At 42.1% G+C, this 57671-nt stretch carries 20 protein-coding genes and 1 pseudogene (1 of these 21 running past the window's edge); 7 read left to right on the top strand and 14 right to left on the bottom strand.

The window, feature by feature from the left end; translation table 11 throughout:
- The 9 genes from ACEYW6_RS20045 to ACEYW6_RS20005 form a co-directional block, all read right to left on the bottom strand.
- A protein-coding gene (locus tag ACEYW6_RS20045; protein ID WP_412981124.1) for a zinc-binding dehydrogenase crosses the window boundary here: on the bottom strand, positions 1 to 829 show its 5' portion. Its footprint begins 278 nt before the window's first position; the window shows 829 of its 1107 coding nt (coding positions 1–829); the start codon lies at positions 827 to 829; the stop codon falls past the left edge of the window.
- Positions 830 to 884: 55 nt separating this feature from the next.
- Positions 885 to 1682 (bottom strand): hypothetical protein, encoded by a 798-nt coding sequence (locus ACEYW6_RS20040; protein ID WP_412981123.1) that lies wholly within the window; start codon positions 1680 to 1682, stop codon positions 885 to 887.
- A gap of 39 nt (positions 1683 to 1721) precedes the next feature.
- Positions 1722 to 9077 (bottom strand): amino acid adenylation domain-containing protein, encoded by a 7356-nt coding sequence (locus tag ACEYW6_RS20035; protein WP_412981122.1) that lies wholly within the window; start codon positions 9075 to 9077, stop codon positions 1722 to 1724.
- Entirely contained in the window at positions 9074 to 20344 is an 11271-nt protein-coding gene (locus ACEYW6_RS20030; RefSeq protein WP_412981121.1) for an amino acid adenylation domain-containing protein, read from the bottom strand. The genes ACEYW6_RS20035 and ACEYW6_RS20030 overlap by 4 nt, the downstream gene beginning before the upstream one ends.
- A 51-nt stretch (positions 20345 to 20395) precedes the next feature.
- Positions 20396 to 24130, bottom strand: a complete 3735-nt coding sequence (locus tag ACEYW6_RS20025) for a beta-ketoacyl synthase N-terminal-like domain-containing protein (RefSeq protein ID WP_412981120.1) — start codon at positions 24128 to 24130, stop codon at positions 20396 to 20398.
- A complete protein-coding gene (locus tag ACEYW6_RS20020; RefSeq protein WP_412981119.1) occupies positions 24127 to 37071 on the bottom strand; it encodes an amino acid adenylation domain-containing protein in 12945 nt (4314 codons plus the stop codon). Before ACEYW6_RS20020 ends, ACEYW6_RS20025 begins: the two co-directional genes overlap by 4 nt.
- A 298-nt stretch (positions 37072 to 37369) precedes the next feature.
- Complete coding sequence (locus tag ACEYW6_RS20015; protein WP_412981118.1) at positions 37370 to 37729, bottom strand: hypothetical protein; 360 nt, start codon at positions 37727 to 37729, stop codon at positions 37370 to 37372.
- A gap of 585 nt (positions 37730 to 38314) precedes the next feature.
- Positions 38315 to 38494 (bottom strand): hypothetical protein, encoded by a 180-nt coding sequence (locus ACEYW6_RS20010; RefSeq protein ID WP_412981117.1) that lies wholly within the window; start codon positions 38492 to 38494, stop codon positions 38315 to 38317.
- A 507-nt stretch (positions 38495 to 39001) separates the two neighbouring features.
- Positions 39002 to 39391, bottom strand: a complete 390-nt coding sequence (locus ACEYW6_RS20005; RefSeq protein ID WP_412981116.1) for a hypothetical protein — start codon at positions 39389 to 39391, stop codon at positions 39002 to 39004.
- 300 nt (positions 39392 to 39691) lie between these two features.
- Between ACEYW6_RS20005 and ACEYW6_RS20000 the strand changes: the two genes are divergently transcribed.
- Positions 39692 to 41674 carry an amylo-alpha-1,6-glucosidase gene (locus ACEYW6_RS20000; protein WP_412981115.1) on the top strand — a complete coding sequence of 661 codons (1983 nt, stop codon included), beginning with the start codon at positions 39692 to 39694 and terminating at the stop codon, positions 41672 to 41674.
- A 30-nt stretch (positions 41675 to 41704) separates the two neighbouring features.
- On the opposite strand, the gene ACEYW6_RS19995 is transcribed toward ACEYW6_RS20000, so the two are convergent.
- Positions 41705 to 41851, bottom strand: a complete 147-nt coding sequence (locus tag ACEYW6_RS19995) for a hypothetical protein (protein WP_412981114.1) — start codon at positions 41849 to 41851, stop codon at positions 41705 to 41707.
- 439 nt (positions 41852 to 42290) lie between these two features.
- Here ACEYW6_RS19995 and ACEYW6_RS19990 point away from each other — a divergent pair, with 439 nt between their 5' ends.
- The 5 genes from ACEYW6_RS19990 (at position 42291) to ACEYW6_RS19970 (ending at position 51599) form a co-directional block, all read left to right on the top strand.
- The gene (locus tag ACEYW6_RS19990) at positions 42291 to 43724 is read left to right on the top strand and encodes a sensor histidine kinase (RefSeq protein ID WP_412981113.1); all 1434 of its coding nucleotides are present in this window, start codon (positions 42291 to 42293) and stop codon (positions 43722 to 43724) included.
- Between the two features lie 207 nt (positions 43725 to 43931).
- On the top strand, positions 43932 to 44612 hold the full coding sequence (locus ACEYW6_RS19985; RefSeq protein ID WP_412981112.1) for a response regulator transcription factor: 681 nt from the start codon (positions 43932 to 43934) through the stop codon (positions 44610 to 44612).
- Between the two features lie 51 nt (positions 44613 to 44663).
- Complete coding sequence (locus tag ACEYW6_RS19980) at positions 44664 to 44876, top strand: CopG family transcriptional regulator (RefSeq protein WP_190895471.1); 213 nt, start codon at positions 44664 to 44666, stop codon at positions 44874 to 44876.
- A gap of 561 nt (positions 44877 to 45437) precedes the next feature.
- A complete protein-coding gene (locus ACEYW6_RS19975) occupies positions 45438 to 46805 on the top strand; it encodes a hypothetical protein (protein ID WP_412981111.1) in 1368 nt (455 codons plus the stop codon).
- 72 nt (positions 46806 to 46877) lie between these two features.
- On the top strand, positions 46878 to 51599 hold the full coding sequence (locus ACEYW6_RS19970) for a response regulator (protein ID WP_412981110.1): 4722 nt from the start codon (positions 46878 to 46880) through the stop codon (positions 51597 to 51599).
- Here the strand turns inward: ACEYW6_RS19970 and ACEYW6_RS19965 are convergent.
- Positions 51583 to 51999, bottom strand: a complete 417-nt coding sequence (locus ACEYW6_RS19965; protein WP_412981109.1) for an ATP-binding protein — start codon at positions 51997 to 51999, stop codon at positions 51583 to 51585. The genes ACEYW6_RS19970 and ACEYW6_RS19965 overlap by 17 nt on opposite strands.
- 150 nt (positions 52000 to 52149) lie before the next feature.
- Here ACEYW6_RS19965 and ACEYW6_RS19960 point away from each other — a divergent pair, with 150 nt between their 5' ends.
- Positions 52150 to 53340 (top strand): SpoIIE family protein phosphatase, encoded by a 1191-nt coding sequence (locus ACEYW6_RS19960; RefSeq protein ID WP_412981108.1) that lies wholly within the window; start codon positions 52150 to 52152, stop codon positions 53338 to 53340.
- A gap of 35 nt (positions 53341 to 53375) precedes the next feature.
- Here the strand turns inward: ACEYW6_RS19960 and ACEYW6_RS19955 are convergent, their stop codons facing one another.
- From ACEYW6_RS19955 to ACEYW6_RS19945, 3 genes and pseudogenes are all read right to left on the bottom strand, one after another.
- On the bottom strand, positions 53376 to 53702 hold the full coding sequence (locus tag ACEYW6_RS19955) for an STAS domain-containing protein (protein WP_412981107.1): 327 nt from the start codon (positions 53700 to 53702) through the stop codon (positions 53376 to 53378).
- A gap of 165 nt (positions 53703 to 53867) precedes the next feature.
- A pseudogene (locus tag ACEYW6_RS19950) lies at positions 53868 to 54303 on the bottom strand (transposase); the annotation flags it as partial.
- 114 nt (positions 54304 to 54417) lie between these two features.
- Positions 54418 to 57186, bottom strand: a complete 2769-nt coding sequence (locus ACEYW6_RS19945; protein ID WP_412981106.1) for a TIGR02921 family PEP-CTERM protein — start codon at positions 57184 to 57186, stop codon at positions 54418 to 54420.
- Positions 57187 to 57671 lie beyond the last annotated feature (485 nt).

The following is a 57671-nucleotide window of genomic DNA, read 5'->3' as shown; positions in this document are numbered from 1 at the left end:
CATAGCGACCTCCATTTCTGGTCATATTCAAGCCCTCTTTGACAGCAATGGGAATGCCTGTAGCTTCAATAGTGACATCAGCACCGTGTCCGTTTGTCAATTCCAAAACCCGCTCAATATGTTGTCGTGGATTATCAGCCTTAATTGCAAGGGTTTCATCTACACCGAAGGATTTTGCAACTACTAATCGACTCTCAAATTTATCAATTACAATCACTTTGCCTGCACCTGAGAGCAAAGCTAGAATTGCCACACTCAAACCCACAGGCCCGCAACCCTGAACCACGACAACATCACCAATTTGAATCTGCGCTCGATCAATAGCGTGTAGTGCAGTTGGTAAGGCACACCCTCCAGCAATGAATTGCTTTGGTGAGACTTCTTCGGGTAAAGTTAGAACTTTAACCCCTGGTTTGAGGTAAATTAATTCAGACCAACCACCCAGCAACCCATCTTTGGCTGAGTAGGTGACACCATAAACTTTGCGTTTTGGACAGCGAGTGGATGCTTTGGCTACTAGACAATACCAGCAGTTATAACAGGTTTCGTGGACATCTAAAAAAGTAGCGATCGCTCCAGGCTGAATTAATTTACCATTGACATCATTAACCTGTCCATCTGTTTCCACCACACGACCAACTGAGAAGTGTCCAGGGATGATGGGATACGGTACTCCCTCTAAACGCCCATGTAGTAAATGTACGTCAGTTCCACAAACCTCAGAATATAAGGTTTCAAGAATGATTCCACCCTTTTCCAGAACCGGGTCTGGTAATTGTTGGATTTCAACTGGTTGATTGGGTGCAGTCATCACAGCTGCTAAGGGCATGAATCACTTCCTCACTATGTTTACCAAATTGCTTCCTACTTCCTACTTATCAGCTTCAAGACCACAAAATAATTTCACCGTTAGGAAGTAATCCGATCGCAGAAGTGAAAGTCACACGTTGTCCATCCATCGGCTCAACAGTGTGATAGTTGCGTGTATTGAAAATGAATACATCTCCTACATAAGGTTGGAAGCTGATCATGTCTGCATCTGCAATTACTGTATCACTATAGCCGTAGGAATCGAGTTTATATTGGTCATCTCCTGGTTGCCACTGGCGATCGTAAATGCGTGTTTTGCCATGATTGTTGGGAGAAAATTTCAAGTACAAATTCCAGGAAAGTTGATAAATAACTGTACCAATTTCCCATTCCGATTGTTCTAGAGGAGCATAATCAATATGAAGTTGAGTACCCTGCTCTATTTTTCTGATCAGTCCTGCATAATAACTACCATAGAATGGTTCTGAAGCAATTCGTACAGTCGCACCTGTACACTCTCGAATTTTCGTCATTAAGCGTTCTAATGGATTGAAAGAGGCTGCCATAATGGAGTCTCTTAATTTAGTTGTGCGTTCTACCGCTTGAAAATAAGCTGCTTTACTAATGCGATTATATTCAAACACTGTGATACCAATTCGCTCAATCTTCGGATTCACATCTTGATAGCAGTCAAAGTTGAACAAATGAGCTTGAGCAACTAACATTTCACACTCTTGGGGTGTAGCAAATTCTTTTAGCCGAATTAAAGGAATTTGGTTTTCCAAGAGCATTCTTAAAGACTCTGTAGTTAAAGGATACTCTTGCTTTTTATCCCAAATCTTGGATTTAATCTGGTTAGAGGTAGCAGTCATAATACAGTTCCTTACATTTCAATTTCAACTCAAATGAACTCACTTAATATCTACAGGATGCTGGTTAAATAAGAACTTGAGAGGGCGAATATGATTATCACAATCAGGTTCATATCCATCGCCTGTAACTTCTTGTGCTTTCTCAATGCAAGCTTTCAACTTTTCTGCTAAGACCTGAACGTGGGGAAGATTCATCATCGTCACATGATTACCTGGGACAAAATGAATATCCACTGGTTCGGCAGAAAATTTGCTCCAGCCCCAGTGCAAATCTTGCAAAATATCAGAAAGTACTTCACTATTAGATTCATCAACCTTGACGATATTCTCCTTGGCGCGGAAGAGAGTAATTTTGGTTGGATAAATCTCTTGTGGTACATAATTAACTACAGCGTTAGCTTTGAGCAGTTGCACCATATTATTAAGCTGCGTAATTTCATCGTCAGGAGGTAAGATATCAGCATTCTTTAACCTTTCTAGAACATATTTCAGTTGATCTTCCCAAACCATAGATTGAAGAGTATCAACAGAACAATCCATCTTTTTCCCGTAAACAACTTCGATTGTGTCTGCTAATTCAGCCAACCATTTAGTGTTATCTAAATCAAAAGCTGATGGATTTTTCTGATGAAATGGTGCTGTAGTATCAAGAATGGCAACTAAAGCAACCTTATGACCTTTACGAAGTAACTGCTGCGCCATTTCAAAGGCTAATTTACCGCCAAAAGAATGCCCTGCTAAAAAATACGGCCCCTGCGGTTGAACAACAAAAAGTTCTTGAATATAACGGGCGGCTACATCCTCAACTTGGGTAATTAGTTCTCCTCCTTCAGCAGGAGCAATTGCTTGGAAACTGTAAAACGGTTGGTCTGAACACAGACAACGGGCTAAATCATACAAGTAAAAGGGATAGCCCGCAGCCCCAGGAAGACAAAATAAAGGTGGCTTAGAACCGTGCGGCTGAAGTATTACCAAGGGAGATCCACTCTTAGAATCTGAATCTTTTTGCACAATAGTTGCCAATTGTTCAATAGTTGGATTTTGGTAAAGGCTAGCGATCGCAATATCTTTACCAAGCTGCTTTTTAATTTGAGCCATTAAGTAAGGAGTTAAAAGGGAATGACCACCGAGATCAAAGAAGTTATCTTTTACTCCCACCTTGTCAACTTTCAAAATTCTTAACCAGATTTGCGTTAGTTCCAGTTCTACTTGGTTGCGTGGAGCTACATATTTGTCTGAATTACTGCTGTATAAATCCGGTGCAGGCAATGCACGGCGGTCTACTTTGCCGCTAGGAGTTAATGGCATCTCTTCCAATATCACAAAAGCGCTTGGCACCATGTAGTCTGGTAGCTTTGCTTTCAGGAATTGCCGTAGTTCGCTGATTGTGGGTGTAGAGTTCTGATGTGCTACCACGTAGGCAACTAGCCTTTTATCACCCGGCGTGTCTTCGCGGGCAATGATACAACATCCCTCCACATCTCCATGCTGGCTCAGTACTGCTTCAACTTCTCCCAATTCAATGCGGAAGCCTCGCACCTTAACCTGATTGTCGATACGTCCCAGGTATTCAATGTTGCCATCTGGTAAATAGCGGGCTAAATCCCCTGTTTTGTAGAGGCGTGAGTGCCCGTCAGTGCTAAAGGGGTTGGAGATAAATCTCTCAAGTGTTAACTCTGGCCGGTTGAGATAGCCTCGCGCCAAAGAGACACCACCAATGTGCAATTCTCCTGCTACACCGACGGGTACAGGCTGTAAATACTTATCCAGGATGTAAATTTGTGTGTTAGCAATGGGACGACCAATAGGAGGCAGTAGCGGCCAAGCCTCTACTGGATCAGCCAAAGTAAAAGTGATGATTACATGGCTCTCCGATGGCCCGTAATGATTGTGCAAAGTACAATCAGTTAATTTGCTTAACCATTGAGAAATCGCGGGAGTAATCTGCAACTGTTCCCCAGCAGTAATGATTTCCCTCAGATGACTATTAACTAATTCACTACCAACAGCGACTTCAGCTAGTTGCTGTAAGGCTACAAAGGGAACAAACAGTCTCTCAACAGCTTTTTGTTGGAGAAAACCTAACAAAGCCGATGTATCTCGGCGCAATTCCTCCGTAATTAAGAACAATGTGCCTCCCGAAAACCAGGTAGAAAACATTTCTTGGAAGGAGACATCAAAGCTAATAGGAGCAAATTGCAGCGTTTTTGCTCCAGTGGAAATTGTATTATTTTGCAGTTGCCACAGAATCAAATTGCAAAGAGCAAGCTGACTCAAGGCTACACCTTTAGGTTGACCTGTAGAACCAGAGGTATAAATTACATAAGCCAAATTAGTTGCTTGTACAGCAGAGATGAGATTATCCTGACTAGACTGAGAAATCATCTGCCAGTCAGTATCCAAAAAGACTTGGCTTGCTTGATACTGGGGTAGTCTGTCGAGGAGTGAATGTTGGGTTAGCAACACTGAAACTTGAGCATCTTCTAACATGAAAGCCAAACGCTCTTGAGGGTAGTTTGGATCAAGTGGCACATAAGCCCCACCAGCTTTGAGAATGCCAAGTAGTCCTACTACCATCTCTAGCGATCGCTCCACACAAATGCCTACCAGCACATCTGCTCCCACCCCCAAAGACTTCAGGTAGTGCGCCAACTGGTTAGCACGACTATTCAACTGGTGGTAAGTTAGTTGTTGATCTTCAAACTCCACCGCCACTGCATCGGGTGTACTATCCACCTGCTCCTCAAACAACTGATGGATAGATTTATCACGGGGATAATCCACCTGAGTATTGTTCCATTCAACTAATAACTGCTGTTTCTCTGTCTGTGTCAGCAGAGGCAATTGCGAAATCCGCTCCTCTGGGTTAGCAACAATTCCAGAGAGCAATGTCATAAAATGTCCAGTCATCCGTTCAATTGTGCTGGCATCAAATAAGTCAGTGTTATATTCCCATACACCCACCAGTCCAGTAGCAGTGTTCTGCATTGATAAAAACAAATCAAACTTGGCAGTTGCGCTTTCTACTGGCAAAGAACTGATAGTTAAGTCAGCAAGTTCTATCTCAGACATCGGCACATTCTGGAGGGCAAACATCACTTGGAATAGTGGTGTATGACTGAGATCCCGTTCTGGCTGCAATATTTCTACCAGCATTTCAAAAGGTAAGTCCTGATGAGCATAAGCATCCATTGCCATCAATCGAACGCGACCCAGTAATTCGTTAAAGCTGCGATCGCCTGATAAGTCAGTACGCAACACTAAAGTATTGACAAAAAAGCCAATTAACCCTTCTATCTCACTGCGATTACGGTTTGCAATTGGCGAACCCACCAAAATATCTTCCGTACCTGTGTAGCGGTAAAGTAGCGTATCAAATGCTGCCAAAAGTGTCATGAACAAAGTCACGCCTTGTTCCTGGCTCAGTTTTGTCAGCTTATTGCTTAATTCAACTGAGAGTGCAAACTCTTGATGTCCACCAGCGAAAGTCTGCACAGCAGGTCTTGGTCGGTCTGTGGGTAGGGACAACAAGGCTGGTGTAGCTTTTAGTTGTTGTTGCCAGTACGAGATTTGAGTTTGCAGTACCTCCCCTTGCAACCAATTTCTTTGCCAAATGGCAAAATCTGCGTACTGAATCGACAGTGGTGTTAAAGGTGACAGCTCACCTTGAGAATAAGCGTTGTACAGTGCTGCTAGTTCTTGGATAAACACACCCAATGACCAGCCATCAGAGACAATATGGTGCATACATACACTCAAGACGTGTTCTGTCTCGGATAGCACAATTAATGTTGCCCTAACTAATGCTTGGTTTGCTAAATCAAACGCTTGACTAGCCTGTTGTTGCACTAATTGCCTTGAAGCTATTTCTTGCTTGTTTGTAGATAAATCCTTGAAGTCAACAATTGATACAATCCCCTGTTCCCTGTTCCCTGTTCCCTGTTCCCTTCTTGTTTGAATAAGTTGAGAAGGTTTTCCATCAACTATCACAAAGTTGGTGCGTAAGGCTTCGTGGCGATTAATGATTTCATACAAGCTTTGTTCTAAGGCAACTTGATTGAGTGTTCCGACTAGACGCAAAGCCATAGGAATGTTGTATATGGCACTGTTCGGCTCGAACTGGTCTAAAAACCATAAACGCTGTTGAGCATAAGACAGTGGTAATTCTGCATTCTCTGCCCTTGGTAAGATGGGTGGGGAAACCAGTTCTAAGTCTTGTTGCTGCAATTGCTCAATCGAACGCGCTAATTCGGCAACTGTTTTTCTGGCAAAGAACTCACGCAATGGTAGTTCCACTTTGAAAATGTTGCGGATACGTGAAACTAGTTGCGTTGCTAGTAGTGAGTGTCCCCCAAGTTCAAAGAAGTTATCATATATACTTACTTGGTCTACTTTCAGCGCTTGTGTCCAAATTTGCGTCAGGATTTCTTCAATTGGGCTACGCGGGGCGACAAAACTTATTTCCAGTCCCTCACGAGAGTCTGGCGCTTTCAATGCGCGACGGTCTACCTTGCCGTTGGGAGTCAGAGGTAAAGACTCTAGCATCACAAAAGCATGAGGTATCATGTATTGTGGCAGTTGACTAGAGAGGAAGGATCTTAACTGGTTAATTGTAGGTGAATGTTGTTTATGTCCTACCACGTAGGCAACTAAGCGTTTATCACCTGGATGATCTTCACGGGCAATAACACAAGCTGTCTGCACATCGTCATGTTGGTTCAGTAATTCTTCAATTTCTCCCAACTCAATACGGAAGCCACGGATTTTTACCTGATTATCGATGCGTCCCAGGTATTCAATATTGCCATCTGGTAAATAGCGTGCTAAATCTCCGGTTTTATAAAGTCGAGGACTGGGGACTGGGAATTGGGAATTAGGAAGAATTTCTGCTCCTCTGCCCCCCTTCTCTCCTGCTCCCTTAAATGGGTTGGGAATAAATTTTTCTTTTGTCAACTCTGGACGATTAAGGTAGCCTCGTGCCAACCCCAAACCACCAATGAGCAATTCACCTGGTACACCAATCGGTACTGGTTGCAGATATTCATCTAAAATATAAACCTGGACGTTAGCGATCGCCTTACCAATAGATATTTTATCGTCGTCATCAGTGCATTTTGCGATCGCAGCACAGACACTAGCTTCTGTTGGCCCGTATGCATTGAAGAAGTTTCTGCCAGCAGACCATTGTCTGATTAATTCAGCTGAACTTGCTTCTCCCGCTACAATTATTGTTTGCAGTGCCGGAAGTTCCGACCCAGGCATAACTGCTAACGCCGATGGTGGTAAAGTGATATGGGTAATGCAATGATTGCTTAATTGCTCAATTAATGGCTTCCCAGGCAATAGAGAGTCTTTTGTTCCCAGATACAGCGTTGCACCTGACCCCAGAGCCATCAAAATTTCTGAGATGGAAGCATCAAAACTGAAGGAGGCAAACTGGAGAACGCGACTATCCGAAGTCAAGCCAAAAGTTTGAATCTGAGCTTGAGCTAGGTTGCATAATCCCTTATGCTCAACCATCACACCTTTAGGTTTACCTGTAGATCCTGAAGTGTAAATTACATTAGCTAGATGAAAAGCTTTGACTCCACTGGTTAGATTATCTTGATTGTGTTGGGCAATTTGTTCCCAAGCTTCATCTAAACAGATAAGTTTTGCTTGATGCTCAGGAAGTCTGTCAATAAGTCGCTGTTGAGTCAACAGTATAGAAACTTGAGCATCTTCTAACATGAAAGCCAAACGCTCAGTAGGATATTCTGGATCAAGTGGTACATAAGCTCCGCCTGCCTTGAGAATACCCAACAGTCCCACTACCATTTCTATTGAGCGTTCCACACAAATACCCACCAGCGTATCTGGTTTTATACCCAAAGACTTGAGGTAGTGCGCCAACTGGTTAGCACAACTATTCAACTGGTGGTAAGTTAGTTGTTGATTTTCAAACACCACAGCTACAGCATCGGGTGTACTCACAGATTGCTCCTCAAACAACTGATGAATACACTTATCAACAGGATAGTTTGCTTGAGTATTGTTCCATTCAACTAATAACTGCTGTTGCTCTGTCTGAGACAGCAAAGGCAATTGCGAAATCCGCTCCTCTGGGTTAGCAACAATACCTGACAGCAATGTTACAAAATGCCCACTCATCCGCTCAATTGTGCTGGCATCAAATAAGTCAGTGTTATATTCCCATATCCCTACTAGTCCAGCACTTGAGTTGTGCATTGATAAAGTTAAATCAAACTTAGCAATTGTGCTTTGGGGTGGCAAAGAACTGATAGTTAAATCAGCAAGTTCTACTCCAGACATGGGCGTATTCTGGAGTACAAACATCACCTGGAATAGTGGTGGATGGCTGAGATCCCGTTCTGGTTGTAATGCCTCAACTAGCATTTCAAATGGCAACTCTTGATGAGAGTATGCTCCTAGAGCTATTTGCCGAACGCGAGAGAGTAATTCGCTAAAACTGGGGTTGCCTGATAAGTCAGTACGCAACACTAAAGTATTGACAAAAAAGCCAATTAACCCTTCAATTTCACTGTGTTCGCGGTTTGCGATCGCAGACCCTACCAAAATGTCTAATTGTCCTGTGTAGCGGTAAAGTAGGGTATCAAAGGCTGCCAAAAGTGTCATGAACAAAGTTACCCCTTGTTTCTGGCTCAGTTGTGTCAGCTGATTACTTAATTCAACCGAAAGTGCAAACTCTTGAATTGCGCCAGCGAAAGTCTGCACAGCAGGTCTTGGTCGGTCTGTGGGTAGGGACAACAAGGCTGGTGCAGCTTTTAGTTGTTGTTGCCAGTACGAGATTTGATTTTGCAGTACCTCCCCTTGCAACCACTCTCTTTGCCAGATGCCAAAATCTGCGTACTGAATCGACAGTGGTGTTAAAGGTGACAGCTCACCTTGAGAATAAGCGTTGTACAGTGCTGCTAGTTCTTGGACAAATACACCCAATGACCAGGCATCAGAGACAATATGGTGCATACACAGTAACAATATGTGTTCTGTCTTAGACAGCACAATTAATGTCGCCCTGATTAATGCTCCCTCTGCCAAGTCAAAAGGCTGAATCGCTTGTTGTTGCGCTAATTGCTGTGTAGTGATTTCTTGTTCGCTTGGTGGGAGATTTTCGCACTCAACAACTGAGACTGTCCAATTAATTTGCGCTTGAATAATTTGAGAAGGTTTTCCATCAACCGTAATGAAATTAGTGCGTAATGCTTCATGGCGATCAATAATTTCTTGGAAGCTTTGTTCTAAGGCAGCCCGATTGAGATTTCCCACTAGACGCAAAGCTAAAGGGATGTTGTATATAGCACTGTTCGGCTCTAACTGGTCTAAAAACCACAAACGCTGTTGAGCATAAGATAGGGGTAATTCTTCAGTCATCATCTCTTGCTCCTTGGTAGAATGCGTGGAACAGTTAGGTCTGAGTTTTGTTGCTGTAACTTCCCGATTGATGGCGCTAATTCAGCTATAGTCAGGGTGTTGAACAATTCGTGTAAAGGGAGTTGGACTTTAAAGCGATCGCGGATACGCGAAAGTACTTGTGTTGCTAGTAGCGAGTGTCCCCCAAGTTCAAAGAAGTTATCATGTATCCCCACTTGCTCTACTTTCAGCACTTGTGACCAAATTTGTACTAGTATTTCTTCAATCTGAGTGCGCGGGGCTACATATTTTTCTGTGCCTTCACTGTGTAAATCTGGTGCGGGTAAAGCGCGACGATCTACTTTGCCGTTGGGAGTGAGTGGCATCTCCTCCAACATCACAAAAGCATTTGGCATCATGTAGTCTGGTAGCTTGGCTTTCAGGAATTGCCGTAGTTCATTGATTGTGGGTGTATGCTGATGCGGCACGACGTAGGCGACTAAGCGTTTATCATCTGGGGTATCTTCGCGGGCGGTGACTACAGATGCCTGCACATCATCATGTTGGTTAAGTAATGCCTCAATTTCTCCCAACTCGATGCGGAAGCCCCGAATTTTTATTTGATTATCAATACGTCCCAGGTATTCAAGATTCCCATCAGGCAACCATCTGGCTAAATCTCCAGTTTTGTAGATTCGTTCTTTTTTACCAAATAAGTCGAGTTCGATGAATTTTTCAGCTGTGAGTTCGGGACGGTTGAGATAGCCACGGGCTAAACCAGCCCCGGCAATACAAAGTTCCCCAGGAATGCCGACAGGCAGGAGTTGGTTTTGGTTGTCTAAAATGTAAATACGTACATTGGCAATTGGCTGTCCGATTAATAAATCACCCGCCAGATCCCTTTTTCCAGTTGCTTCGTAGACACAACACCCGACAACCGCTTCTGTCGGCCCATATTCGTTAATCAGGCGGGTATCAGGAGCATGAGTCAACCAGGGAATTATTTGGTTAGCGTGTAATGCCTCACCGCCTAAAACAAAGGCATTGACTCGATTCGGCATGGTATCAGGCTCAATTTGCTGATTGAGTATTTCCAGATGGGAAGGTGTGATTTTGACGAGCGATAGATGATTGTTTTGTTTAACAATGTCTGCTAAAAGCTGCAATTCTTGTTTTTCTCTTATCAAGATGGTGCTACGCCCACAAATTAGCGGCAGGTACAGGGAGGTAATGGTTGCATCAAAGCTAAGAGAAGACTGCACAGGTGTACCTCGTCCTTGTGCTACTGCGTAGTAATCTTTAGCCCAGTGTAAATAGTTACTTAAACCCCGATGCAGTAGTTGTACCCCTTTGGGTTGCCCTGTAGAGCCTGATGTGTAAATTACATAAGCTAAATCATCAGGTTGACTTTGCCTACTGGGGTTTTCTGTAGATTGGTTGGCAAAGTTATCGCAATCTAAATACAGTATCGAACGGGATTGCGAAAAAGTTTCTTTATTCCCAGTCCCTGATCCCCAATCCCCAGCCCCCAATTTGAGTTGACTATGGGTGAGCAAAACCTTTGCCCCACAGTCTTGCAGCATGAAACGAATCCGCTCTTGTGGGTAGTTCGGGTCAATTGGCACATAAGCCCCACCCGCCTTGAGAATGCCCAACAGTCCGACAACCATTTCTATTGAGCGTTCCACACAGATACCCACCAGCACATCTGCTCCCACTCCCAAAGACTTCAGGTAGTGCGCCAACTGGTTAGCGCGACTATTCAACTGCTGGTAAGTGAGTTGTTGATTTTCAAACTCCACTGCGATCGCATCTGGAGTGCTATCAACCTGCTCCTCAAACAACTGATGGAGACATTTATCTAGTGGATAATCCGCCTGAGTATCGTTCCATTCCACTAATAATTGATGCTGTTCGACTTCTGTCAGCAGGGGCAATTGTGAGATTTGCTGTTCTGGATTAGCAACAATTCCCTCAAGCAATATTTGGAAATGTCCTAACAAGCGAGTAATTGTTGCATCATCAAAGCGGCTAATATCATAGCTAATCTTCACCAACAATTGCTTACCAACAACAGCAACTAAAGTCAGAGGATAATTAGTTTGTTCAATAGCGTGAATCTTGTCTATAGAGAAACTGTAATTGTGCGATTGCACTGCCTCATCAACTGGATAATTCTCAAAGACAACAATGCTCTCGAACAAAGGCGTTCCTCTGTTGATTTCACTCTTACCTTGAATCTCCACCAATGAGCTATATGAATATTGCTCAGATTCAACTTGTTGTGCTTGTAAATCCTTCAACAAAGCCAACACTTGGGTATCATCTGAAACTTGAACTCGCACTGGCAAGGTGTTGATAAATAGTCCCACCATCGACTCAATACCAACAAGAGATGGCGGACGACCAGATACAGTTGCACCAAAAACTACATCAGTTTCTTGGCTGTAGCGACACAGCAGTAATGCCCAAGTTGCTTGCACCAAATTATTTATCGTCAGTTGATGCTTCCGTGCAAAACTTTGGATTGCGGCTGTCGCTTGGACTGTAAGTTGGATTTGTTGTTCGCTGTAGCTAGAATCTAATTTTTTACGGTTTGATGATTGTTTTTTATCAACACTCAAAGGAGTGGGTGCAGTAAAACCTTGGAGTTTTTCTCTCCAAAATTGTTCAGCTTGAGCTAAGTCTTGTTTCTGTAGCCAAGCAATATAGTTGCGGTAGCTTTGAGTTGGTTGAACTGTCTTAGTTTCACCCTGAGAAATTGCTTGATAAAAGTACAATAAGTCTTTAAAAACCAAAGGCATCGACCAGCCATCAAGCAATAAGTGATGAGAACTCCAAATAAATTGATAAGTATCTGCACTCAATTGAATGAGGCTCAGGTGTATCAGTGGTGGTTGAGACAGTTGGAAACCTTGTTTTCGTTGTGAGTGCAATAAAAGCTCTAATTGCTGTTGTTGATCTTGTGCAGATAGCTGTTGCCAATCATGGCTGTTGAGGTTAATATCCACCTGCCGATACACTACTTGAAGTGGCTGGGCTAATTGCTCCCAAACAAAAGCAGTCCGCAAGATTGAATGCTTTGCTACCACTTGCTGCCAAGCTTGCTCAAATGCTGTCACATTCAAGTTTCCACTCAAAGTTAAACTTAACTGCTGAAAATATACTCCTGAGTCTGGAGCGTACAAACTCTCAAACAGCATACCCTGTTGGGTTGGCGAGAGCGGGTAAATATCTTCAATATTTCTGGAGTTAGTTTTGCCTGATTGATTTTTGAATACTAAACTTGCCAACAGTTGGTCTATTTCTGGCTGGTTGAGCTTGACTAGCGAAAAATCTGAAGGTGTATAACCTCCACTCTCAGGCGATGAACAATGAGCAATTAGTCCAAGCAATGTCTTGACAAATTCTTGCGCCAGACTTTCGATTGTGGCGTGCTGGTGGATATTTTTGCTGTAAGCCCAATTTATTTGCAACCGTTCTTCAGTAATAACGCTATTAATATCTAGTAGATGAGCGCGGTTGTTCTGCAAACTGTGCCTGTGTCCCGCAGACTCACTAGCTGGCTGCATCCAAGAAGATTTATTGAGCAGTTGGTCGAATTGACCCAAATAATTAAAACTGATTTCTGCTTGCGGTAATGCCTGTAGTTGGGTAGCGATTTCTGCATCCTGACTCAGATAACGCAATAAGCCATAGCCAATTCCTTTATTGGGAATAGCCCGCAGTTGTTCTTTGACAGATTTTAAAGCATCTGCGAGATTTTCTGTTGCTCCCAGTTCCAAAAGTACAGGGAAGATGGTTGTAAACCAACCGATAGTGCGTGACAAATCTACACCATCAATAATATCTTCCCGCCCATGACCTTCTAAGTTGAACAGCACACTCTTAGAGTTAGTCCATCTGCTCAAAACCAGCGCCAAAGCAGTCAGTAATATATCGTTAATCTGAGTGTTGTAAGCTTTGGGCACATCTTGTAACAAAGCACGAGTTTGTGCCTCATTTAACGACACTGTTACTGTACTAGCTACTTCAACAGTGTTCGCCCCTTTATAGTCCACTGGGATAGAAGGAACTGCGGCGCGAGATTCATTCAACCAATAAGCCACCTCAGATTTGAGAGTTTCTGACTGTGCATATTCGGTTAATTTGTTAGACCAATCTTTGAAAGAAGTTGTTTTAGCAGGAAGTATGATGGCTTTACCTTGAGCAAGTTGCTGGTAAGCTGTTTGCAAATCCTCTAACAAAATTCGCCAAGAAACGCCGTCAACTACCAAGTGGTGGATAACGATGAGTAATCGCGCCCTTTTGTTAATACCCAGATAGAAAAAGGCAACTTGCACTAGATTCTCTGACAGATTCAAACTCGCCTGTAAGCAAGTTGCACTAGCTTCAATCGCAGTTTTTTGCTCATTCTGTGGGAGTGCCGATAAGTCTACGTCAGAGAAAGCAACGCTATCAGTCACAGCAGAGTGAATTTGCTGCCAAGTAGAGTCAGATTGTGTAAAACGTAGGCGCAGAGCATCATGATGTACTAGCAATTGCTGTAATACTTGCTTTAATAGCTCTGGTTTGAGGTCAGATGGTACTGAAAGCAGAAATGATTGATTAAAGTGATGCGGCTGTTGTAAATTTTGCTCAAAAAACCAGTGTTGAATTGGCGTTAGAGGTAATGTCCCTGTCACCAAACCTTGTTCTATTTGGATAACACTCGCTATATTTGCTACTGTGGCTAATTCTGCAATTGTTTGATGTGCAAATAATTGCTTGAGAGTCAGTTGCAATCCTGCAAGCTTTGCTCTGCTGATGATTTGAATACTGAGAATAGAATCTCCACCGAGTTCAAAGAAGTTATCATGTATGCCTACTTGCTCAACTCTCAGAACTTCTGCCCAAATCTGCGCTAATATTTCTTCGATTTGATTGCGTGGGGCTACAAAACTGACTTCCAGTTCTCCACGAGAGTCTGGTGCTTTTAATGCGCGGCGGTCTACCTTGCCGTTGGGAGTAAGAGGCAGGGACTCTAGCATCACAAAAGCATGAGGTATCATGTATTGTGGCAGTTGACTAGAGAGGAACTGACGCAACTGGGTGATTGTAGGTGAATGCTGTTGATGTCCTACTATGTAGGCGACTAGGCGTTTATCACCTGGATTGTCTTCGCGGACGGTGACTACAGATGCCTGCACATCGTCATGTTGGTTCAGTAATGCCTCAATTTCTCCCAATTCGATACGGAAGCCGCGGATTTTTACCTGATTGTCAATTCGTCCGATGTATTCAATTGTGCCATCAGGTAAATAACGCGCTAAATCTCCAGTTTTATATAATTTTGAATTGTCAAAGGGGTTGGAAATGAATTTTTCTTTTGTCAACTCTGGACGGTTGAGATAGCCTCTTGCTAATCCTGCACCACCAATATGCAATTCTCCGGCTACACCTACAGGGACTGGTTGCAGATGCTCGTCTAAAATGTAGATTTGTGTGTTGGCGATCGCACGACCAATCGGTACTGTCCTAAAATTGGTATCTGGAAAGCATTGCCAGTAGGTGACATCTATTGCCGCTTCTGTTGGCCCGTAAAGATTGTGCAATTCGCAGTCTAACCGAGTAAAAAAGCGTTCCTGAAGTTCTACAGGCAAAGCTTCACCACTACAGATAACTCGTTTCAAGCTACGGCAATTTTCGAGACTTGGTTCTTCTAAGAAAACCTGGAGCATAGAAGGAACAAAATGCACTATTGTCACCTGCTGCTCTAAAATGAGGTTGACCAAGTAAGCACTATCTTTATGTCCACCTGGTTTAGCCACAACTAAACGCGCTCCAGTGATTAATGGCCAGAAGAACTCCCAAACTGAAACATCGAAGCTAAAAGGAGTTTTCTGTAAAATGCAATCTACTGCTGTTAATTGATAAGCTTGTTGCATCCATAGCAGGCGATTGCAAATCCCCAAGTGAGTGTTCATTGCTCCTTTGGGCTTGCCAGTGGAACCGGATGTATAAATTACATAAGCCAAGTTACTATCTTGCACTGTAGTAATTGGATTATCCTGACTGAACTGAGAAATAAATTGCCAGTCAGTATCTAAACATACAACCTGGGCTTGATACTGAGGTAACTTTTCCTTGAGTTGCTGTTGTGTCAGCAGCACTCTCACTTGAGCATCTTCGAGCATATAGCTCAAGCGATCTTGTGGATAGTCTGGGTCAAGTGGTACATAAGCTCCACCTGCCTTGAGGATGCCCAGTAACCCTACAACCATTTCTACGGAGCGCTCTACACAAATACCCACCAGCACATCTGCTCCCACTCCCAAAGATTGCAAGTAATTTGCCAACTGGTTAGCGCGACAGTTTAATTGGTAGTAAGTAAGTTGTTGGTTTTCAAATATAACCGCTACAGCATCGGGGGTGCGCTGAACTTGCTCCTCAAATAACTGATAGATGCACAAATCTTGTGGATAATCTACCTGAGTATCGTTCCACTCCACTAATAATTGATGCTGCTCAATTTGTGTCAGCAGGGGCAATTGAGAAATGGACTGTTCTGGGTTAGCAATAATACCTTCAAGCAATGCCACAAAATGACCAGTCATCCGCTCAATTGTGCCCGCATCAAATAAGTCAGTGTTATATTCCCATATACCCACTAGTCCAGTACCTGTACTGAGCGTAGTCGAAGTAGCAGTATTCTGCATGAATAAATTTAAATCAAACTTGGTAGTTCTGCTTTCTGGCATCAATGGAGTGACGCTTAACCCAGCCAACTCTACTCCAGACAAAGGCACATTCTGAAGTGCAAACATCACTTGGAACAGGGGTGTATGACTGAGGTCTCTTTGTGGTTGCAATGCTTCCACCAGCATTTCAAAAGGCAAATTCTGATTAGTGTATGCCTCCATTGTCATTTCTCGAACACGACCCAGTAATTCACTAAAGCTCGGATTACCTGCTAAATTGGTACGCATCACTAAGGTGTTGACAAAAAAGCCAATCAACCCTTCTATCTCACTGCGATCGCGGTTAGCAATGGGAGATCCCACCAAAATGTCTTCTGTACCTGTGTAGCGGTAAAGTAAGGTATCATAAGCTGCCAACAGCGTCATAAACAAGGTTACCCCTTGCTTTTGACTTAGTTGTATCAATCCTTGAGTAAGCTTCTGTGAGAGTGCAAACTCTTGATGTGCGCCAGCGAAAGTCTGCACAGCAGGTCTTGGTCGGTCTGTGGGTAGGGACAACAAGGCTGGTGCATCTTTGAGTTGCTGTTGCCAGTAACTCAGTTGGCTTTGCAGTACGCCTCCTTGCAACCATTGTCTTTGCCACAGTGCAAAATCTGCATACTGAATCGGCAGTGGTGCTAAAGGTGACGGTTGAGCTTGAGAATAAGCGTTGTACAGTGCTGCTAGTTCTTGAAGAAACACACCCATTGACCAGCCATCACTGACAACATGATGCATACAAACTAACAATATGTGTTCTGTCTCGGACAGCACTAGTAATGTCGCCCTAACTAATGCTTGATTTGCCAGGTCAAAAGGCTCAATAGCTTGTTGTTGCGCTAATTCCTTTGAAGCTATTTCTTGCTCATTTGTAGATAAATCCTTGAAGTCAACAATTGATACAGTCCCCTGTTCCCTGTTCCCTGTTCCCTGTTCCCTTCTCTTTTGAATAATTTGAGTTGCTTGTCCATTAACAGTGACGAAATTGGTGCGTAAGGCTTCGTGGCGAGCAATAATTTCATGTAAGCTTTGTTCTAGGGCAACTTGATTAAGAGTTCCGACTAGACGTAAAGCTAAGGGGATGTTGTATAAGGCACTGTTCGGCTCGAACTGGTCTAAAAACCACAGACGCTGTTGAGCAAATGACAGTGGTAATTGAGCATTCTCTGCCCTTTGTGTGATGAGTGGTGTAGAAAGTTCTAAGTTTTGTTGCTGCAATTGCCCAATCGATTGCGCCAATTCGACAACTGTTGATCTGGCAAACAATTCACGCAATGGTAGTTCCACTTTGAAAATGTTGCGGATACGTGAAACCAATTGCGTTGCTAGTAGTGAGTGCCCTCCAAGTTCAAAGAAGTTATCATGTATGCCTACAAGCTCTAGTTTCAGCACTTGCGCCCAAAGGAGTGCCAGCATTTCCTCAATCGGAGTGCGCGGGGCAACATATTTTTCTAGCAATGTGATGTCTAAATCTGGTTTTGGTAAGGCACGGCGGTCAACTTTGCCGTTGGGAGTCACAGGTAAGGATTCCAAGATTACAAAAGCACTTGGCACCATGTACTCTGGCAGCTTTGCTTTGAGGAATTGCCGTAGTTCGCTGATTGCGGGTTTACAGTCCTGATGTGCTACCAAGTAGGCGACTAAACGTTTATCACTAGGGGTATCCTCACGGGCGATGACACAAGATAACTGCACATCACTATGTTGGCTCAATACTGCTTCAATTTCGCTCAACTCGATGCGGAAACCACGTATTTTTACTTGGTCATCAATGCGCCCTATGTATTCTATATTTCCATCATTTAAATAGCGTGCTTTATCCCCAGTTTTATATAATTTACTCCCTTCTGCCTCCTGCCTCCTGCCTCCTGCCTTCTCAAACGGATTGGGAATGAATTTTTCTTGTGTTAACTCTGGACGGTTAAGGTAGCCTTTTGCTAATCCTGCACCACCAATATGCAATTCTCCTGGTACACCTACAGGTACTGGCTGTAAATAAGAGTCCAAGATGTAGATTTCAACATTGGCTATGGGGCGACCGATGGGTGGTGAGATATTATTATCCCGCCCATTAGAAACTACTAGTCCTGAAGTTGAGACAACAGTATTTTCAGTTGGGCCATAATTATTCACTAGCTGGAAAGGGAGTAAACCTGATGGATATCGATGAAGCTTATCCCCCCCAGTTAGCATAGTTCGCAAAGTTGTACTTTCTGGCCATTCCAGAGACAATAATTGCTCTGCCATTGGTGTTGGCAGAAAACTGATAGTGATCTTTTTCGATTCCAACCAATCTTGCAAATCTACTGGGGATAGAAGAATTTCAGGTTTGACTAAATATATACTTGCTCCTACGGTCAGGTAAGGCCACAACTCCCATACAGCAGCATCAAATGCTGTTCCTGCTAGCTGAGTAGCTTTGTCTAAGGTCGTGATTTTAAAAGTGCGTTGATGCCAGAACAGCAAATTTAGCAATCCTTGATGGGCAATCAGCACTCCCTTGGGTTGACCTGTAGAACCGGAGGTATAAATCACATAAGCCAGGTTAGCTGCTTGTGTCTCAGGTATTAGATTATCCTGACTTAACTGAGAAATAAGCTGCCAGTCAGCATCTAAACAAACACGCTGTGCAGTATGCTCAGGCAATCTGTCGAGGAGTTTCTGCTGAGTCAGCAATACTGAAACTTGAGCATCTTCTAACATCAAGCGCAAACGCTCGGTAGGATAGTCTGAAGCAAGTGGCAAATAAGCGCCACCCGCCTTCAGAATCCCTAGCAGTCCCACCACCATTTCTAAGGAACGTTCTACACAAATACCCACTAGCACATCGGCTTTTACACCCAAAGACTTGAGGTAGTGCGCCCACTGGTTAGCGCGACAGTTTAATTCGTGGTATGTAAGCTGTTGATTTTCATACACCACTGCTACAGCATCGGGAGTACGTTCAACCTGCTCCTCAAATAACTGATGAATACATTTATCTTGGGGATAATCTACCCCTGTATCATTCCACTTTAGTAATAACTGCTGCTGCTCAATTTCCGTTAGCAGAGGCAATTGTGAAATCTGCTCTTGAGGGTTAGCAACAATTCCTTCGAGCAATGTTTGGAAATGCCCCCTCATCCGCTCGATTGTGCGCTCATCAAACAAGTCAGCATTGTATTCCCACACACTCACCAATCCAGTTGCAGTGTTCTGCATTGATAAAGTTAAATCAAACTTGGCAGTTGTGCTTTGGGCTGGCAATGAACTGATAGTTAAGCCAGCAAGCTCTACTTCAGATATGGGCGCATTCTGGAGGACAAACATCACCTGAAACAGTGGCGTATAGCTGAGGTCACGTTGTGGCTGTAATGCTTTTACTAACTCCTCAAAGGGCAAGTCTGGATGAGCGTAAGCTTGCAGTGTCAGTTGCCGCACTCGACTGAGCAATTGCTGAAAACTGGGGTTGCCAGATAAATCGGTACGTAATACTAAAGTGTTGACAAAAAAGCCAATTAACCCTTCAAGTTCCAAGCGATCGCGGTTAGCAATGGGCGTACCCACTACAATGTCATCGGAGTCTGTATAGCGATAAAGCAAGGTGACAAATGCCGCAAACAGCGTCATGAATAGGGTGGCTCCCTCTTGCCTAGTGAAATTAGCAAGTGCTTCACTCAGTTCAACTGAAAATTCTCCATATTGAATTTCGCCCCGGAAAGTTTGAATCGCTGGTCTTGGCCTGTCTGTGGGTAATTCTAGTAAGGTAGGAGCATTTTTGAGTAGTTGCTTCCAGTAATCAAGCTGCGTTTGGAGTACTTCTGATTGCAACCATTGCCGTTGCCAAATAGCAAAGTCGGCATACTGAATTGGTAGCTCAGGTAGCTCTGGGGACAAGTTATTGCAGATGGCTGAGTAAATGGTTGCTAATTCGCGCATCAATGCGCCTATTGACCAACCATCCACTACAATGTGGTGTATTGTTAGTACCAAAGCGTATTCTACCTCTGTGAGTTTAACCACAGAAGCTCGGATTAAAGGAGAACTAGTAAGGTCAAAGGGTTGATTAGCTTCAGTTGTGGCTAATTGTTGGCAAGCGATTTCTCTTTCACTTTCAGGTAATTCTGATAGGTCTACTATTGGCACATTTAAGATTAAGCTGTCAGTAATTACCTGGACTGGCTGCTCGTTGATAGTGCGGAAGTTAGTACGTAAAGCTTCGTGGCGATCGATAATTTTGTTGAGGCTTTGCTCTAGCGCCACGACGTTTAATTTACCGTGAAGTTTTAGAGCTGCTTGTTCATTATAGGAAGAGTTATCTGGTTCCAACTGGTTTAATAACCAGAGTCGTTCTTGGGCAAAAGACAGAGGTAAGTTCTGAGGACGCTCGGCTTTGATCAGGGGTAAATCTGTATCGGTGTCCGCATTTTTCTCGTGCAGCAAGAAGATAAGTTCTGCTTTATTTTTAGCTAATAAGTCACGAGTTTCTAGTGTCAATACCCCTTTTGGAGCATTAACACGCAACTGCTCACCTTCAACCCACAACTTTACACCCTGTTTACTAAGATCAACGACCAATTGTTCGATATTCACAGAAACATTCCCTCTACGTCAGCTAATTCGTAATTTAAAATTATTTGTTACTCAAATTGTTATTTCTTCTCTCTCACCTGCGCCAAAGCTTGTATCTGGATCTATTTGTTTTTCTAGCTTTGGTGCTATTTCAGCTATTGTGGGTGACTCAAATAAATTTGCTACAGATAATCGTATAGAAAAAATATTTCGTATTCGGGATAAAACTTGAACGGCTATTAAAGAGTCTCCCCCTAATTTAAAAAAATTGTCATGGATTCCCACCTGTTTAATTCCCAATAATTCTTCCCATATATTGGCAATTTTTTGCTCAATCTCATTACGGGGAGCTAGATAAGAATTAGGCAAATCAGGTCTTGAGTGGAGTGCAGATAGTTTTTCTGGCTGAAAAATATCCGGCTTTCTTTGTAATGAAATCTCTGATTTCTGGTTATTCTGTTCTAGCCTAGATTTTATGCTAAATGCGGCTGATGCAGAAGCTTGAGGCAATGGCAATAATTTGACCACCTGTTCCAAACTTGAGTGCAAAATAGAGTTGTAGTAAGTATTTAAGGGAGATTCTGAATGTGAGCCGTTGTTTTCTTTTTGGTAAACCAGTTCATTGAAAATCTTTAAGGGTTCTTGTTCAACAACAATAGCAGCTAAATTTTCACCACAGCGTTGCACTAAATCTAAATCTACTAAAGATGAAGTAGCAAACCTCGCTCTAACTTCTTCTAAATGTTCATTAATATAATCTTGTGAACATGGCAGTAGCCCAGTAAATAACCCCTCCTGTTCCTGTAGTTGTCCTTGCTCAACTAATATTTGCAACCATCTAGAAAACAATTGCTGATAGCGAGGAGAAATATGGCATTGCGCCAACAAATTCTCCAAAGAATACTTTTCTTCGGCATTGCTAAAAGCCCCTAATTGCCTGAATGCACAGTTGATGTAGGCTGTACATAAACGATCCAACCACTGTATGTTTTCCTGATATGTTAACTCGTTGAGTTCTGCATTTTTAGTATTTGCTTGATTTTGACCTCCTTGTACAAGCGATGTCCATAATTGTGATGTTGTGGGTAATGCTTGCAACTGTCCCCAAGCTGTTTTTTGTGGGGGGTCAATCCAATAACGTTGGCGCTCAAAGGGATAAGTCGGTAAGGGAAGGCGGTAATGCTCTTGGTGACTATAGAATCCAAACCAATCTATATTGACTCCAGCCAGCCAGAGTTGACCTAATGTAGTGAATAAAACATGATTATCAGATTGTTTTTCTTGAGGATGACGTACCGAAGTCAACACCGTTTGTGCAGCTGCTTTGTCTGGATGTCTTTTGACTAATGTAGTCAGTGTGTGTCCCGGCCCCACTTCTAGTAAGACTTGCTCTGGTGTTGCCAATAATTTCTCGACACCTTGGGAAAACAGCACTGTGGAACGCAGATGTTGAGCGTAGTAGTCGGGATTTGTGGCTTGGGTAACTGTAATCCAATTACCAGTCAGGTTGGAGATGTAAGGAAGTTTTGGGGGATTTAAAGTAACTTTTTTGACTCGTTCTGCAAATGCCTTTAAGATTGGTTCCATCATTTGAGAATGGAACGCATGGGAAGTATGCAGACGGCGACATTCAATCCCTTGAGCAGCAAGCTGATTTTGTAGTGTATCTACTGCTGCTGTGGAACCGGAAACTACACACTGGGAGGGTTGATTAATCGCTGCAACAGAAAGTTCTTGCCCTAGTAGGGATTTTATCTTGTCTGCGGGTAGTGGAATTGAAAGCATTGCTCCAGTAGGCAGTTGCTGCATCATCTGTCCGCGTGCTGCTACCAGAGATAAGGCATCTTCTAGGGAAAAAACTTCTGCTAGAGTTGCTGCTACATACTCGCCAATACTATGACCGATCGCAGCTTGTGGCTCCACTCCATAAGACTGCCATAATTTAGCTAGGGCGTATTCAATTACAAAAATAGCAGGTTGAGCAACGGCTGTTTGTTGAAGTTGCTTTGATGCTTCATCAATCGTTTCCTCCCTGGGATAAAGTATGTGACGTAAATCTAGCCCTAGTAAGGGTTTAAGAATTTCTGAGCAATAATCAACTTGTTCTTTAAATACTGTCTCAGTTTCATAAATTTCTCGCGCCATGTTCACATACTGAGAACCTTGACCGGGAAACATAAAGACAACAGACCGTTCTGTAATCTCTGTATAGTTAGTGAAAACTTGTTGGGCTGCTAAACTACTGAGAGTTTTAACAGCATCTTCTAAGTCCTGACAAATTAACATCCGTCGGTAATTAAAACCCCGCCGACCACTATTGAGGGTATAAGCTACATCGCCTAAGTTCAGTTCTGGATGCTCTTTTAAATGTGTGACTAAATTAGCTGTTGCCTTTTCAAGTGCATTCGCAGTTTTAGCCGAAAGTACCAACAATTGATAATTTCTCCCCTGCTCCTCTGCTCCCCTCCTCCCCTGCTCAAACAAAGGAGCTTCTTCTAAAATTACATGAGCATTAGTACCCCCGATACCAAAAGAACTAACTCCAGCACGGCGAGGGGTGTTATTTGTTTTCCATTCAGTTAGGGTTGTATTGACGTAAAAAGGACTGTTGGCAAAATCAATTTTGGGATTAGGTGTCTCAAAGTGCAAACTAGGAGGCAGCATTTTATTTTGCAGTGCTAATACAGTTTTAATCAAACCTGCGACACCTGCTGCTGTATCCAGATGTCCTAAGTTGGTTTTTAACGAACCAATAGCGCAAAAACCTTTTTTATCAGTACTTTGATTAAAAGCTTGAGTTAAAGCGGCAATTTCAATGGGATCTCCTAAAGGTGTCGCTGTGCCATGAGCTTCGATGTAGGAAATTGTTTCGGCATCTACACCAGCTATAACTTGAGCTTCGCTAATCACTGCTGCTTGACCGCTAACACTAGGAGCAGTGAAGCCCACTTTTATTGCACCATCATTATTAATGGCCGAACCTTTAATGATTGCATGGATGTGGTCGCGATCGCTTATCGCATCCTTTAATCTTTTCAATACCACAATCCCAGCACCGCTACTGGCAATTGTTCCTTGTGCCTTAGCATCAAATGCACGGCAGTGTCCATCAGGAGAAAGAATCATTCCCTCTTGATGCAAATAACCTATTTTTCGGGGAATGCTGAGAGTCACTCCACCAGCTAAAGCCATGTCACATTCACAATTTAATAGGCTTTGGCAAGCTAAGTGAACAGCAACCAAAGAAGTAGAACAGGCAGTTTGTACATTCACTGCTGTTCCAGTCAAGTTGAGTTTATATGCAACTCGTGTTGGCAAGAAATCTTTATCGTTGGAAATTATTAATTGCAGTGGGTCAACTGTCTCTAATAATTGATGATGAGAGTAGAGATTGTTGACAAGATACCTATTCATTCCCACACCAGCATAAACCCCTATTAACCCATTATAGGTATGCGGATCATAACCAGCCTTTTCTATTGCCTCCCACGCCAATTCTAAAAATAAGCGTTGTTGGGGATCTATTAACTCAGCTTCTTTCGCACTATAAGCGAAAAAGTTTGCATCAAACAATTCGATATCTGATAAAACAGCACTAGCTTTTACATAATTAGGATTATTCAGTAAATCTAGAGAAACGCCAGAATTTATCAATTCTTCATCCGTCAACCTGGAGATAGATTCTACGCCATCACGCAAATTCTGCCAAAAAGAGTCAATATTTTTTGCTTCTGGAAACCGACCAGCAAGAGAAATTATTGCTATTTCAGAGTTATTGAAATCATTAGTATTAAGGGAATTTATCATAGTTTTTTACCCTTCCTTTGAGAAAGATACTGCTGCCTAAGCTGTAATTGTTGATTTCTGAAAGCTTTACTTTCAGTGGGAGATTGAGGGCGAGAATTATTTTGTTTTAATGTATATTCTTGATTAAGTTTAGTACTTAAATATTGGCTTATTCTATGTATAGTTGGGTAATTAAACATATCAACTATTGACACTTCTAAACCAAATTTTTCCTGTAATTGCTGATTAATTCGTACCAGTAGTAACGAATGACCTCCTAGTTCAAAGAAATTATTGTAAATTCCCACTTTTTCTACTTCCAGTGTGTTTTGCCAAATGCCAGCAATGATTCTTTCTACTTCAGTATTTGGCATTACATAATTTGATAGTTCCTGTTGTAAATCTGGAGCAGGCAAAGCGCGACGGTCTACTTTGCCGTTGGGTGTCAGGGGTAAGGATTCTAGCATCACAAAAACACTTGGCACCATATACCCAGGCAGTTTCTCGTCAAGAAACTGACGCAGTTCGTCCGTTGTGGGTGTCACCTCTTTTTGTGGCACTACATAGGCGACTAAGCGCTTATTACCTGAAGTTTCTTCACGAGCAATGACACAACATATCTGCACATCATCATGTTGTCCCAGTAATGCTTCAATTTCTGCCAACTCGATGCGGAAGCCCCGAATTTTTACTTGATTGTCAATGCGTCCCAGGTATTCAATGTTGCCATCGGGTAGATAACGTGCCAAATCCCCAGTTTTATATAATTTACTTACTCCCTCGTCAAACGGATTGGGGATGAATTTTTCAGTTGTCAGTTCGGGACGGTTGAGATAGCCTTTTGCTAACCCGACACCAGCAATATGTAACTCTCCTGGGATACCAATGGGAACTAATTGCAGGTTGTTATCTAGAATATAGGTTTGAGTGTTAGCGATCGCTCTGCCAATACTCGGTGATATCTGATCTTGCTCCTTGGCAACTACCAACCCAGAAGTTGTAACAACAGTATTCTCAGTTGGGCCATAATTATTCACTAGTTGGAAAGGGACTAAATCTGATGGATACTGATGAAGTTTATCTCCTCCAGTCAGTATGGTTCGCAAAGCCAAACTTTCAGTTGGCCATTCCAAAGACAATAATTCCTGTGCCAGTGGTGTTGGCAGAAAACTGATAGTAATCTGCTTTGAAATCAACCAGTCTCGTAGCTTCACTAACGAGCTAAGGAACTCAGATTTGACTAAATATATACTTGCTCCTGTGGTCAGGTAAGGCCATAATTCCCATACAGCAGCGTCAAATGCTGTTCCTGCTAGCTGAGTTGCTTTGTCTAAGGTCGTGATTTTAAAAGCACTTTGATGCCAGAATACCAAATTTAATAATCCTTGATGGGCAATCAGCACTCCCTTGGGTTGACCTGTAGAACCGGAGGTATAAATCACGTAAGCCAAATTAGTTACTTGCGTCTCAGCGATGAGATTATCCTGACTTAACTGAGAAATAAGCTGCCAGTCAGTATCCAAACAAACCAGCTTTGCTTGATGTTGGGCCAGTCTATCAAGGAGTTTCTGCTGAGTCAGCAACACCGAAACTTGAGCATCTTCTAGCATAAAGTGCAAACGCTCAGTCGGATACTCAGGGTCAAGTGGCAGGTATGCGCCACCCGCTTTCAGAATGCCCAACAGTCCCACCACCATTTCTATTGAGCGTTCCACACAAATGCCTACCAGCACATCTGCTCTCACACCCAAAGACTTGAGGTAGTGCGCCAACTGGTTAGCACGACTATTAAGCTGCTGGTAAGTCAGTTGTTGGTCTTCAAAAACAACTGCCACTGCATCAGGTGTACGCTGAACCTGCTCTTCAAACAACTGATGGATACACTTATCTAGCGGATAGTCTACCTGAGTATCAGTCCACTCTACTAATAGTTGATGTTGCTCAAATTCTTTTAGCAGTGGCAGTTGAGAAATTCGTTCCTCTGGGTTAGCAATAATACCTTCCAGCAATGTCACAAAATGACCCGTCATTCGCTCAATGGTCGAGGCATCAAACAAATCAGTGTTGTATTCCCACACCCCGACCAGTCCAGTGGCAGTGTTCTCCATTCCTAAAGTCAGATCAAACTTGGTAGTTGTACTTTTTACCACCAGTGGACTAACAGTTAACCCAGTCAACTCCAATTGTTGAGATATAGGAGCATTTTGAAGGACAAACATCACTTGGAACAGTGGTGTATGACTGAGATCCCGTTCTGGCTGCAATGCTTCTACTAGCATTTCAAAAGGCAAATTCTGATGAGAGTATGCATCCATCGCCATTTCACGAACACGACCTAGTAATTCGCTAAAGCTAGGATTGCCAGCCAAATTGGTACGCATGACTAAAGTGTTGAGAAAAAAGCCAATTAACCCTTCTATCTCACTGCGATCGCGGTTAGCAATTGGCGAACCCACCAAAATGTCTTCTGTACCTGTGTAGCGGTAAAGTAAGGTATCAAACGCTGCTAACAGCGTCATGAACAAAGTAACTCCTTGTTGCTGGCTTAGTTGCATAAGTTTATCAGTTAGCTCTTTTGAGAGGGCAAACTGTTGATATGCTCCTGCGAAAGTCTGCATAGATGGTCTAGGTCGGTCAGTGGGTAGTGACAACAAAGCTGGTGCGTTTGCCAGTTGTTGTTGCCAGTAACTCAATTGACTTTGTAGTACATCTCCTTGTAACCAATTTCGCTGCCAAAGTGCGAAATCTGCGTACTGTATCGGCAATGGTGTTAAAGGTGACGGTTCACCTTGAGAATAAGCATTGTACAAGGCTGCTAGCTCTTGAACAAACACACCCATTGACCAGCCATCGCTAACTATGTGATGCATACAGACTAATAAGGCGTGTTCTGTCTCAGACAGCACTATTAATGTTGCTCTGACTAATGCTTCAGTTGCTAGGTTAAAGGGTTGTTGCGCTAATTGCTGTGAAGTTATTTCTTGCTCGGTTGTAGATAAATGCTTTAAGTCAACAACTGAGAGCGTGCAATTTATTTGTGTTTGAATAATTTGAGAAGGTTTTCCATCAACGATGACAAAGTTGGTGCGTAAGGCTTCGTGGCGATAAATAATTTCTTGTAAGCTTTGTTCTAACGCAGTTCGATTAAGAGTTCCGACTAAACGCAAAGCTATGGGGAAGTTGTAGAAGGCGCTGTTTGGGTTTAACTTATCTAAAAACCATAGCCGTGTTTGGGCATAAGACAGTGGTAATTCCGCATCCTCCGCCCTTGGTACGATGGGTGATGCTGTTAATTCTAAATCCTGTTGCTGCGATCGCTGAATGTTTTGGGATAATTCAGCAACGGTTGGTGCAGCAAATAAGCTACGCAATGGTAGTTCTACTTTCAAGCTGGTACGCACGCGGGAGATGAGTTGCGTTGCTAGTAATGAGTGTCCTCCAAGTTCAAAGAAGTTATCGTATATGCCTACTTGCTCTACTTTCAGAACTTGCGCCCAAATTAGCGACAGGATTTCTTCGATTGGGTTACGTGGGGCAACATATTTGTCCAATAATTGGCTGTGTAAATCAGGTGCGGGTAAAGCGCGACGGTCTAGTTTACCGTTGGGGGTAAGGGGTAAAGCTTCTAAGATAACAATTGCACTTGGCACCATATATTCTGGTAACTTTTCCTTCAAGAAGCTACGCACAAAGCTGACTGTGAGCTTCTGCTCTTCTTGAGGCACAATGTAAGCGACTAAGCGTTTGTTGCCAGGAATGTCTTCCCAAGCGATCGCACAAGATGCCTGCACATCAAGTTGGCTCAGTACTGCTTCAATTTCTCCCAACTCGATGCGGAAACCCCGAATTTTCACCTGATTGTCAATACGCCCCAAGTATTCAATATTGCCATCACTTAAATAGCGTGCTAAGTCCCCTGTTTTGTAAAGGCGATCGCAATTAAAGGTTTCCCCTCTGCTCCCCTGCTCCCCTGCTCCTCTGCTTCTTTTAAAGGGGTTAGGGATGAATTTCTCAAGTGTTAACTCTGGTCGGTTGAAGTAGCCTTGCGATAAAAGGACACCAGCAATGTACAATTCTCCTGGTACACCCACGGGTACAGGCTGTAAGAACCTGTCCAGTATATAGATTTGCGCGTTGGCAATGGGACGACCAACGGGAGGAAGTAGCGGCCAAGTCTCCACTGAATTAGTCAGAGTAAAACTGGTGGCTAAATGGCTCTCTGATGGCCCATAGTGATTGTGCAATGTACAATCAGTTAGCTTGCTTAACCATTGAGAAATCGCGGGAGTAATTTGCAACTGTTCCCCAGCAGTAATGATTTCCCGCAAATGACTATTAGCTAATTCACTACCAATAGCAACTTCAGCTAGTTGCTGTAAGGCAACAAAAGGGAGAAACATTCTCTCAATTGCTTTTTGTTGGAGAAAACCTAACAAAGCTGATGTATCTCTGCGTAATTCCTCCTTAATTAAGAACAATGTGCCTCCAGAACACCAGGTAGTGAATATTTCTTGGAAGGAGACATCAAAGCTAATAGAAGCAAATTGTAGGGTTTTTGCTCCACGAGAAATTTTCAGATTTTCCCGATGCCACAAGATCAGATTGCCAAGGGCAAGCTGATTCATTGCTATACCTTTAGGTTGACCTGTAGAACCAGAAGTATAAATTATATAAGCTAAGTTATTTGCTTGTACGTCGGAGATGAGATTGTCCTGACCCGATTGGGAAATCAGTTGAGCGTCAGTATCCAAACAAACAAGCTGTGCTTGATGCTGTGGCAATCTATCAAGAAGTGACTGCTGGGTTAGCAACACCCTAACTTGAGCATCTTCTAAAATAAAGCTCAAACGCTCAGGTGGATATTCTGGATCAAGTGGCACATAAGCAGCACCCGCTTTCAGAATCCCCAGTAATCCTATAACCATCTCTAAAGAACGCTCTACACACAGACCAACCAGGGCATCAGACCCTACACCCAAAGACCGCAAGTAGTGCGCCAACTGGTTAGCGCGGTAGTTTAATTCATAGTAAGTCAGTTGTTGATCTTCAAATACAACTGCGATCGCATCGGGTGTACTATCGACCTGTTCCTCAAACAACTGATAAATGCACAAATCTTGTGGATAATCTACCTGAGTATCGTTCCACTCGACAAGTAACTTTTGTTGTTCCGGTTGTGTCAGCAGTGGTAATTGGGAAATTCGTTCCTCTGGGTTAGCAATAATACCTTCAAGCAATGTCACAAAATGACCAGTCATTCGCTCAATGGTACTAGCATCAAACAAGTAAGTGTTGTACTCCCACACCCCTACTAAACCAGTGGGAGTGTTCTGGATTATTAAGGTTAAATCAAACCTTGAAGTTGTACCTTTTATTGGCAATGAACTGACAGTTAATCCAGTCAGTTCTAATCCAGATGTCGGCGCATTCTGGAGGACAAACATTACTTGGAACAGTGGTGAATGGCTGAGATCCCGTTCTGGCTGCAATGCTTCTACCAGCATTTCGAAAGGCAAATGCTGATGAGAATATGCCTCCATTGCTATTTCACGAACACGACTGAGTAATTCGCTAAAACTGGGGTTGCCTGATAAATCAGTACGCATGACTAAAGTATTGACAAAAAAGCCAATTAACCCTTCTATCTCACTGCGATCGCGGTTAGCAATTGGCGAACCCACCAGAATGTCTTCTGTACCTGTGTAGCGGTAAAGCAGCGTATCATAAGCTGCCAACAGCGTCATGAACAGAGTCACCCCTTGCTCTTGGCTGAGTTTTGCCAGCTTACTAGTTAGTTCTTCAGAAAGTGCAAACTCTTGATGTGTCCCTTGGTAAGTTTGCACAGCAGGTCTTGGTCGGTCTGTGGGTAGCGACAATAAGGTTGGAGCCGAAGCCAATTTTTGTTGCCAATAACTCAATTGGCTTTGTAGTACTTCTCCTTGCAACCACTGTCTTTGCCACAGTGCAAAATCTGCATATTGAATCGGCAGTGGCGCTAAGGTCGAGCTTTTACCTTGAGAATAAGCATTGTAAAGTGCTGCTAGTTCTTGGAGAAATAAACCGATTGACCAGCCATCAGAGACTATGTGGTGTATACACATTAACAGTATGTGTTCTGTCTCGGATAGCACTACTAATGTCGCTCTTACCAATGCTTGTGTTGCCAACTCAAAGGGTTGAATAGCTTGTTGTTGCACTAATTGCTGTGAAGCTACTTCTTGCTTAGTTGTTGATAAATGCTTCAAATCAACAACTGAAACTGTCCAGTTCGTTTCTGTTTGAATGATTTGTGTTGCCTGTCCATCAACCGTAATGAAATTAGTGCGTAACGCTTCGTGGCGATGAATAATTTCTTGGAAGCTTTGTTCTAATGCGGCAACTTCCACAGTTCCTTCTAAACGCAAGGCTATGGACATATTATAGAAAGGACTGTTTGGCTCGAATTGGTCTAAAAACCATAGACGCTGTTGAGCATAAGACAGTGCTAATTGTGCATTCTCCGCCCTTGGTAAGATAGGCGGTGCAGACAGTTGTAAGTCTTGTTGCTGTAATTGTTCAATTTCTCGTGCTAATTCGGCTAGTGTGGCGGCGGCAAACAACTCTCGCAATGGTAGTTCCACTTTGAAAATGTTGCGGATGCGTGAAACCAATTGTGTTGCTAATAGTGAGTGTCCCCCAAGTTCAAAGAAGTTATCGTGTATGCCTACTTGTGGCAGTTGCAGTACTTGTGACCAAGTTTGCGCCAGTATTTCTTCAATTGGAGTACGTGGGGCTACATATTTATCTTTGATTTCGCTGTATAAATCCGGTGCAGGTAAAGCGCGACGGTCTACTTTGCCGTTAGAAGTGAGTGGCATTGACTCCAACATCACAAAAGCACTTGGCACCATGTAGTCTGGTAGCTTTGCTTTCAGGAATTGCCGCAGTTCATTGGTTGTGGGTTTAGAGTGCTGATGCGGCACTATATAGGCGACTAAGCATTTATTCCCCGTCGTACCTTCGCGGGCAATAACACAAGATGCCTGCACCTCCTCATATTGATTTAGTAATACCTCAATTTCTCCCAATTCGATGCGGAAACCACGTATTTTTACTTGGTTATCAATTCGTCCGATGTATTCAATTGTGCCACCTGGTAAATAACGCGCTAAATCCCCGGTTTTATAGAGGCGATCTGAATTAAAGGTTTCCCCTCTGCTCCCCTGCTCCCCTGCTCCTCTGCTTCTTCTAAAGGGGTTGGAAATGAATTTTTCTTTTGTCAATTCTGGACGGTTGAGATAGCCTCTTGCTAATCCTGCACCACCAATATGCAGTTCTCCAGCTACACCTACAGGAACTGGTTGCAGATGCTCGTCTAAAATGTAAATTTGCGTGTTGGCGATCGCACGACCAATCGGTACTGTCCTAAGATTGCCATCTGGAAAGCATTGCCAGTAGGTGACATCAATTGCCGCTTCTGTTGGGCCGTAGAGATTGTGCAATTCACACTCTAACCGAGCAAAAAAGCGTTCCTGAAGTTCTACAGGCAAAGCTTCACCACTACAGATAACTCGTTTCAAACTACGGCAATTTTCGAGATTTTGTTCTTCTAAGAAAACCTGAAGCATAGAAGGAACAAAATGCACTATTGTCACCTGCTGCTCTAAAATTAGGTTGACCAAGTAAGCACTATCTTTATGTCCACCTGGTTTAGCCACAACTAAACGCGCTCCATTCAACAATGGCCAGAAGAACTCCCAAACTGAAACGTCAAAGCTAAAAGGAGTTTTCTGTAAAATGCAATCTACTGCTGTTAATTGATAAGCTTGTTGCATCCACAGCAGGCGATTGCAAATTCCCAAGTGGGTGTTCATTGCTCCTTTGGGCTTGCCAGTGGAACCAGATGTGTAAATCACATAAGCTAAGTTACTAGCTTGTACAGTATTAATTAGATTTTCCTGACTGGACTGAGAAATAAATTGCCAGTCAGTATCTAAACATACAACCTGCGCTTGATGCTGAGGTAACTTTTCTTTGAGTTGCTGTTGTGTCAGCAGCACTCTCAATTGAGCATCTTCTAGCATAAAGCTCAAGCGATCTTGTGGATAGTCTGGGTCAAGTGGTACATAAGCTCCACCTGCCTTAAGAATGCCCAACAATCCCACCACCATTTCTATGGAGCGCTCCAGACAAATACCTACCAGCACATCTGCTTCCACTCCCAAAGACTGCAAGTAATGTGCTAACTCATTTGCGCGACTATTCAACTGCTGGTATGTTAGAGACGCGACATGTCGCGTCTGTACATCTTCAAACACAACTGCTACTGCATCGGGTGTTCGCTGAACCTGCTCCTCAAACAACTGATGGATGCACAAATCTTGTGGATAATCTACTCCTGTATTGTTCCACTCAACCAATAACTGCTGTTGCTCAACTTCTGTCAACACGGGCAATTGAGAAATTTGCTGTTCTGGGTTAGCAATAATACTTTCAAGCAATGTCACAAAATGACCCGTCATTCGCTCAATTGTGCTGGCATCAAACAAGTCAGTGCTATATTCCCACACACCCACTACTCCAGTAGCAGTATTTTCCATTGACAAGGTAAGATCAAACTTGGAAGTTGTACCTTCTATCAACGTTGAACTAACACTTAACTGATTTAACTCCACGGTTGATACGGGCGCATTCTGAAGTGTAAACATCACCTGGAATAGCGGTGTATGGCTAAGATCCCGTTCTGGCTGCAATGCTTCCACTAGCATTTCAAATGGTAAATGCTGATGCGAGTATGCCTCCATTGCTATTTCGCGGACACGAGTCAGTAATTCGCTAAAACTGGGGTTGCCTGATAAGTCACTACGCATGACTAAAGTATTGACAAAAAAGCCAATTAACCCTTCTATCTCACTGCGATCGCGGTTAGCAATGGGAGATCCTACCAAAATGTCTTCTGTACCTGTGTAGCGGTAAAGCAGGGTATCAAACGCTGCCAAAAGTGTCATGAACAAAGTCACCCCTTGTTGCTGACTCAGTTGTATCAACCTACCAGTGAGTTCAGCAGAGAGGGCAAACTTTTGATATGCACCAGCAAAAGTCTGCACAGCAGGTCTGGGTCGATCTGTGGGCAGCGACAATAGAGCTGGTGCATTTGCCAGTTGTTGTTGCCAGTAAGTTAGTTGGTTTTGCAGTACATTTCCTTGCAACCACTCTCTTTGCCAGATAGCAAAATCTGCATATTGAATTGGTAGCGGTGTTAAAGGTGACGACTGACCTTGAACATAAGCATCGTATAGCGCTGCTAGTTCTTGAACAAACACAGCCATTGACCAGCCATCACTAACAACATGATGCATACAAACTAACAATATGTGTTCTGTCTCTGACAGCACTAGTAATGTTGTTCTGATTAATGCTCCGTTTGCCAAGTCAAAAGGCTCAATAGCTTGTTGTCGCGCTAATTCCTGGCTAGTAATTTCTTGATCGGTTGTAGATAAAGACTTTAAGTCAATAACTGAAACTGTCCAATTCGTTTGTGTTTGAATAATTTGAGAAGGTTTTCCATCAACTGTAATAAAGTTGGTGCGTAAAGCTTCGTGGCGATGAATAATCTCTAGTAAGCTTTGTTCTAAGGCTGGTTGATTCAAATTTCCCACTAGACGCAAAGCCATAGGAATGTTATAAAAGGCGCTATTAGGCTCGAACTGATCTAAAAACCACAGACGCTGTTGAGCATAAGACAGTGGTAATTCTGCATCCCTCACCTTTGGTAAGATAGGTCGTTCAGAGAGTTCTAAGTCTTGTTGCTGTAACTGCCTAATTGATTGTGCTAATTCGGCTACTGTCGCTCTTGCAAACAACTCACGCAATGGTAGTTCCACTTTAAAAACGTTGCGGATGCGTGAAACTAATTGTGTTGCGAGTAGCGAGTGTCCGCCAAGTTCAAAGAAGTTGTCATGAATGCTTAAAAGCTCTACTTTCAGCACTTGTGTCCAAAGGAGTGCCAGCATTTCTTCCACTGGATTACGAGGTGCAACAAATTTATCTTGTTGTTCGCTGTGTAAATCCGGTATGGGTAAGGCACGGCGGTCTACTTTGCCGTTGGGAGTAAGCGGCAGTGACTCCAAGATAACTATTGCATTTGGCACCATGTAATCTGGGAGTTTTGCTTTAAGGAATTCCCGTAGTTCGCTGATTGTGGGTTTACAATCCTGATGTGCTACCACGTAGGCGACTAAACGTTTATCACCAGGAGTATCTTCCCGGACAATGACACAAGATACTTGCACATCACCATGTTGGCTCAGGACTACTTCGATTTCGCTCAACTCGATGCGAAAACCACGTATTTTTACTTGATTGTCAATGCGTCCTAAGTATTCTATATTGCCATCTGCTAAATAGTGTGCCAAATCCCCCGTTTTATATAATTTGGAATTATCAAACGGATTGGGGATGAATTTCTCTTTTGTCAATTCAGGGCGGTTGAAGTAGCCCTGTGCTAATCCTGCTCCACCAAGATATATTTCTCCTGGCACACCTACTGGTACAGGCTGTAAGTTTTGGTCAAGGATGTAGATTTGCGTATTGGCGATCGCCCGACCAATGGGAATAGTTGTGGCTGTCGTTGCTAAGTCTTCTACCAAATACCAAGAAGAAAACGTGGTGTTCTCTGTTGGCCCATAGACATGGAGCAAGTGTTGAGGAGCGCCTTTATCTAGCACTTCCAGCACCCATTTGGGATCAACCGCTTCACCACCAAATAGTAGATATCGTAGAGAACTAAATGCTTGCGGAACAACACTGGCTAACTGATTAAATAAAGCTGTAGTTAAAAATAAGACACTGACTTGATGCTCGCGAATATTGACAGCAAATTCTTCTGGGATGAGCAATACAGATTTAGTGATAATGACTAGCTTGGCTCCGGAAAGCAATGCTCCCCAAATTTCAAAGGTGGCTGCATCAAAAGCAATATTTGCGGCTTGAGCAACGCATTCATCAGCTGTTAACTGTATATAGTTGGTGTTTAACACCAGTCGATTGACGGCCTGATGAGTAACGGCGACTCCCTTGGGTGTGCCTGTAGAACCGGAGGTGTAAATCACATAAGAGAGGTTTTCTGGACTGACTTTGCTATTGAGATTATCCTGATTTGCTTGGCTAATGCTGTGCCAGTCGGTATCTAAGCAAACGACACAAGCTTGATGTTGAGGAAGAGATTCTACTAATTTCTCTTGAGTCAACAGCACTTTTACTTGAGTGTCTTTGAGCATGAAGCTTAAGCGTTCAGCAGGATACTCAGGGTCAAGTGGTAGATAAGCCCCACCCGCCTTGAGAATCCCCAATAGTCCCACCACCATTTCTAAGGAACGTTCTACACACAAACCCACCAGCACATTTTCACCCACACCCAAAGATTGCAAGTAATGGGCTAATTGGTTAGCGCGACAATTCAACTGCTGGTAAGTCAATTGTTGATTTTCAAACACAACTGCTACAGCATCGGGTGTACTATCTACTTGCTCCTCAAATAGCTGATGGATACATTTATTTTGGAAATAATCTACACCTGTATCATTCCACTGAACTAATAACTGCTGTTGTTCAATTTCTGTCAGCAGAGGTAATTGCCAAATCTGCTCTTGAGGATTAGCTACAATGCTTTCAAGCAAGGTAACAAAATGCCCTGCCATACGCGTGATTGTACTAGCTTCAAACAAGTCAGTATTGTATTGCCAGCAGAGTTGCAATACTCCCTGAGCTTCCATCACCATTAAATTCAGATCAAAGTCTGCACCCCGTTGATGTCCCAGCAAGTATGGTTTTATCTCAAGCAGTTGTTCTCCACTGTGCAAAGAATTTTCTGTTGGTTCACACCAACGGTGTGCTTGCCAAGTAAAACTAACTTGACATAAAGGAGAACGACTGGGATCTCGTTGTGGCTGGAGTTGTTCTGCTAACAAAGAAAAAGGGTAATCTTGATGCTTTTGGGCTTCTCTAACTGTCTTGCTGACTTGAGCGAGAAATTCTTTAAACGTGGCGTTTTCCTGGACAGAAACTCGTAAAACATTCAGGTTAACGAAGTAGCCGACAATCTCTTTAAACTCTCTACCCCACCTACCTCTCATCGGGCTTCCTATGAGGATGTCTGTTTGATTGGTGTAGCGGTAAAGTTGCACGTAAAATGCTGCTAGCAGAATCTGATAAAGGCTTGTTCTAGAGACTAGAGCTAGATGGTTGAGTTTTTGAATTAACTGTTCATCTAGCTTTGAAATATGTGTTGCTCCTTGAGAAGTCTTTACCGGGGGACGGGGTTTATCTACAAGCAAATTCAAAATTGGCAATTCGCCAGCTAATTGTTGTTGCCAGTATTGCCAAAGTTTTTCTCCCCTGGAACCCGATAGCATTTCTGACTGCCAGCGGACAAATTCTAGATAAGATTTATTCTTGGTAAAAGAATCTGCTGCCTCTGTCTGCTCTTGACTAACTTGCTCAATTTCACTAACATACAAACTTTGAAATTCACTCAGTAGTAAATCAAAAGACCACATATCACCTGCAATGTGATGCATTGTTAGCAAGAGAATGTGTTCTTCTGCTGAACGAGTAAATAAATTAACTCTCAAAACTGAATCTTTTTCTAAGTTAAAAGGGCGGTCAGTTATAGCAAATATTTTCTCTTTTAATTGGTCTTCACTCCAATTATTGGCATCTATTGCCTCAAGATTAAATTTATGTTGTTGATTAACTTGCTGAACGGGTTTGCCTTCATGAATAGTATATGTGGTTCGGAGAATAGGATGGTGTTCAATAATTTTTTCCCATACACGATTGACAGCAGCAATATTTAAATATGAATTAATTTTTACGGTAATAAATATATTATAAGCAACACTCTCTGGAGCAATTTGGTAGATAAACCACATTGCTTCTTGACCAGAAGAGAGTGGATAAATTATTTTTATAATTCCATCCATTGGAACTCCTTAAAATACTGATGATTTTGGTTATAACAATACAAATAATGCGTGAACAGAGGTCTTTTTACCCCAAAAAGTTTTCCAAAAATAGATGAATTTAGCTCCCTTTAGTACTCTTATTCTTGGCGGTGTGAAAACAGCTTGTACTGGCTAATATATAGCTGGTTAGAAGAAGACAAATTTTGTTCTTACGAGAATGAAATTAGCTAAATATAATTTTTCTCCAACTGAGTTGAGATGAATTAAGAAATAGCCATCAAAATAAATTCTCAATAACTTAAACTATTGTTGGAATCTAAACCTCTTGGGTATCGGTAAAATTTTCTGGGCTAAGTTCATTTTTCAGTTTGAGTTTTAGCTCCTCAGTAATCGGTAAATCTTTAATCTCCTTGAGGAGAACTTGAACAGATTCGTTTTTGCTACGTTCTTTATAAATAGCCTTGACAATGGATTCAAGCCCATATCCTGCTACAGCATCCCCTACAACTGTTATTAGACCAAGCAGGGCTATACCTCCAACAACACCAAACGGCCCTCCTAATGCTGTAAGAGTAGCTGCAATGGCGGCAGAACTACCTCCTGATGTAACCGTTAAAATCACGAGAATTACACCAGGAAGACCCAGACCAGCAAGTTTTTTAACGATTTCGTCCATTGTAATTACCTAAAATCCTTACATTCTTGGTTAAAACATTAATAGGGGTACGAGATTACATTTTAGTCAATAAAAGTTTTCTAACAAGTATAGATAAGAGCTATTACCACTCAAATTAAGTTAAGACTATATAATTTTATCTTGATTTACTCTTAATTTGATGACTAAGTTATTAATAAACGCTAGCTTTACACATAAACTTTAACTAATGAATCATCTCAGCTTTATCAACAAAATGCAATAGGGTTAAAACTGTTAAGTAAAAAGTTAACTGGACAGTTAAGACAGTTAACTGTCCAGTTAACTTTATTAACTGGACAGTTAAGACAGTTAAGACAGTTAACTGGACAGTTAAGACAGTTAAAATACTAAATAAAAATAATTATTAACTTTAACTTCTTGATAATTTCACAAGCTTAGGGTCATAACTCTAACACCAGAGCAAGAAGTCAAAACCCGGCTTCTGCCCCGAAGTAAGAGCCACCTTGAGTTGGAAGAATCCGCCCAGGTTGGATATTTGACCTCGCTATAATGGCCTTATGCGACCATTTTTGTCCCCATATTTCAGATTCCAGAACATTTAGATCAACCGTTAGAACAGCTAACTGGCGATAAATTGCAACAGACGCTGGAGAAAGCAGAGTTAGTAACGGCGTAATTGTTCTCATTCCAGGCGATCGCTTGACAACTGCGATACCTACGGCGGGCTACGCCTACGCCTCTCACCACATTCTCAACAATCCCCATTAAATCAATGCAACCCACAATATCAATCCCCCAACACTGGGGCTACCCGCGCTTTGCTTTGGAACAGCGTACTAAGGACGGCATCATTCTGGGGCTTCAATAGTACCCGATCTGGGCGACCTCCACCAGCCGCATTGATTCTAATTTTTTGGCTTTCCTGTTTGGCTTTAATTCCGTTATGACGATTTATGGCACAATTTAGCAGTGATTGTAATTGTTCGTAACTAATCCCTAAAATTTATTTTGTTCGTAGTGGATACTTTTGGATATAATTAAAAACCATAATTAATACTGAAAAATGGTAAGCACTCAATTAAACGTTTTACCATTTTTCTTTTCCTAAGTTAATATTTCGGACAAGTCTAAAATATGGTCTTGAGATTATCCCGCTACCTGCTACATCTTCGCAGGTATAAGCTAATATAACTATAAGCGATCGCAGTTAGACACCAAATGACAGTGCTGGAAAATCTGAGAGGAGCGATCGCTAACTACAAGCCTTAACCCAAGCCTATTACTATAAAATTAATATTTACATTGGACAGTTTCTAAGTGAAAACGACTAAATGCTCTAGCTGCTTCAGGAATTAGCTCAATGTACCAATATCCATTGATTTCATCTGGAAACCAACTAATTATTGCAAGTGCTGGCTGCCCAAATTCGTCAGATTTTACTCCAAAGAAATTGCAAAACTTTTCACCTAAATGACCAATTTGACCAGCAGAATCACCGTCATATCCCGCAGCTTCAGATAACTCCCAAGTCCGTAATCTGCGATTGTCCTTCATAAAATAACAATGCTGATACAACTTATTCAAGATCGCTTTGTGTCCCGGAGTCAATCCCTGATAAATTGAGTGGAATGCCTCTAGATATTTTTCCTCTGAAGGAATACAACGTTGAAAATCTTTCAAAACTCTATTCTTCCCCTTTTGATTTGCCAGAATGTGAAAACTTGGTGGCAATGAGTGAATATCATCTTTTGCCCACCTTATGGAGAGGATAAAACTGTATATATAACCTTTGATCTCAAACGATAATTTAATTTACGTAATTAATAAATTTATTAAAAAATCGTTTAGAGACATTTTAGCTTCTACTTACAGAAATGTCTTTACCAAAGATCCTAGTATTTAATATTGCTTAATCTAATGAATTTTCGCCCTGATTAGCGGGTAAGATTTTAGTTGGGATTAACCAAAAATTGCTCTGTTATGTGTATTGAATTTGGGCGGGAAATCTGCGGCAATCTTGACACCGCAGAGTCGCGGGAGTGGTTAGTTACTAACGGTATTGGTGGTTACGCTTCTGGGACTGTGGCTGGTTTATTGACCCGCCGCTATCACGGTCTATTGGTAGCAGCATTGAAACCACCTCTGGGTCGTACATTACTGCTGGCAAAACTAGATGAAACTGTCCTGTATGATACTCGCTCTTATCCTCTACACACCAATCGTTGGGCAGATGGGATTGTCAGTCCCCACGGTTATCAGTATATTGAACGTTTTTCTCTAGAAAACACAATACCCGTATGGCGTTTTGCTGTTGCTGATGCCTTGTTAGAAAAACGGGTGTGGATGCAACAAGGCGCTAACACAACCTATGTTCAATATACTCTGCGTCGTGCCACCCAACCGCTGAAGTTAACCCTCAAAGCAATGGTCAACTACCGCGATTATCACAGCGATACTCAAAGCAATGATTGGCAGATGTCTATTGAGCCGCTGGAACAAGGGATTTGTGTAACTGCTTATCCAGGTGCTGTACCACTGTATCTGTTGAGTAATCGCCCTAGTGTATCTGTTGTCCACAATTGGTATCATGGTTTTGACTTAGCAGTTGAACGCTATCGGGGATTGAGAGATAAAGAAGACCACCTCCACGCCGCCACCTTTGAAGTTACACTGAATCCTGGGGAAGCGATGGCGTTTGTAGCCAGCACAGAAAAAGAACCAAATCTCAATGGTGAAGCTGCACTTAAGTTACGTCGCGCTCAAGAGCAGAAGTTAACAGGATTTTGGAAAACTAATCGACCTCTCAAGACTAAGGAATCACCTAGCTGGATCAACCATCTAGTACTAGCTGCTGACCAGTTTATTGTCGATCGCCCAGTACCAGAAGACCCCTACGGCAAAACCATCATCGCTGGTTATCACTGGTTTAGCGACTGGGGACGCGACACCATGATTAGTCTACCTGGTTTGACAATTTCCACTGGTCGCCCAGAGGTAGCACGCTCAATTCTTCGTACTTTTGCCAGATATGTAGACCAAGGAATGTTGCCAAATCGCTTTCCCGATGCGGGTGAGCAACCAGAATATAATACAGTCGATGCCACTCTTTGGTACTTTGAAGCAGTCCGCGCCTACTACAGCGCTACGGACGATGATACTTTGCTTGGTGAACTCTTTCCCATACTTGCAGACATCATTGATTGGCACTGTCGCGGTACACGTTACAACATCCACCTCGATGCAGCCGATGGTTTACTTTATGCAGGCGTTGCTGGTGTGCAACTGACCTGGATGGATGCCAAAGTTGATGATTGGGTAGTTACGCCCCGAATTGGCAAACCGATTGAAGTTAATGCCCTCTGGTATAATGCTTTACGGACAATGGCAAAATTTGCCCGTCAGCTCGGTAAACCACACCAAGAGTATGAGGCAATGGCAGACCGGGCAAATTATAGATTTTCTCGCTTCTGGAATGACGAGACAGGTTATTGCTATGACGTTCTAGACAGTCCTGATGGTGATGATGCGTTGTTGCGTCCTAACCAAATCTTTGCTGTGTCATTACCAGAAAGTCCGCTCACACTTGCCCAGCAAAAGGGTGTGGTGGAAGCTTGCGGGCGATCGCTGCTGACTTCTTATGGATTGCGATCGCTAGCCCCCAACCATCCCCAACATCGGGGAAAATACGGTGGCAACCAGTATCAACGTGATGGAGCTTATCACCAGGGGACAGTCTGGGGTTGGTTGTTAGGGCCGTTCGTCTTAGCACACCTGCGCGTCTACAAAAATCCTGAGCAGGCTCGTCAATTTTTGGAACCAATGGCTAATCATCTCACTGCACACGGTGTTGGCAGTCTCAGCGAAATTTTTGATGGTGATGCTCCGATGACTCCACGGGGATGTATTGCCCAAGCGTGGACAGTGGCTGAGGTTTTGCGTGCTTGGTTAGCGACGGAGAGTTGATGCGGGGAAGAACTATCGACTCGTTACCTATCACCCCACCCAAAGTTGAGCAAAACTTTCAGCCGTCCATCCAACAATATCTGATACATGCCCATCACCAATTTCTACGATTCGCTTAGTACCATCTCTACACTCTATCTTGAGATTAAAATAGTCGCTAGGAAAAAGAAATTTCACAACACTTCAACTGAATGTACAGCTAACTTGTTATTATGCTGAAAATCTATGTCCATAATAATCCATGCTAAAACTTAATATAAATTTTTAACAGGATTAAGCAGGAGAAGCTACTTTCAACCCTTAAATACAATCAAGAGTATAAAATTAAAGCAGATGGGAGTACAAATCTTAAGGTAATTCTCAGCGGAAATTAATTTAATTAGTAGTAAATGCATTTAAATTATTACTAGAGAAAGATTTGTGGAGTTAAGAAGGCAATGAAATAAAAATATTCAGCAATCTTTTTGGAATGTCTGCCCTTTTCACTGTAGATATGCAATAAAGGTAAGTTCAAATCAGCTATAACTAAAGATGTATTGGTTGACAGTAACTTTACATTTAGCAGTCTGATTTTATTGATAAAGCCTTTTTCTACACCTAAAGTGCAACCAGAACAGTGAAGCAAATCAAAAAGAATTGGATAAATATAGACCCATTTTCCTTACAGTCACGCCTCACGGTTGGTATTGCTGGTTTTTCAGCTTTGGTATTAGGTAGCCTTGCTACATGGACTAGTTGGAGAATGCAGCAAATTTTAGTTGATAGTCATAAATATAATATAGAACAAATCGCCCAACGCTTGCCGCAAGATGTGCAAATTTATAGTGAAATGATGCAACCTGAAACTGGGTTGCAAAAGGCTATTAATAATTTGGCAAATACCAACACATTATTATGGCTAAAAAGTCCTGATAATAAAATTTTAGTAAAATCTGCGCCTTTGGATTTGTTATCTGATACTACGGTAGCTGAGTTAATGTCCCTGACTAAGATGCCGATTAAACCACAAGTTTACAAAGTGAACCAAAGCTACTTTGTTTTATGCGGTAGTTCTGTGCAAGTGCAGGGTAAGTTACTCGGTGAATTATTTGTAGTAAAGGATATTACCCGCGAACAAAGAATGTTTGTGGTAATGGTGCAGAGTTTAGGGATTACTAGTATTTTGGCAATTCTTGTATTAACATCTGCGATCGCATTTTATATTAAGCGTTCTTTGCAACCTCTGCGTCAGCTAAATCAAATGGCTTCTGTGATTTCTGCTGAAGACTTAGGACAAGCGCAGTTATATTTTGATAATGCACCAAGCGAAGTTAAAGAATTAGCTCAAACCTTAACTATGCTGTTATCGCGTCTCTCCCAGTCATGGAAGCAAGAACGGGAATTTGTAAGTAATGTTTCTCACGAATTACGCACACCCTTGACGATTGTACATGGTTATTTGCAAAGCGTCTTGCGAAGACAGAATAACTTAACCCAAACCCAACAAGAAGCTTTAGAAACTGCTGCATCGGAAGCTGAACGAACTATCCGCTTATTACAAGATTTACTTGATTTAGCACGAGCAGATAGTGGTTACTTGTACTTTCAAATGAAATCTTATGTGCTAAATGACTTGGTTGAAGAAGTTGTAATGATGGCAGAAAACTATAGCGATCGCATCATTACAATCGAGTCAAAAATTTACCCAATTGAGGTAAAAGCAGACTACAGCCGCCTCAAACAAGTATTATTAAATTTGATTGATAATGCTATTAAGTATTCTGAAGCTGATACACCTATAATTTTTAAATTAAATCAACATCAAGACAAGGCAATTATTCAAGTTTGTGACGAAGGCTATGGCATTCCTTTGCAACAGCAAGCACGGATCTTTGAGAGATTTTACCGTGTAGATGAATCCCGCTCTCATACTACTGGGGGTTGTGGTTTGGGTTTATCGATTGTTAAGACGCTTGTAGAAGGTATGGGGGGTAGTGTAAGTGTTCAATCAAAGTTAGGGGAAGGGAGTATATTTACAATCAGTTTACCTACATATAGCCCTTCTATCTGAATGGCATTTCTTTGTCGGAGCAGTCTCGCATTTTTGAACCCTTGTACCAAGTTTATCCGTCCCGCGCTCGTTTGACTGGCAAAGCAGGCTTAGGTTGATATATTGTGAAACACCTAGCAAAGGTATGGGAGGCAAAGTTGCCGTCCTTGCAGAGCCAGGTTATGGTAGCACTTTTATTCTCATATAACCTGCTTTAGGAGCAAAAATATGACAGCACATATCCTTTTAGTGGAAGATGAAATCAAACTGGCGCGATTTGTCGAATTAGAACTTAATAGCGAAGGATATCAAGTAAGTGTAGCCCATGATGGTATTGCTGGTTTAACCCTGGCGCGAGACTCATCGCCAGATTTAGCGATCCTGGATTGGATGCTACCAGGGTTGACAGGTTTGGAAATTTGTCGCCGTTTACGAGCAACAGGCAGTACAGTACCAGTAATTTTGTTGACAGCAAAAGATGAAGTGAGCGATCGCGTCGCAGGATTAGATGCGGGAGCCGATGATTATGTAGTTAAGCCCTTCAGCATTGAGGAACTACTAGCTAGAATTCGCGCTCATCTCCGTCGCACGCAAGAAACAGAAGAGGATTTATTGCAATTTGAAGATTTAAGCTTAAATCGCCGCACCCGTGAAGTTTTTCGGGGAAAACGAAGCATTGAGTTAACAGCAAAAGAGTTTGACTTATTAGAATACCTCCTCTCACATCCCCGTCAGGTGTTTACTAGAAACCAAATTTTAGAGAAAGTTTGGGGTTACGACTTCATGGGTGATTCTAATATTATTGAGGTTTATATTCGTTATTTGCGACTCAAGTTAGAAGACAATAATGAAAAGCGTTTGATTCATACACTCCGTGGTGTAGGTTATGCACTGCGGGAACAATCGTAATGACTTGATGATTTCGGCAAAAAGGAACATATTAACGACAAAAAGAGGATTATGAATAAAAAATGGGCTGTTAAACGACTGACAATAAATCTCACAACTGAGGAAATGAAGAAACTTGAATCCTACTGTGCTTTAACAGGAAGGCCAGCAACAGACGTAGTTCGAGAACTGCTCCGAACTCTTGAGGTTGACAATGCTGAAAACCCTGAGATGGAAACAGCAGACTCAACAAGAACAGTTGGCAGTTGGTCAAAATCACAGTAACTATTCCTACCAAATCTTAGAAATCTGCCACCCTGATTTGCCGACAGGTAACACTAATAGATGATCAGGCATCGGCAAGTTGGGTTTTCTATTCTTTTGGTATAATTTTTGCTGTTTCATCTAGATGTCCGCAAAACTAATCCCACCAACCGTTCTGGTATGGCGGTGACTCTTAATTGCGGGACAAGTGAGGGGGTTAAATGCCCCCTCAGATCATATTGCTTAAAAAAACTTATTGTTTAGACTGACGTTTAGAGTTGTCTGTAGCAAGATCCGGCAGCGTGTGGCAGAGACTCTTACGCAAAAAGATTTTAATGAAAAGTGATTAGCCGGACTTGGTATCAAGTCTAGTACGTAGCGGGCGATCGTTAAGCATGAAAGAAAGCACTTCCCCTTCACTACTTATGTTTAACTAATCATCCCTCCGGTAACATCTTTTTCCTTTGGCATGTCTTAACAAGGATATATTGTGGGCATCATAATCCCAAGCTGAATACATCAGCTAGCAGCCAGAAAACTCTTTGGCAGCAAGTTTTTGATTTACAACTATAGTATCGTCCTATGGCAGATAGTTTTAGACGTTATCTCTTTGTTTCTCGATATAGTTTGTACACTAAGTTGATTTTGGGATGCCTACAGATTCAATTGGGAGTAATCTGTAGCGTAAGTATTTGTATTTGGATATTATCAGAAGCTAAGTTACAAGCTGCCCAAGCACATCAGACCTGGAAATCACCTCCAGAATTGACCGAGCAAGTCACTAAAGTAAATCCTGAGTCAGCAGAGCGATACTCAAAATTTACAACTCACAGAGATTTGAGAGCAGGGGCTTTGACTGTTGGCTTTGCTAAGGGCGAACTAGAATTTTCGATGCCGCTCCCCTATCGATTAAAGCCAACACCTATTTTGATTGCGGCACCCGAAAACTTCAATCCTGATCTGCGATTACCGCCAGCGCTACCCCAAGCACCGCTACCCGAACCACCACAGAATTCTAGCCCAGCAACAACTTCCACTGAACCAGAAACGCCGGATGCAGTTTTGGAAAGTCTTCATACGGACTATCGCTATGACACAGACAACTTTGGCCAAACCAATTTCTTTTTTGAACCAACGGTTCAGTTTCGATTGAATAATGGCAATAAAATATTTTTCAAGACAGGTTTTAACTTCTTTGAGCAACGCGGGGTTGAATCAGTAACGAATTTTCCCTTACAAGTTGGATGGCAGGGAAAAATTGGGCAAGTGACTCTGCAAACAGCGGCCGGAGTCGATGTGTTCAATCGTTTACCTACAGCTATCAATCTCAATGCTAAGGTGGAGGTTCCGATTTCGCCGCCGCAAGTTTCGTCATCCGGTCAATTGCTATCGGTAGTAGTACTATCAGGTAATTTAGAACAAGGGCCTTATAAATCGAATGCTCGGACTTTAGACAATCAAATTACTGCTTGGCGATTTGGGCCTGATTTATACTGGCAGATTAACCGTAACACTAGCTTGTTTTCATCATTGCGTTTGGGTAGTTACAACGATAATAATTCCGAGGTGCAGTCATTTAGTAGGCTAGAGCGCAAGTTCGGACAGTTTTCTCTGGCAGCTAACTTATTCAGTTGGAGTTTTGATCGCGATTTAGAACGCACAAGTGGCTATTTTTCCCCACCAGATTTTCTGGTTTACAACGCTGAGGTGGCTTGGGAAGGAGATATTGCTAATTTCTTACGCTGTCGCCTCGCTGCTAACTTAGGACAGCAGCGACTTAAAGGAGAATTTGACAACGCCTATACCTATCAAACGCGCTGTACAGCAAAGGTTTCATCAAATATAGAGGCAGACCTCGGCTATAGCTTTAGTAATGTCCGAAATCAAGAAACTGGGGGAAGTGCCTACGGTGGTAATTCCTTGACAGGACAATTGCGGGTCAAATTTTAGGAGGCAGGAGGTAAACCTTATAAATAATCCAAAATCTAAAATCTAAAATCCAAAATAGTATGAGACTTAAGAATGAAAGCACCATTACCTGATAATGAAACACAGCGAATCGAATCTCTTTTGCAGTATAAAATCCTCGATACTCGTTCGGAAGCTGCTTTTGACGACCTTACCCGTTTAGCCTCATATATTTGTGGAACTCCTATTGCCTTAATCAGTTTAATTGATAGCGATCGCCAGTGGTTCAAGTCAAAAGTTGGTTTGGATGCCCTAGAAACACCGCGAGACTTGGCATTCTGCGCCCATGCTATTATGCAACCTGAGGTTTTTGTTGTACCCGATGCCACAGAAGACGAAAGGTTTGCTAAAAACCCGTTTGTCACCTCTGACCCTAATGTTCGGTTTTATGCTGGTGTACCACTAACTAACCCTGAAGGATATGCACTAGGAACACTTTGTGTAATTGACCGTGTACCAAGAAACCTCTCTCCAGAACAAGTGGAAGCATTACGAATTCTAGGCCGCCAGGTAATTAAGCAACTAGAAATGCGGCGCAACTTAGCAAGTTTAGTATTGGCGAGTCATACACACAAACAGGCACAGAAGGGACACAAACAATTTTTTAAAAGAGTAGCTGGAGGGTTTGGGTTAGCATCGGCAATTTTAGTTTTGATTGGCGTGATTTCTTATCAAAACACACGTACATTGATTGATACTAGTAATCAGGTACAAAAAACCCAAGAGAAAATCAATAAACTGGAAGAATTACTGTCCGAGATGAAGGATGCTGAGACTGGACAACGCGGTTACATCCTCACTGGACAAGCAAGCTATCTGGAACCTTATCAAGGAGTAGTTGCAAACATCGATCAAAAAATTGCAGAACTGAAGGATTTAATCGCAGATCAACCTAGCCAACAAAAGCAGTTTGCAACTCTTGAATCTCTGATAGCTGCAAAACTTGCCATACTCAAGCAGACTATATACCTGCGTCAAAATCAGGGATTCGAGGCGGCGTTGCAGGTAATCCAGACAAATCAGGGAAAACATCTCATGGATGATATCCGCAAGATCATTTATGAGATAGAGAATGAGGATAAAGGGTTGCTGCAACAGCAGTCACAAGCTGCAAAAGCCAGTGCTAAAAACACGGTTTTGACACTTGCGATCGCTATTTTCCTGAGTTTTCTGATTCTAGGTATAGTCTACTACTTCATTTCTCGTGAGGTAAGAGAGCGTAAATTAACAGAGGAAACATTAAACCAAGAACGCAACTTTATCTCAGCAGTCCTTGATACAGCCAGCGCTTTGGTACTAGTTCTTGACACGCAAGGGCAAATCGTTCGCTTCAATCAAGCTTGTGAACAAACAACTGGTTACTCATTTGATGAGGTGAGAGGAAGGCATTTCTGGAACCTGTTTTTACTTCCTGAACAGGTAGGGCTGGTTAAAACAGTTTTTGAGCAGTTGCGATCTGGTGAGGGGCGCAAAGAATACGAAAGCTATTGGGTAACGAAGGATGGTAGTCGGCGGCTCATTGCCTGGGTTAATACTACCTTGCAAGACTATGAGGGTTGCGTTGAATACATTGTTGCCACTGGTATTGACATCAGTGATGTTTACGAGGAGCTTCGTTTACGCAAACGAACTGAACAACATTTGAAAGCACAATACTCTACAACACGCGTCTTAGCAGAGTCAACTACAATCAACGAAACGATGCCCCAAATCCTGCAAGGAATATGCGAAAGTTTGGGATGGACTTTTAGTGAATTTTGGATAGTAGATCAGCAAGCAAATCTATTGTCCTTGCTAAATACATGGTATAAAATCTCCTTTGAGATGCAAGAGTTTGACATCCTAAGTCGGCAGACTACGTTTGCGCCAGGAATTGGGCTACCTGGTCGTGTCTGGGCCACTGCTGAACCTGTTTGGATTGCTGATGTCGTCAAAGATCAGAATTTCATCCGCTCTCAAATTGCTTCCCAAGCAGAACTGCACGGAGCTTTCGGTTTTCCGATCTGTGGTGGTAAAAAAATCCTCGGTGTCATTACCTGTTTTAGCCATGAGATCCAGCAAGCTGACCCAGATTTGGCAACAGTCATGAATTCTATTGGTGAGCAAGTAGGGCAGTTTATCGAGCGCAAGCAGGCAGAAGAAGAACTTCAACGCCAAAACTTGCGATCGCAACTATTTACTGAAATCACCCTCAAGATTCGTCAGTCTTTACAAATCAAAGAAATTCTCCAAATCAGTGTTACGGAGGTACAAAAAATCCTCCATAGCGACCGAGTTTTGATTTATCAACCTTTGGCAGATGGATGTGGAGCCACCATTGTTGAAGCAGTAGTTTCTGGCTGGCTGGCAATCAAAGACAAAGAGCTAGTCAATGCTTACTTTCAAGCGGAATATACACAGCAGTACTATCTACAGCAGTACCGTCAAAAACGGAATCTGGGGCTTGCTGATTTTGATCTAGTCGAAGTCCAAAAAAGCCACATAGAATTACTGCAACAATTTGGAGTCAAGTCCAATTTGGTCATACCGATTCTGGTTAAAGAAGAACTCTGCGGTTTGTTGATTGTCCATCAGTGCGGCAGTTCCCGCCAATGGTCTAGCTTTGAAACTCATCTTTTACGGCAAATAGCTGATCAAGTAGGTATTGCCTTAGCCCAAGCCCAAATGTTAAACGCAGAAACTCAACAGCGAAGAGAACTCGAAATTGCCCGTCATCAAGCTGAATTAGCTTCTAAAACCAAAAGTGCCTTTTTGGCGAACATGAGCCATGAAATCCGAACTCCGATGAATGCTGTATTGGGCATGACAGGCTTAATGTTAGAAACTCCCCTCAACTCGGAGCAACGTGATTTTATCGAAACAATTCGCATTAGTGGAGACGCTCTCTTAAGCCTAATCAACGAAATTTTGGATCTATCCAAACTTGAGGCTGGGGAAATGGCACTGGAAACTCTAGATTTTGACTTATCTACCTGTGTGGAAGAGGTGTTGGAATTATTGGCTCCCCCAGCCCATAATAAGGGATTAGAAATTGCTGCGTTAATCTATCCCAATGTCCCCACCCAGCTGCAAGGTGATGCTGGCCGCTTGCGACAAATTCTCATGAACCTGATCAGCAATGCGATCAAGTTCACCAGTAATGGAGAGGTCGTACTACGAGCAGAATTGCGTTCGCAAAACTCTACTACAGCCACCATCCACTTTGCCATCACAGATACTGGTCTTGGCATTACCTCTGAAGACCAATGCAAACTCTTTACGCCATTTACCCAAGTAGATGCTTCCACCACCCGCAAATATGGCGGCACAGGTTTGGGATTAGCCATATGCAAGCAACTGGTGAGCTTGATGGGAGGAGAAATTGGCGTAGACAGTCGGTTGGGGAAAGGATCTAAGTTTTGGTTTGAAGTAACTTTTGCCCAGCAACTTCATCCTATTCCCTCAGAAAGCGAACGCGGACTTTTGACTAATCGGCGCTTGTTAGTAGTGGATGATAATGCCACTAATCGCAAAATCATCCACCATCAAGCTACTCGTTGGGGAATGCTGGTAGATCAGGCTGCTTCGGCTGCTACTGCCCTCAAAGCTATTCAGGAGGCTGCCAAGCAAAAAAATCTATATGACGTTGCTGTGATTGATATGCAGATGCCAGAAATAGATGGTATGACTTTGGGAGAACAAATTAAGGCAAATTCAGCGATCGCTAGTTTACCTTTGATTATGCTTACCTCTACTAATCAACGGGATGAAATCCAACGAGCGCTAAAAATAGGATTTGCGGCTTATTTGGTCAAACCTGTCAAACCGTCCCGACTCCTCGATACCATCATGACTATTTTAGGAACGCAGCTGGAACAAGAGGAGTCAGAATGGGCTACGCCCCACTTTGCTAACAGGAGTCATTACGAAAACAACAGCAACTATCATTCTCCTAGCTCTGACTCCACCAAACTTAGAATTCTTTTAGCTGAAGATAATCTGGTGAATCAGAAAGTTGCCTTGAAACAACTCCAAAGCCTGGGTTATAGCGCTGATGTTGCTGGTAATGGGAAAGAAGTTTTGCAGTTATTGGAAAAAATTCCCTACGATTTAATTCTCATGGATTGCCAAATGCCAGTTCTCGACGGTTTAGAAACCACAAAAGAAATTCATCGATGGCAAGAAAGCAGCTTTGTCAATAGTCGTCGTCCTGTAGTAATTGCGATGACAGCTAATGCCATGAAAGAAGATCAACAACTGTGTCTAGATGCCGGAATGGACGACTATCTGAGTAAGCCAGTAATGAAAGAAAAGTTGGGTGCGGCGCTAGAGCGTTGGGGAAGTGTGATATTTATGGAAAAAGAAACTGTTGCCTTGGAGCAGACAGCTTCTACAACAGATGTAGGTTCAGTTGACCTCCCAATAGATTGGGAACGTTTGCATCAACTCTCGGAAAATAACCCAGAATTTGAATTGGAACTACTGCAAATATTTGTTGAAGATATTCAACCTCGTCTAGAGGTAATTAAAATAGCGATCGCAGATCATGACTTTGAACAACTAGCGCTCCAAACCCATCAAATTAAAGGTGCCAGTGCCAATGTTGGAGCTACAACCATGCATCTAGCCGCAGAAAAACTAGAACAACTAGCTCACAATCAAGAACGTCGAGGTACTACTAATTTAATCTCAGAGTTAGAAGAGTTTCTTAAACTAATTCAAGAATTTTTAATCAAGACTCTTAACTCCAAACTCCAAACTCCTAACTCCCGCTGTAACTTTAATAATATTTACTAATAAATAAACAGTAACGATTATCTCCTGTCGGCTCACAATTCAACTTGTCGGCAATGGTAGACATGATTTTTAAACCACGCCCGCGCTCTTGAACGTTATCCTCAAATTCAAATGTTTGCTGCAATTGTTGCTCTAAGTCAAAGGGTTCGCCTTGAGACCAGATGCGAATTTCTATATATTCATCTAACCGCACTGCTTCCATCTCAATAGGAGTTTCAATAGGTAAATTTTTGTGTGCATGTTCAACAATATTAGTAAAGCCTTCTATCAAAAGTGTTTGACATTGCCACCAAATTTGTTTATTGGGAATAGGTGGTTGATTAATCTGCTCGAACCAAGACAAAACTTGAGGTGATGCTGTCAGGTCTGTGTTGACTTTTAGATAAATTTTATTTTTCACTTTTTAACCAAGAAAATATTTTGATATGATCATATTCGGTAATTAATTTATTTAATTTGAGTAATTTCACTATACATTTCAAACTAAATTTCATATAAGTTGTGTTAGAGCAATCACTTACTTTTTATTCTACTTAGCAAAATTTAATTTATGTTTAAAATTCTGGTTATTGATGATGACCCTATAGTGCGAACAGTACTGAAAAGAACACTCCAAAATCAGGGTTATGATACCACTATTGCTAGCAATGGTGAAGAAGGAATTACACAAGCACAGCTTCTACGTCCTGCTCTGATTATCTGTGACTGGATGATGTCTCAGGTAGATGGGCTAGAAGTGTGTCGTCGAATTAGAACAGATCCAGAGTTGGCAACTACTTTTTTTATTCTATTGACAGCTAGGGGAGCAGCTCGAGGAGAGGAGGAAGATAGAGTTAGGGGACTTGACGCTGGAGCAGATGAGTTTATCTCTAAACCAATAGAGATGAATGAATTGAAAGCACGGGTAAGAGCAGGACTAAGGTTACACCAGCTAAATCAGGATCTACAAAGTCAAAAGCAAGCTTTAGAGACACTCAATCAGGATTTGCAAACCCAAAAGCAAATTTTAGAAGCAGAATTATCTGAGGCCGCTGATTATGTGCGATCGCTTCTACCCTCACCGCTTGTAGGATCAGTAACTACAGAAAATCTGTTTATTCCCTCAGCGCAGCTAGGGGGTGATTGCTTCGACCATCATTGGATTGACGAGGATAATTTGGCAATTTATTTGTTGGATGTATCAGGTCATGGGGTGGGTTCAGCCCTCTTATCTGTATCCGTGCTGAATGTTTTGCGATCGCAATCTCTACCAAACACTAACTTTTGTCAACCCAGTGAAGTCCTGAAAGCCCTTAATCACGCCTTCCAAATGAGTAAACACGGTGATAAATACTTCACCATCTGGTATGGAGTTTATCACCGTCTTAAACGTCAACTCATTTATGCCAACGCTGGACATCCACCAGCTTTATTGTTATCTAATATCTCTACGAACAGCATCGAAGTTAAACAGCTAACTTCTTTAGACTTACCAATTGGCTTTTTACCTGATGTCAAATTTGAGGATGCTGTTTTTGAAATCGAAGAAAATAGCACTTTATACATCTTTAGTGATGGTGCTTATGAAATTAATCAGTCAGATGGTAAAATTTGGGGTATTGATGCTTTCATTGACTTACTAACCAAATATAGCCAGAAAGATACCTGTAATCTAAATCAACTATTAGCGAACATTCTCACATTAAATGCTCAAGATAACCTTGATGATGACTTATCTTTAGTCAAAGTTAACTTTCGTTAGTAGAGTCAAACGTGCATTTGAGATTTTTTCATAGTTTATTGTGTTGCTAATACTTGGCGATTAAATTCATCTTGGTCAGCAAAAGTTTGCACAATTCTATCAATTTTTGTCAGTTCAAATAACATTCTGACTTGATCGCTGATAGAACAGACAAAAAGCTTACCATTGGTATTTCGCACCATTTGCATTGCCGATACTATAGCACCTAAACCAGAGCTATCAATAAAGGTTACTTTTTTCATGTCAATCAACACAATATCGGCTCCTTTTGTCACGAAACCACTAACTTCATGACGTAATTCATTACCCCTAATACCATCTAAAATTCCAGATAATTCCAGGACTACAACATTCAATTTCATGGCTTTACTTTCCTGCTGTTTGGTTTGAAAAATATATGTGTATATTTTGGCATTGATATAAGGCAAACTGCAATAGATATCATCTAGCAATACTTTTTTGTCTATTATATGCAGCTAGGCTTGTTTGATTGCTTGCCTATTATTATTTGCTATGGCAGTAAAGAATTTACTAACTAGGCTAGAAAAAAATCTATCCAGCCCATAAGTTTGTTTCCCTGATTTACTTATTACAACTTCATCTACTGCCAGCAAATATATCTCGTTCGCACGAAATAAATGCTTGTGAAAGAATAACCAAAACAACGTCGTCTAAGGTATTACTGTATGAAAGAATCTCATACCAATTCTCTATGAAGATGCACAGAATCAAACACTTGAAACTCCATGCCGGACAAGGAAATTATTCTATGCAGCCTCACATAAATTTGGTATCAACATCGTCCGATAACTGCCACCATTACCTGTCCAACGAGAAATTCAAGGGCATGGTGACTCTTCCACTCATTGCTAACATCGCCAGAATTATCTGGTTTAATTGCCGCATCGTCGTAGCATTTATTTGTGGTAGCAGGCATTGTAGCAGTGATAGGATATCGAACATGGGCTGTTTGTGAGTTTTGAGTTGTCGTTATGAGAGACAATAACTCTACTACGGCAGCCCTATCTCTTCATACTCTTGTTTTGGCGAAGGTATTGGTCTTAAGTGAGTAATTAATTAACGCCGACGCTTCACAAGGATGAATAGGGCGATCGCACTCACACCTAAAAGCCATCCCCCTGATGCTTCAGGTACGCTAACTTTCAAGGGATTAATGGGTTTAGAGAGATTTTCCTTACCATTCTCAACTTTACGGTCAAAGCGATCGCTTTGGGCTTCTGCTTCTTTGAGTAACTGTCTTTGTTGATCGTTGACTAATACCAACATCGAAGAATAAGGGCTGACAATCTTGTACTTTTTGGCTACGGTGTGAATCGCATCCAAACCTTTGAGGTTGTCTAACTTAATTTTTTTACTCAACCCTAAAATTAATTGTCTAGCTGCTAATGGCAAGAAATCATCTTGTTGGTTGCTAGTTGCAATTGCTGTGTCTAATGTTTGCAGATACCAAGCATACCCATTAACAACACTCACAACAGAGTCACTTAAAACTGATTTGGTAGCAATTCGTTGCAGCACCTCAGAAATATCAATACCAACTCCACCACCGCTATCTTGTAATGATTTAATGATGCCATCGTTATAAGCCCCAGGTAATCCACCTAGATGTAGCATCCACAAAGGTGCAGGCGGATTGGGGACGGTTTTATTGTTCTTCGACAATTCATAACTACCTTCATCGCTCAACAGCAAAACGACATCATAAGCTGTATCTCCACGCAAATTATTAAACTGTGTCAGCATTTCTTGGGGTTGAATTGTGCCGTAAAAGGCGACTTTTTCCGGTTGAAATTGCTGGAGATCATCTAAGCGTTTGGATGTAGCTCCTGGAGAAACACTAAGATATAAATCTGCATCGTTGTTTGTCAAATCATTATCTGCAAAGCCGTGTTTTTTCAACCATGATAATGTTTGTACCAATTCTTTAACATGTTTTCCCATGCTGCGAGAGGTATCGAGAACTACAGCAACTCGTTGGCCTTTGGGTAAGGTGTAATCTTGACGAGATAAGGGTTTAGCTAGTATTTTGTAGCCTTCCTCTAAATTCACTTCATGTAATACAGGCTGAATTTTTGCACTCGCGGGGATGAATTCTTCTAACCAAGCATCGTCTTTCAAATCGATTTCTTTGCCGTTGCGGATACGCTTGGTTTGATTAGTCCAGAATATATTACGTTTTTCCCCTAAATGGGGCATTTTCCAACCCAAGTCTTGTCCCAGGACTTTGTAAGTTAACCATAGGTGCATTTCTGTGGGGAGTGATGGTTGCCCTTGTATTTGTTGTACATTCTTAGGAGGAATAGGAAAAGCCCGTAAGCGATAATGTCTCGGCCCTACTTGTTCTAACAAAGCTGGATCTATAGGGCGTGAACGTCTAACTTGAGAATTATAAACTTTCTGGGCAGCACCGCGAGGAGAGACAACAAAAGGGAAACGTTGGTCTAATTTATTAGTATCTCCTAACCATAAGCCAGTAATTACAGCGCTTTCTGGCAAAGAAAAGGAGTAAAAAACTTCCTGAACTTCTCGTGTTTGGTTTTTATAAACTTCGTACAATTCCACATCAGCCCAATCACCATGTTCTTTAACTGTGACTTGTTGTGATACCAATAAAACTTTTTTTTCGTTGATGTTTAATAAACCTGCTTTAACTTCTTGTTCGTTAAAAGTAGATTGTACTGCATGACTAACTGCTGTTTTTTCTGCTTTTTGTAGAGGTGTATCAAAAAAATCGGCGTAAAGTTTCTCTGCCTTGGCAGGATCTTTGTCAGAACCATTATATAAAAATGGTGACATCAGAAAGTTATAAGTTGCTTGCAATCCATCAGCAGCTGATTTATTTAAGCCTAATACATGATGATACATAGCACTGATGTGGTTATTTTCTTGCTTGCTGCTAAGGTAGCGGTAAGAAGATAAATAAGCGTTAACTAATCCTGTACGGATTTGTTCTGACTTGGCTACGAGTGTTTGGCGATCGCTATCATTTTTAGGTGCATTAGCTAAAAGTGAAAAAGCTAATACTTGGGGTTGTTGTTGTAAAGATATAAAAGTAACTGCAAACGCCACAACAACTGCACCAGCACCAGCAAATGTTTTATTCTTACCATGTTCTGAAGCAAAAGCTCTTAAAATTTTTGCTCCTGAATATACATACATTGCTGTTAACGCCGATGGCATTGCAATAAACAATGTGGCACTAAAACCAAGAATAGCTAGCCAAGGGAGAATCAGGAATAGCCCCCCCACAAAAGCTGAGTGATATAGTACATCCCATAATGGTTTTACCCATGCAAATTTTATGAATTCTTGCAACAGAAATACCGCTAATGGCAAGGCATAAAATAACAACACCGTACCCGCATAAATGCCAAATACGAGCATTAATGTATGGGCTAACATTTGTACCCATTGCAAACTACTTTTGCGTCGGTCAGCATAACCCCAAAATAATTCTCCAGTAAAAGCAGCTATACATACGCCCGTTGTTATCAGAATTTGGCTACTGGCTGATGTCAGTTCTCGAATCACAAATAACCGCAACAAACACAACACAAATAGGGGTGCTTCTACACCATAAAATAGGCGAATTAGTTGTAAAGGTTGTTTAATAAACTTCCAGCCACCGATAATACTGGAAATTGTGGGAATTGCAATTAAAGTAACTAGAGTCAAGGAAAATTCAGATGGGATATCACCTGTTAAGGTTGCCTGAAATAATGGCACACCTACGTATGGTAATATTCCTACATAAACTAACATTAAAAATGTCAGATTCCAGAGCCAAAAGATTCCGTAAAAACTTGTATTCCAAAACAATTTCACAGATTTACTCCTCCTAAAATTGACGTTACTGCACCCATACACCACTCTTGAAATTCAATAGTTTTGATTTCCAAGTCCCCACGATTTTGCCGTAAATTGGCGATGAGCTGGTCAAGCGGATTATCTAAAGATTACAATACGTGTAAATCTTAGGTCAGAATGCTCTTAGTTGAACCTGCGTACAGTCCCCACAGGAAAGTATGTACATATTAGTACAATAACTTATCGCGTTCTTTCTGATCTCTAAGATGTTCATAAATTATTTTTACTTTATGACAAACTAATCAATGCTTTAAACATAGTTTCTTATTTTAATTTTTCCCTTAACACTGGCTTTTCTAACAATTTGCTTAGACAATGAAATCTTGGCACAAGGTTTAACACCAACACGCCACTCATCACTCTAATCCCGGATTTCTCACAAAGCCTGAAAAAAGAAGAGTCAAAAACTGCCAAAATGACTAATATACCTGAATTCCAGCAGT

Source organism: Nostoc sp. UIC 10607, assembly GCF_047228265.1.
Taxonomy (GTDB): domain Bacteria; phylum Cyanobacteriota; class Cyanobacteriia; order Cyanobacteriales; family Nostocaceae; genus Nostoc; species Nostoc foliaceum_A.
The sequence above is the reverse complement of the archived record's forward strand: the minus strand, read 5'-3'. Positions and strand labels throughout refer to the sequence as shown.

Bases quoted from the DNA above. Each gene is read 5' to 3' on its own strand.
- ACEYW6_RS20020 (WP_412981119.1), bottom strand. From the start codon at position 37,071: ATGGATGGAATTATAAAAATAATTTATCCACTCTCTTCTGGTCAAGAA.
- ACEYW6_RS19980 (WP_190895471.1), top strand. From the start codon at position 44,664: ATGAATAAAAAATGGGCTGTTAAACGACTGACAATAAATCTCACAACT.
- ACEYW6_RS20000 (WP_412981115.1), top strand. From the start codon at position 39,692: ATGTGTATTGAATTTGGGCGGGAAATCTGCGGCAATCTTGACACCGCA.
- ACEYW6_RS20035 (WP_412981122.1), bottom strand. From the start codon at position 9,077: ATGATGACTGAAGAATTACCCCTATCTTATGCTCAACAGCGTTTGTGG.
- ACEYW6_RS20015 (WP_412981118.1), bottom strand. From the start codon at position 37,729: ATGGACGAAATCGTTAAAAAACTTGCTGGTCTGGGTCTTCCTGGTGTA.
- ACEYW6_RS19975 (WP_412981111.1), top strand. From the start codon at position 45,438: ATGGCAGATAGTTTTAGACGTTATCTCTTTGTTTCTCGATATAGTTTG.
- ACEYW6_RS20025 (WP_412981120.1), bottom strand. From the start codon at position 24,130: ATGATAAATTCCCTTAATACTAATGATTTCAATAACTCTGAAATAGCA.
- ACEYW6_RS19985 (WP_412981112.1), top strand. From the start codon at position 43,932: ATGACAGCACATATCCTTTTAGTGGAAGATGAAATCAAACTGGCGCGA.
- ACEYW6_RS20040 (WP_412981123.1), bottom strand. From the start codon at position 1,682: ATGACTGCTACCTCTAACCAGATTAAATCCAAGATTTGGGATAAAAAG.
- ACEYW6_RS19955 (WP_412981107.1), bottom strand. From the start codon at position 53,702: ATGAAATTGAATGTTGTAGTCCTGGAATTATCTGGAATTTTAGATGGT.
- ACEYW6_RS19960 (WP_412981108.1), top strand. From the start codon at position 52,150: ATGTTTAAAATTCTGGTTATTGATGATGACCCTATAGTGCGAACAGTA.
- ACEYW6_RS19970 (WP_412981110.1), top strand. From the start codon at position 46,878: ATGAAAGCACCATTACCTGATAATGAAACACAGCGAATCGAATCTCTT.